The sequence below is a fragment of the Pseudoalteromonas sp. SR45-1 genome (assembly GCF_014163655.1).
Lineage (GTDB): Bacteria > Pseudomonadota > Gammaproteobacteria > Enterobacterales > Alteromonadaceae > Pseudoalteromonas > Pseudoalteromonas distincta.
The window spans coordinates 115343-167515 of the sequence record NZ_JACJDR010000012.1 but is presented as its reverse complement, the minus strand read 5'-3'; the positions used below and the strand labels follow the sequence as shown (position 1 = coordinate 167515).

The window sequence follows — 52173 nt, the reverse complement described above, 5'->3', positions numbered from 1 at the left end:
GTTAGTTAGTTAGTTATTTTACAAATAAAAATGCCACTCTAAATAGAGTGGCATTTTTTGTTTAATCAGTAATTAATGTATTAAAGATCAAATGTGCGTGAAACAGCAAGTACAATACGCTCATCAGCATAATCGTAATCTAAGCTAGTGTTTTCAGCAGCCACTTCAATACCAAAACCTTCGTAGCTTGTTTGATAAGCTAGGCGGTAGTGCTTGTACGATTTTTTCTGGTTTGTATCCCAAGCCCACTTTTCACCATCAAGTGAGTTTGAAATATCAAAACTTGCACGTAGTGCGTGATTTGGAGCTAGTTCATAAGTGTGAGCAACCATTGAAATTACATGACCCGCACCTGTTCCAAAGTAATCCCAGCTATACCAAAAGTTAAGCTCAGTTTGGCCGTATTCACTTGCATAACCAAACTTAGTGTAAGCTTCAGCGTAGTTACCGTCACTGTTATTACCTTGATAAGTGTAATAAGCGATACCGTAATCAACGCTGAATTGCTCATCAAGTTGTACATATTTACCTAAGTAAGCATCAAGCTCAAAATCAGTGTCGTCACCAAAATCTACGTTTGAGGCCCAAACACCAGCGTAAACACCACTATCAAAGGCATAATCTAAGCTGCCTTGAATTGCAGGGTCGCTATCGGTCTGTGTTACACCATTAAAAGTGTAGTCAGACGCTGCAGTGATTGTTGTTGACCAATCAGCTGCTGCAGTTGTTGATAAAAGTGCAAATGGTAGTGCTACTACAAGTTGTTTTAGTTTGTTATTCATTATTAATCCCTAGTGTACTGTGTCTATTTTTGTGTAATCAATTGCGTTTGCTTTTGGTGAGCTATCTATATTCGTTACTGTTTTAAATTTACTGTAACCAATAAAGGCTGCACAGATAAAGAACAAGCCGATAACTAATGCGCCTACCCACTGAATTTGTAAAAATTCTAATTTAAACAATAGTGTAAGTAATGATAGAGCAACAACATTTCCGATTATGTATTTCATTTTGCCAAAACGCTTTACGGTAAAGTTTAGGTTATCTGTATATAAACGCACTAACGAATCAAGTGAGTTAATTACAAATACAATACCTACAAATACCATAGCGAAGTTTTTAATACCTTGAGTTGGGATGCCCGCTTCATGGTAGTGATAAAGTACGCTAAACCAAATCGCAATAGGAATAGAAGGGAAAATCAACATTGCACCTAATACTTGGTATGTTTTAAGTCCACCAACAAAGCGTGATGTAAATTGACCAATCATTATGCTCCACGCAAACCACCAGAATAAGTAAAACTCATGGTAATCATTAAGCGGTAAAACAAATTCATTAATGTTTGCAAAGTAAGTACCAATAGAACCTAAGTTATCTGTAAATGCTGACATTTGACCATCACCTATCACAAATGCGCCAGTCCACATAAAGGCGATTAAAGCTAAGAATAACCATGTAGTAGAAATACTTAAAATACGTACATATTTAATATCAGTACTTGAGTACACAGCAAAACAGATAGCAGCAAACACAATTAAGTAAAACTCAGAAACTATACTTGTTCCATCGCCTAATTCGGGTAAATACCACGGTAGGTTTGTAAGCAGCAAATAAGCGGTAAATGCACATGTACCAATAATTACAACGTTATTGATAAATTTAACCCAAGGAATTTCGAAAAATTTCACTTTAGGTTCTATTACACAGAAATAAAAGCACGTAAGAAAGTAAAATCCCCAGATCAAAAATCCCCAGTAGCCAAACTCAATAGCCAGTGGATTTGCAAACGCGTATTCTGGGCTTGCTTTTATGTCTGCATAACCTGCAAACTCAGTTAAAGGAAACATAATAAGGCCAACATCTAGGCCAGAAGTAAATAGTATTGCTATAAAGGTAAAGGTTCGAACTGGTGTTACACCTACTACGCGAACATTACCCCATTTAATTAAAATAGTGATAATAGCAAGTAAGGTAAAAATGATGCCTGCATTAAGCCAAATAGTCATTGTTACCCTCCAGTAATGAATAAAAATAATTCATAAGCACTCCGTATTTTATTGTTTTATTCTCGCATTAACACAACGTAACCTATTTACATCGTGTGCCACTGCAAGGCACGCATTGGTTTAGCCCGACGAGACTAAACCTAAGCATGTGGCTAAAGTTAGATCTCCGTACTACGTTGTGTTTCTTGCCAGTTTGTTGTTATGGCAACATTCACATCCGATTTCTGTAATGGTTCTTTACCTAAAATTATGTCAGCTGCTTTTTCGGCAACCATAATAGTAGGCGCATTCAAGTTTCCGTTAGGAACTGTTGGGAATATAGATGAGTCAACAACACGTAATCCTTCAATACCATGTACTTGCGTATTTGAATTAACAACGGCCATATCATCTTCACCCATTTTGCATGAGCAAGAAGGGTGGTAGGCACTTTCTACGGCTTGGCGTACAAAGGCATCTATTTCTTCATCTGTTTGAATATGTTTACCTGGTTGAATTTCTTCATCGCGGTATTCATCAAAGGCACTTTGTTCGATTATGTCGCGTGTTAAGCGAACGCACGCTCTAAAGCCTTCAATATCGTCTTGGTGTTCAAGGTAATTAAATAAAATGGTTGGTGGTTGCTCAGGGTTCGCAGAAGCAATAGTGACACTACCGCGACTTTTTGGTTTGTTATGACCCACATGTACCTGAAAACCATGACCTGCAAATGCACTTCTACCATCGTAACGCATAGCCGCTGGTAAAAAGTGATATTGAATATCTGGCCATTCAACACCTGGTTTTGAGCGAATAAACGCACACGATTCAAAATGATTCGTTGCACCTAAACCCGAACGCGTTAATAACCAGCGCGCACCAATCAACCCTTTTGAAACAATGCCTAGTTTGCCGTTAAGCGTGATAGGTTGCTTACACTTGTATTGAAAGTAAAACTCAAGATGATCTTGTAAGTTTTGACCAACACCAGGTAGATGATGCTGTACTTCAACGCCTGCTTTTTCAAGCGCTTGAGTATCACCAATACCAGAGAGTTGTAAAATATGTGGAGAGCCGATTGGGCCTGCACTTAATATTACGTCTTTTGCAGCATGTGCTGTTTTAACGTCGCCATTTACTTTGTATTCAATGCCAGTGGCTTTTTTACCATCTAAAATCACGCGCTGTGCTAGCGCACCTGTAATAATTGTTAAATTACTACGCGATTTAACAGGGTCTAAATACTCACGCGAAGCAGAGCTGCGCACGCCGTCTTTTACGGTCATGTGCATTGGGCCAAAACCCTCTTGCTGCGACGCATTATAATCATCTGTAGACGCGTAACCGGCTTGTACACCTGCTTTGATAAAGGTGCGGTAAAGCGGGTTTTTCATTTCGTTGCCGTTATTAACGCCAAGCGGGCCTTTGCCACCACGGTAAGTATTTTCACCAAGATAAAAGCTTTCTGCTTTTTGAAAATACGGTAAACACGATTGGTAATCCCAGTCGTTTGCACCGTGTTGCTGCCATTCGTCAAAATCTTTTGCGTGGCCACGTACGTATACCATGCCATTAATAGATGACGAACCACCTAATACTTTGCCTCGAGGACAATGCATCTCACGGTTATCTAAATGAGGCTCAGGCTGCGTATGAAACTGCCATGCATATTTGTCACTATTCATAGGAATAGATAACGCGGTTGGCATTTTTATAAAAATACTTTTATCACTACCGCCAGTTTCTAGTAGTAACACGCGGTTACTTGAATCTTCAGATAAACGGTTTGCTAAAACACAACCCGCCGAACCCGCGCCAACAATAATATAGTCGTAATGATTACTCATAGTAGGGCGCCTTAAAATGGGCTTTCTATGTCGGCCATACCAACATAAATAGACTTAGTTTGCGTGTATTGATCAAGAGTTTGTATACCATTTTCACGGCCAATACCCGATTGCTTATAACCGCCAACAGGCATTTCAGCAGGTGAGTTACCGTATGCATTAATCCAACAAATACCGGCTTGTAACTTATGGATAACGCGGTGCGCACGTTTAATATCGCTAGTAAATACGCCTGCGGCCAAGCCTAGGTGGGTTGCGTTAGCGCGTGCAATAACATCGTCTTCGTCGTCAAAAACAAGCACGCTCATTACAGGGCCAAATATTTCTTCTTTAACGATTGTCATATCGTCGTTGCAATCAATGAACACAGTTGGTGCTACAAAATAGCCATTAGGTGCAGATTCAGGTGAAAGCGTTGTACCACCAGTTAATAGCGTTGCACCTTCTTCGATGCCTTTATTAACGTAGCTCATTACTAGTTCTTGGTGCTTTTTAGAGATAAGTGCGCCAAAGTTTGTATTTAAATCTTGTGGGTCGCCAGCAATAATGTTTTTCTCAGTGCGCGCTTTAAGTTCATCAATAAACTGCTGATATACATTTTTATGAACGTAAATACGTGTACAGTTAGTACAAATTTCGCCTTGCGTATAAAAGTTACCTAACATAGCAGCGCTAACCGCTTGCTCTATGTTGGCATCATCAAATACTAATAGTGGAGATTTACCACCAAGTTCCATCGTGACATCTTTTAACGTACCGGCAGCACTCGCTACTACTTTTTTACCTGTGCCTACTTCACCCGTAAACGATACTTTATCAATATCGCTATGCTGCGTTAGCCACTGGCCTACATCGCCTGCGCCTTGAACAACATTAAACACACCTGCAGGTACACCAGCTTCAACAAATACTTCTGCAAGTTTAATAGCGCCAAGTGGTGTTTCTTCAGATGGTTTAAATATAAATGCATTACCAGCAGCAAGGGCAGGGCCCGACTTCCAACATGCAATTTGTAGTGGGTAGTTCCATGCACCTATACCCGCACAGATACCTAATGGCTCTTTACGTGTGTAGTAAAAGTCATCACCAACCATTTGTTGTTGGCCTACTTGTGCTGGCGCAAGGCCTGCAAAGTATTCAATTACATCAGCGCCGGTTTCAATATCAACACAATTAGCTTCTTGCATTGGTTTGCCGGTGTCGAGTACTTCTACAAGTGCTAGCTCATCATTGCGCTCGCGTAAAATAGCCACTGCTTTTAATAAAATACGACTACGTTCAATAGGTGTCATTGCTGACCACTGTGCAAAACCTTGCTTTGCACTGGCAATGGCTGCGTTTTGAATAAATTCGTCGGCAATTTCTACTGCGTAAATAACCTCGCCCGTTGCTGGGTTTGTTACATCAAATGTTTTGCCGTTCTGGTTTGCAAGAAAATGGCCGTTAATAAAATTTTGATAGACAGGTGTAGTCACGCTAGGCTCCATATTGCTTGATAAGTGAAAGTACATAGCTTTTTGCTAACTTTTCACAGTGTTTAAACTGATTATTGTCTGATTTACTCAGTACTGCTCTTAACCATAGGCCATCGATCATTGCGGCGCTAAGTTCTGCAGCTTGATTTGCTTGCTCAATAGGCATTAATTGTTTAAAAGAAAATGCTAAATTACTTTGCAAGCGTTTACTGTTTACATTTTGTAGTCGGTGTAATTCTTCATCATGCATCGATTGCGCCCAAAAACTTAACCACGTTCGGGTTGTATCATTACGCTGTTGTACAAGCGCAAAGTTGGCTTCGATAATAAACATTAAACGTTCAGTCGCATTTGTTTGATGATTTACTTTGCCTATCAAGTCTTGTTTTAAGCTTGTTAGTAAGTATCTAACCGTGGCTTCAATTAACCCCTGCTTACCACCAAAATAATGACTAATAATACCCGACGATAAACCTGCATTTTTACTAATGCTGTTTATAGTCGTTCCTTGTAATCCATTCGTCGCAACAGATTCTATAGTTGCGTCAATTAGCTGCTGACGCCTGACAGGTTCCATTCCAACTTTAGGCATAATTTTTATTAATTGAACGTTCAATAAACATAAGCTTAAGGTAATAGCTCTAACAATTCAAGGCTGAAGTAAATACCTAGATGCCAAAATGTAGATTAATCATTAATAAAAGAGCAATTAATAGGACAAAGAAGATGTGGTTTTTATTTGTTTAATTTCATTTAAAACAGTAGTTTGAGAATCTAATTTTTAAATTTAATAATAGTAATGATTTGTTTACAGCAATAAATGAATAAAATGTCAAAAAACCATTAGAACAATAATAGTTAGAGTACTAATAGTATTATTTTGATACAAAAGAACACTAAACCTGCAATTGCTTAGTGCTCTAATAAATTTATATGGAGAGTAAACTTTGTGGTTTTATCGCTTTAAAGCGCTTGGTATTGAAAGGTTAGGCATTATTAATAACGCCTTTAAAAAGTAGGGGGTAACGTCTTAGTCTATTGCCAATGTAGTCATCAGCTAAAATTTGCTGGCAAATGAAATCAATATCTTTGCTTGCTTCAAAAACCCAATCAAAGCGCTCTATAGCCAGTAAAAAACCACGCTTTAAATGAGTTTGAGCACGGTACTGTTCTAAATTGTCTTGAATAATAGAGACTTTGCTTGGATCAGATCTAAGCTCTTCTACTACTTGGTTTATAAAAGTAGTATTGAGCTTACTGGTAGGGCGGTGTCTGAGTTTTCGTGGGTGCATTAGCTCTCGTTTGCAATGTTATATAATTTTTTCAAAAAGTCGTCTTTATGCTTTTCATGTTCATAGTCAAGGTGGTAAGTATTATGAAAACCAAAGCGCAGCTCTACGCCGCTACCTTGTAGGTATACTGTGTAACCATCTACGTCTGAATAAGCAGTAACGCCTTGATAATGCTTACCTTCATCAGTCATTTCACCTTTTTGAATTATACGTTCATACACGGCTAAAATCTGTTTATTGTCGAGTTCGTTTTTCATGTTTTATGCCTTTTATTTGATAACTCATACGATACAGATATGAGGGTCGATCATCTTAAAAACAATAGCTAAAAAAGTGTGATATTGCTTTGTAATTTAGCTTTTTTAAATTATGCTCAAAACTCATTTATTGTTGAGCTTACACCATGATAGACAAGGCGTTACTACTAAAAACTCGTGAGTTATCGGATCAATTAATTGCATTGCAAACGCCTATTAGGATACTTGATGCTATTAATTGGGATAAACAAACTAAAGAAGAGTTTTTTAGACAGAAATGTCAAAAAAACCCACTTATCGATCGTGCATACTATCAACAGCGCGACCTTGGTTTTGTACCTAGCGAGTTACGCCAAGCGTTTTCTACTTTGCACCGTAACATTATTAACCAACTGGGGCAGTTAAATCCGATTGCTCAATATATGGGAAAAATGTGCACTGAGTATAAAACGGTATTAAGTATGCTTGAATATCGAGGTACGCCAGAATTTCATGACTTATCGGTGGAGTTATTTGGTCACCCTAAAGACTTATTCCATGCCGGTGAGCCCTCACTCTCTGAGCTAGCTAATATGCTAGATAAACCGCTGCAAAATTTACTAATAGCCGACATACTGCCTGACGACCCTAAAAATATTGATGCTGTTGATGCTGTACGTATTTTGTCTGAGCAAGTAAACGCTAGTATGGCAGGTATAAACGTAGAGGTAATGCTTAGCGATGGTATTGTCAGTGATGCAGCCGCCGGTGCTAATAATATTAAGCTTAATCAAGATGTTAAATTTTCTCAGCGGGAACTGGATATTTTAGAAGTTCACGAAGGCTGGATACACGTGGGCACCACTCAAAATGGTTTAGCACAGCCGTATTTAACATGTTTAAGTAAAGGCACGCCAAGCTCCACTATTACCCAAGAAGGTTTAGCGGTACTTACCGAAATTATTACATTAAAATCGACCCCAAGGCGTTTATCTAAATTAGTAAATCGTATTCAAGCGGTTACAAAGGTAATTGATGGTGCCGAGTTTGTAGATATTTACCGTGATTACGTAGCGCAAGGTTTATCAAAAGATGACAGCTACACACTCGCGCAGCGTGTATTTAGAGGGAGTACGCCAACAGGTCTGCCTTTTACAAAAGATATTGCTTACATTAAAGGCTTTGTACTCGTTTATAACTTAATACGCGTAGCAATACAGCTTGGTCGAATCGATAGGCTCCCTTTATTACTCGTGGGTAAAATATCGATAGATGATTTTAGATTAATATCGCAACTTCATGACTTAGGTGTGATAGAGAGCCCGCAATTTGTACCACCACACTTTAAAGATTTACGTGGTTTGGCAACGTGGTTGAGCTTTGGCCGCTTTATTGGCGACTTATCGTTTGAAAAGCTAGAAAACGATTATAAACCGTTATTTTTGTAATTAATCAACATAACTTACCGACATAAAAAAAGCCCATAACGGGCTTTTAAGATAAAGTACTTTAGGTTTTATTATCGAGCGTTGGTACTTTCAAATATTTTGTCAGCTGAGGCTGCAACAAAACCTGTATAAAGCTCGCCGTCTGCTTTAGGGTAACGAATAGCAAACTCATAAAAACAGCTAGGAATGCTCATATCACCGTCACTAAAGGTAACAGAGTATTCATCAGCAAGTGTTGACGATTGCTCTAGTAACACCTCTGGTGAGCCTTTAACCTCGCCGCCTGACGTGTTAAGCGAAAAGCCCGCGTCTTTTAGGGCTTGGTTAACATCATGAATGTTATCAAACTTAGCAAGCGTATTAATGTTTACGGTAAAGTGATTGGCACGGTAACCCCACGCCGACATCCACGCTGCATATTCGCTTTCAGCTAGCAGTTGTTTGTAAGTATCGGTGCTTACTTGCCAATGCGTGCCTGAATACAAAAAGTTATCAGCAGTTACTGCGCTTTCATCAATTTGGCTTACCATGTCAGTTACGATGGCTTGTAACTCTGGCGAGCATTTTTCTACTAACAGTTCAGAGATAAACACTTTTGGCTGATTAGGGTCGCTATGCTCGTAGTGCTTTGCGTAAAGTTTTTTAGCTTCAAAGTGGTACTCACCACACTCTTTGTAACCAATAGCTAGAAAGTGAGCTGCGAGTTTTTCAAGACCCACTTTTTCAATATTAAATGTACGCAGCGCAATATGATCGTTAATGATGTCATCTTTTTGCGTTGACCCTAAAAGGTCATGAATTTTGTCTGCCGATGGAGTTACGTTTAAGTAATTTTTCCAAAGGTTATTAAATAATGTATTTACATCAGTATGCATGTTAAGTCCTTAAATCTAAAATTTGGTTTTATTACTTATTCAATTATTAAGCCCGGCGCTAGGGTTTGCGGTAAGCTCACTTTGTCTGACTCAACAGATGCTACAGGGTATGCGCAATAATCGGCGGCATAATAGGCACTGGCTCTGTGATTACCACTGGCGCCAATACCGCCAAATGGAGCTGCACTTGAGGCACCCGTAATAGGGCGGTTCCAGTTAACAATACCGGCACGGATGCGCTTTAAAAAGTGAGTGTAGTCATCTTCACTGTCGCTAAGTAAACCTGCAGATAAACCAAAGCTTGTGTTATTGGCTTCAATGATTGCGCTGTCAAAGTCATCAAAGCGATATACTTTAATTAGCGGTCCAAAATGTTCTTCATCTGGCATGTTGGTAATGTTTGTTACATCGATAATGCCCGGGCTTACAAAGCCCGTGCTTGGTTTTAATTGCTTAAGTTCAACAAGGATTTGTGCACCTTTTGAGACTAATTCACTTTGCGCGGCGACCATACCCAGTGCTGCTTTTTCGCTTATCATTGCACCCATAAAAGGCTGCTCTGTAGCAAAGCTGTCGTCTACAACTATGTTTTTAGTTGCGCTTATTAGCTTTTCTAAAATAGCATCGCCATTGAGCGACTTTTCAATAAATAAGCGACGTGCACACGTACAGCGCTGACCTGAGGTAATAAAGCCTGATTGAATAATATCGTGTACAGCGGCGCTTATATCGCTCACATCTTTTACAATAAGAGGATTATTGCCGCCCATTTCAAGTGCTAAAATTTTGCCAGGGTGTCCTGCAAACTGTTTATGTAATAAGTGACCTGTGTTTGAACTACCGGTAAAAAACAAGCCATCTATATCTTTATGAGATGCAAGTGCTTTACCTGTTTCAATTTCACCTTGGACAAGGTTGATAACACCCGCTGGCAAACCTGCTTTTAACCAAAGTGAGAGGGTAAATTCAGCAACGTGCGGAGTCAATTCTGATGGCTTAAATACAACGGTATTACCGGCTAAAATTGCAGGAACAATATGCCCGTTTGGTAAATGCCCCGGAAAGTTATACGGACCAAAAATAGCCACAACGCCATGCGGTTTGTGTCTAATAAACGCTTTAGCACCGGGCATTGGGTTTTCGGTTGTACCTGTACGCTCATGGTACGCTTTTACAGATATAGCTACTTTGCCTGTCATTGCGCCCACTTCGGTGCGGGTTTCCCATAATGGCTTACCCGTTTCGCGTGCAATAATAGTAGCAAATTCTTCGCTGTGTTCTTTTAATTGTGCTGCGAAGTTTTCTAAAATGGCGATACGCTCTTCAAGCGGTTTGTCTGCCCATTGTAATTGCGCAGCTCTGGCTGCTTTTATAGCAGAACCTACTTGCTGGGCGTTTGCGCCATTACCTTGCCATACCACATCGCCATTACTTGGATTGGTTGACTCAAATGCTGGGCCAAGTCCCACATGCCACTGATTATTAATTAGGTGTGTATTCATAAATTATTTACAGGCGGAAAAATCGCGCTGCATCTCCTTGGCTTAAATTAAGCGCATTAGCCACATCTTGGCTAATGACGAGGGTATGTTTTGCATGATTGTAGTGTGCTTCTTTGGTAAATGTCGCTCTAAAGCCACTTACGCCTTGATTACATACGGCCAGCGTATCAGAGCTATTTTGTGATATGTGATCAAGCTCGCCAATCGTAACAGGGCAAACTTGAGAGTCGCGAATGCTGCGAATATTTCCAAGCTTTGCTTCAACTGTTGGGCCTGCATCAAATAAGTCAACGTAGCCTCTGTGCTCAAAACCTTCCTTTTCTAATAGTTTTAGCGCAGGTTTTGTTTTTTCATGCACATGCCCAATCACTGCTTGGGCTTTTTTACTAAGCAAGTTCACATAAATAGGGTACTTAGGCATTAACTCGCTAATAAACACCTTATCGCCTAAGCCAACTAAGTGATCCGCTTGTGGAAATTCGATACTAAAAAAGTGCTCTTGTAGCCATTGCCAAAAAGGAGAATGACCGTCTTCGTCGCTAACACCGCGCATTTCTGCGATAACAGTATCGGCAAAACGCTCGCTGTGCTGAGCCATAAACAAAAAGCGTGAACGAGATAAAAATCGACCCGTTAGGCCTTTACGGCTATTTTCGCGCAAAAATAATGTACATATTTCTGAGCAACCAGTGTAGTCGTTACACATGCTTAAAATATCAACGGTGTTATATACATTTAAAGTAGGCGAGTGGTGTACTGTTTTACCCAAATGATAATGATATAAAGGCACCGATAAACCTACCGCGGCTTCTATAGCGGTTGTGCCAATAACGTCACCTGTTTCACTGTCTTCTAAAACAAATAAATAGCTTTCATCAAGTGGCTGGTTAATGTTTTTGGCAAAGCTTTTTTCAGCACGTTCAATTTTTTCTTTAAGCTGTGTATCGTCCACAGGTAAAGAGGTAAACCCATGACCTGACTCAATTGCTATTTGTTTAAGCGCGTCAAAATCATTGGCAGTAATAGGACGTAATACTTGCATTTATTGCTTGCTCCAATAGCACGCCATTAGGCGTGCTAATTTAAACTATATTAACCGTTTACTACGTCGCTAACGGCTTTTTCAAAGCGCGCTAAGCCTTCTTTAATATCTTCAAACGGAATAATTAAAGACGGTGTAAAACGAATTACATTCATACCCGCTACAAGATTCATCAAACCATTATTAGCACTGGCTATTAAAAAGTCGCGTGCGCGGCCTTCAAATTTGTCATTTAGTACTGCGCCAATTAATAAGCCTTTACCACGTACTTCGCTAAATACGTTGTATTTTTCGTTAATTGCGTTTAATCCGTCACGGAATAATTGCTCGCGCTCTTTAACACCGTTTAGTACGTCTGGTGTATTTACTGTATCAAATGCCGCTTCGGCCACAGCACAAGCAAGTGCGTTTCCGCCATAAGTAGAACCGTGAGTACCAATTTTTAAATGCTCAGCAATAGGTGTACGAGTGATCATAGCGCCAATAGGAAAACCACCACCCAATGCTTTTGCCGTTGTTAAAATGTCAGGAACAACCCCTAAACCTTCATAAGCGTATAAATCGCCTGTGCGACCAACACCCGTTTGTACTTCATCAAAAATAAGTAACGCGTTATGTTTAGTACAAAGTTCGCGTACTTTTTTAGCAAATTCATCTGTTGGTGAAATAATACCGCCTTCACCTTGTAATGGTTCCATCATAACAGCACATGTTTTATCGCTGATCAGCGCTTCAAATGCCGCTATATCGTTAAAATCACAATGTACTATGTCAGCAGGTTTTGGACCAAAGCCATCTGAATAAGCCGCTTGCCCGCCCACAGTTACTGTAAAGAATGTGCGACCATGGAAACCTTTATTAAATGCAATAATTTGCGTTTTTTCAGCGCCATATACGTCCAATGCATAACGACGCGCTAGCTTGAGGGCTGCTTCGTTTGCTTCTGCGCCTGAGTTTGCAAAGTAAACTTTATCAGCAAATGTTGCTTCAACCATTTTTTGAGCTAAACGAAGTGCTGGCTCATTGGTCATAACATTTGATAAATGCCAAATTTTTTCGCCTTGCTCTTTTAATGCTTTAACTAATGCAGGATGACAGTGACCCAAACAGTTAACGGCAATACCACCGGCAAAATCAATGAACTCATTGTTATTTTGATCCCAAACGCGTGAACCTTCACCACGAACTGGGATAATTGCTGATGGGTTATAGTTTGGTACCATTACGTCGTTAAATAAGTCTCTTGTTACTTGCATTTTTACACCTAAATTTAATGGGCTTAGATAAAAGATTAGTTGCTAACTCAAAGAAGAATATAGCCTTTATTCTTCAGCAAACACGTTATTATTTCTTATAGAGGTCATTATCGAAGGTTAGCTGTTAAAATTGCAGTGCTATTTTGTGAAAAATGATTAAAATAAAAGTCAAAATAACGAAGAAAATAACCATTATGATAACTCCACAAGATGAAAAGCTACTTTCTGTACTAAAAACAAATGCAAGAGCGAGTATTTCTGATCTTGCGCGAATGCTTGACTTGTCTCGTTCAACAGTACAGAGCCGAATGCTCAAATTAGAAGAAACCGGTGTGATTAAAGGTTACAGCGTTGATTACGGTGACGACTACCTTAGTAAAATGGTATCAGCTCATGTGTCTATAAAAGTAAGACAAAAATTAACGACTAAAACAAACATTGAGCTTAAGCAAATTGATGCTATTTCACAGCTATATGCCATAAGTGGTGAGTTTGATTTAATTGCGGTGGTACAGGCTCAAAATTTAGAACAGCTTAGTCATTTGTTGGACGATATAGGAAATCTTGATGGGGTGGAGCGCACAACATCTTCTGTTATTTTAGAAACTAAATTTAAGCGCTAGAGTCAGTGAGTTTTTTGTTTTAGTCGTTAAGTGAACACTCGGTATACTCTAGGTCAATAATAGAAAGGCTAGGGTCTGTTGAACCTTCAAGGTTAAATTAACAGCCGCCAAAAGGTTATCCCTAGGCGCTATTTACTCTTGGTTGCCTACATGGACGTAGGGTAGGGGCGTGAGCAGGGCGCGGAAGCTTTGCTCGGTTTTTATTTATTCTTACATGGATGTAAGCAATTAGAATAACGCAGGAGCAGTTATCGAGCACACTAGCTTATAAATCTTGCGCCGCAATTAAATAGCACCTAGTTTGAACAAATTTTTATCCACAAAGATAAACAGACCCTAGATATAAATGCATTAATTTAAATATTTAAGCGTGCTTTTTATAAGTTAATAGCAATAAATCATAGATTTAAATATTGAAGCTATTGATAAGGTACAAAATTTTGTAAAGAAAATTAATACTTTTTTATATGCATGACTATACTTGTTTTAATTTGTACATTATTTAGCAATGGATTATGCCCGCATATCTTTTCACTCTTTTGTTAGGTTTAACTGGGCCTCTCCAGTTTGGGACAAACTTACCCACCACAGCTCCTAATAATGCAGTCAACCAAGTCGAGTGTATTTTATTTGAAATGGGAGCGCCTTTTCAGCTACAAACCTTGCCATGGTTACGTGCACGTCGAGAAGTAAAGTTAGAGCGCTTAGATGGATATTTCACAACCCATTTAATGCCTGAAATGAAAGCTTATGGACGTATATCATCCCCCATTTTTTTAGAAAGCTGGTACTGGTTCACTCACCCAGAGAGCATTAATAAACCAAAAAATAAAATGCGTTATGGTGCAGTAAGAGGAAGTTATCAAGCAAATTGGTTTAAAACTCAGAATATTATTGCTGAGGTAGAAGTAAATTCATTAGAAGAAATAGTAAATGTAATGCACCATAAACGGATTGATAGAATCCTACTTGATTTAGACGATTTTGAATTAGCAGCCTCTAAGCTAGGGATCAATAAAGACGAGTACCAAAAAGAATTTTTTAGATATGTACCTTTGGGATTATTTGCTTCGCATTCACTTATCAAACGCCTTCCTGAATTTATGCAGCAGTTCGATGAAAATATAAATACTTGTGCGCAAGCTCCATTTTCACTATCAAAAAGTGAAGAAACGCAAATACTTGATAGGCTCTACAGTAGCGCTAAAACCTTATTAAACTTACCTAGTTTAGTCGAAGAAGTTCAAATAAGTAATGAGTCTCCTTTGAGTGAGCCTGAAATTATGAAACGAGACCAGCTATGGATAAAAGAAAGTAAACACGTTGGGCATGCTGATGCGTTAACTATGCTTGATTTACCGTTATCTAAGGTATTTAAAAAATGGCAATCGCAGTTTAAAGGTGTTGTTACTGAGCTTATATTGACTGATAGCCAAGGAAAAAATATAGCAATAAGTAAGTTAACCAGTGATTACTGGCAAGGAGATGAGAATAAGTTTACTAAAATATTTAAACAGTCAAAGGACTATAACTTTGATAGCGTTACATATGATGCATCAACACATCATTTTCAAGTACAGCTAAGTTTTCCTGTTTTAGATAATAATAGCCATATTGGAGTGTTGATTTTAGGTGTTGATGTAGAAAAAGCACTCCATTCGTCAAACGAAAAGAGTAACTAACTCGATACCTTTTACATAAGTTAGCTAAGCTTTGGAACTTTTGCTTAGCTAACATTATATTATGGATGTATTTTTTCTGAGGTCGGCTTTTTTCTTATAATTTCTTTTTTGGCTTCATCAAGCTTTATAAAATAAGCATTACCGCCAATACCTTTAAATTCTTCATCTGTAAATACAATAGTATTGTCATCAAAAAAAGTGACAGCTTCTTTTTGAGTTACTATTCCTAAGTCAATTTTTGATACATCGCCAGAAAAAAACTTATCACCCTCAAAATTTTCGAATAACCAAATACTGGTTGAATCAAGTAATATCAGCTTTTTACGATCAGGGCTTAAAGCAGCCGATGTTATCCAGCATAGCTTTTCTAAAGTGGTACATGTTTTAAATGAATCTATTAACTCGGCTTTAAAATTAGCAGCATGATCGCCCACTTTATAAACCTTAGTAATACCATCAAATGGCTCTGTGCGGTTTTTAGTAAATAAATATAAGTGACGTCCTAGAGCTACAAATGCCTCTAAATCAAAATTACGGTTATTAGGCTTTATAGGACTGCCATCCATTTCGGGGTAGGTAAACTTAATTATTTCTGCTTGAGTCGTATCTGTTTTTATATCTATCGGGTTTTCTATTTTATAAATAGTGAGCCATCTACGATCGTTTTTGTTATTACCAAAATCGCCTAAAAAGAAGTGCCCAAATTTGTTTTGGGTCATGTCTTCCCAATCAATGTTTTTAGCGTTTTCAACTAAAATTTCTTTAGCAATGGAACCGTCTTTATTGAGTCTGTATAGCTTTGGTTCATTGCCTCCGTCGTTAATAGCCCATAAACGTTGTTGTTTATCAAATTCTATTCCTGATATTTCTTTTAATTTAGGATCAACTGAGATTTCTTTTTTACTGTATAGGGTATAAATTGAGGTACCAATAAATGCAGCTACAACTAAAAAAATGATGGTGGTAGTTATTAAAATGGTTTTTTTCAACATGAAATTAATGATATTTCAGAGTATTAGAATGATGTGTATTATCCATGATGAAGTAATATAAAAAAAGTAATTTAGGATTTTAAATTTTCTTCGGATATTTGCAGCTATAAATATTTATATATTGAACTAATGAGGTTTTTAATAGTTTGTTGGTTTGAATATTGCTCTGTATGTTAAGTATCATTTAAAGCGTATTGTATATAAGGTTAATGCACCTTTTTGGTGTAATTGAAATATTATTTGCACTGTAATAAAGCGTAAATAAAGTTTTGTTTAACTAATAACACGTTTAATGATTTTTAGATGGTTACCACATCGCCTTTTTGTTTAGTTGTATGGCCTGTGGCAAAGATTAAGTACCCTTTTTGGTTTAGTTGGAGCCTGCTATGTTGAATAAACGTTTTTTTAAAACAAAAGATGAAGCTGAAGTTACTTTTGAATTTTCTCATCCAGAGGCAGAAGAAGTTTGCTTATTAGGTGAATTTAATGATTGGAAACCAGTGCCAATGAAGCTTTATAAAAAACAAGGTGTGTTTAAATTTAAGCAACGCTTACCTATCGATCAACAATTTCACTTTCGTTATCTGATTAATGGAGACATTTGGGATAACGACCATCAAGCTGACGGTTATATCGGCAATACATTTGGCACAGAAAACAGCATAGTAAATACTCAACGCACTAATTAAGGCGATTCAATGGATGCTCTTTCGCAGTTGTTTTACCTGCATGGTATTGGCTTTGAATTCACTAAGTATACAGGTGAACAGGTATTTTTTAGCGAAGAAACGCGTAAACGTGCTTTGCAATGTTGTGGTGTTGATACAAATAATGAAGCAGGAATAGCTCAACTAACTTATGATTTAGATGCATCGCTTTGGCTTGATTTAGTACCTAGTGTGAGTTTAGTTGAGCAAACTGCATGTTTGTTAAAGCTTCGTATAGATGAACGTCAGCAATATTTAGCCGCTAATATCGATGTCCCTTCACTTGGAATGCATTTAGCATTTGATAACCTTTATAACTTGGCTGTCACTGGTGAATATTACTTGCATGGCGTTCGCTATATTGAGCTGGCACTACCCATTGGTAATATGCCAATTGGCTATCATGACGCTAATGTTCAGGTAGGTGAGCAACACGCTATTACACAAATTTGGTGCGTGCCTGAGCAAGTCTATCAAGTGGGAGACACAAAGCGCACTGGATTATCTATTCAGCTTTACACATTAAAAAATAGAGCGAATTTTGGTATTGGCGACTTTGACGATTTATTAGCGCTTACAAAACTATGCAGCTCCCATAACATGGATTATATATTACTTAATCCACTGCATTTGTTATTTGCTGATATGCCAGAGCGAGCCAGTCCTTATAGCCCTAATAGTCGCGCTTTATTAAATCCTCTTTATATTTCTATCGTACTAAGCGAAGACGCAATAAATAACGAAAACCTTGACGCCATTATGCAGCAAGATGATGTCGCTGCACTTATTAAAAGTAATGATCAGTTTATAGATTATGAAAATGTAAGCCGTATAAAGTATACGTTATTTGAAGCGCTTTATAATCAGTTTGAATTAAGGGCAAGTGATGAGCGTCGCCAAGCGTTTACTGATTTTTGTAATGCTCACTCTACTACGTTAAATACCCTCGAATCAGATAACCTAACATTTGCTTATTACCTGCAATGGCAAGCGCATATGCAACTTGCACTGTGTCAAAAAAGTTGCGCAGAGAGAGGCATGGCTATTGGCTTAATAAACGACTTAGCTGTTGGTTGTGCTGGCGATGGGGCTGAATTTAAAAACCAGCAATCGCTGTTTAGCCAAGGTGCAAGTGTAGGCGCTCCACCCGATCCATGGGCTGAAGCAGGTCAAAATTGGGGCCTCCCAGCCCTCAATCCCCAAAGCCTTAGTAATAATCACTACCAATTTTACCGCTCGCTCATTCGCGCAAACATGCAAAACGTAGGTGGGCTTCGAATTGACCACGTAATGGCTATTAGGCGCCTATGGTGGTGCTTTGAAAGCAATGGCGAACAAGACGGCTGTTATGTTTACTATCCGTTTGAGCATTTACTTGCCATTTTAAAAATTGAATCGCATATTAATGAGAGTATTGTTATTGGTGAAGATTTAGGCATCGTACCGCCAGAGGTTAGGGAAGCTTTGGCATCTAGCGGTATTTTTTCCAACAGCTTATTTTATTTTGAGAAACAACACAGTGGAGAGTTTTTATCGGTAGATGAGCTAGCAACACATTGTTTGTTAATGATAGCCAATCACGATGTTCCTCCATTTACAGGCTGGTGGCAACATGATGATTTAGATATTAAGCAACAATATAAGCTTATAACTTGCAATGAATACGAGCAACTAAAGCAACAGCGAATAGAAGAGCAACAAAGGTTACTACGTTTTATTAATCACCATGGCAATACAACTGAGCTTTTATTACATAGTGAAGCTGTGACTGTTTATAGCGCACTTGCATTGTGTTTAGCAGGCTCTCAATCGCGTTTATTTGCAATACAAATAGATGACTTAGATGAGCAAAAGTATCCGGTTAATATCCCCGGGACAGATAAAGAATATCCTAATTGGCGACGTGTATTAACGCATACCAGTGAAGAAATTTTTACCAAAAATGCCTCACTTTTAGCTGCTATCGATTCAATAAGGAAAGGTTAAATGAGCAGTACAACTAATGAAAATAGTTATGATGCACAAGTACACGCATTAAATATAGGGCGATTTAAAGACCCATTTAGCTTCTTAGGGGCACATAAAACGGATGCTGAGGTTGAAATTCGTTTTTATCTACCTTGTGCAATAAGCGTAAGTGTTACATTAAATAATAAAAGTATTAAGGCGAAACGCTACCAGCAAAGTGACTTATTTATAGCCAAAGTTGATGCTTTGCCCACTGCGCCATATGAATGCATTGCTCAGTACACAGATAGCAGCGTTACCTTTTATGATGAATACAGTTTCCAAAGCACACTTGATGCAGAGGCAATGTATTTATTTAACGAAGGCAGTCTTGAACATGCTTACTCGCATTTTGGTGCACATTTTAGTACTCAACAAAACGTAGACGGTGTACGTTTTTGTGTATGGGCGCCTAATGCGGCAAGTGTCTCTATTATTGGTGAGTTTAACTTTTGGCAAGCGAATCGCCACTTTATGCGCTTTCATCCTGCAAGTGGTGTATGGGAGTTATTTGTACCAGGCCTTAAAGCTGACATGTGCTACAAATTTGCAATTACCGCGCAAAGTGGAGAGGTGCTCGAAAAAGCCGACCCTTATGCATTTAAAATGCAACAAGCACCTGGCACTGCAAGTGTACTGCAGTATAAACCAGTACCTATAAAGCTTGGCGATCAGGCTCTTCAAAACAGACAAAAGCGTAACCATATAGATGCACCAATTAGTATTTATGAAGTGCATTTAGGCTCATGGCAACGGGCTGAAAACAACCGCTATTTAAGTTACACAGAGCTTGCCGACAAACTCGTTAGCTATGCCCTTGAAATGAATTTTACTCACCTGCAACTTATGCCAATAAGTGAATACCCGTTTGATGGTTCGTGGGGGTATCAGCCTGTTGGATTATTTGCACCTACCAGCCGCTTTGGCGACTACAACAGCTTTAAATACTTTGTAGAGCAGTGCCACAAAGCTAATTTAGGTATTTTGCTTGATTGGGTACCAGGGCATTTTCCAAGCGATCCGCATGGCTTACATCGATTTGATGGCACCCATTTATATGAGCATGCTGATAAGCGCCAAGGGTTTCATCCTGATTGGAATACCTACATTTATAACTACGACCGTCCTGAAGTTAAAAGCTTTTTAATATCAAATGCTATGTATTGGCTACATCAATTTGGTTTAGATGGCCTGCGTGTAGATGCCGTAGCTTCTATGTTGTATTTAGATTACAGCCGAAAAGAAGGCGAGTGGGTTGCTAATTGTTATGGCGGGCGTGAAAACTTAGGTGCAATTGAGTGCCTAAAGCAAGTCAATATGCGCAGCTATAAAAACAACCCAGGCATTATGATGGTGGCTGAGGAGTCGACAGCATGGCCGGGTGTCACCCAAAGTGTTGAGCACAACGGTTTAGGCTTTGGTTATAAGTGGAACATGGGTTGGATGAACGATAGTTTGCATTACATGCAGCACGACCCTTTATATCGTCAGCATCATCATCATGAAATGACTTTTTCGATGGTATACGCGTTTAGCGAAAACTATATATTGCCATTAAGCCACGATGAGGTAGTACATGGTAAAGGCTCGTTAATTGAAAAAATGCCAGGCGATGATTGGCAAAAATTTGCAAATTTACGCGCTTATTACGCATTTATGTGGGCACACCCGGGTAAAAAACTCTTATTTATGGGCGGTGAAATCGCACAGCGAAAAGAGTGGGGGCACGATCATTCTATCGATTGGCATTTACTTGAGCACCAAAGCCACAGCGGTATAAAGCACACCGTAAAAGCGCTCAATACCGTTTATAAAACCCAACCCGCGTTGTATGAGCTTGATTCGAGCGCGGCTGGTTTTACCTGGATAGATAACAATAATAATCAGCAGAGCATTTTAAGCTTTGTTCGCTATGCTAAAAACGCAAAAAACTTTGTGGTTGTTATTGCTAATTTTACCCCCGCGTCCTATGAAAACTACGTTATTGGCGTACCGAGTAAAGGGCGTTACAAGGTCATTGTAAATACAGACGATACTCAGTTTTTTGGCTCTGGCGTTGAGGTAACTAAAGATTCTTCGCTGATAGTTCAGGCAATAAATGAATCAAATCATGGTTTTAAACACAGTATTTCAATTGCCATTGGTGGCTTAACTACTATTTATTTACAAAAGGTTGATGATGAGTAACCGATTTGATGTAGCACCCGGTAATGTAGAACCACTTGGCTCTAGTGTTATTGATAATGGGGTCAACTTCGCGCTTTATGCGCCTGGGGCGAGCCAAGCTTATGTATGCCTGTTTGATAAAAGTGGCCATTCAGAAATACTAAAAATGGCGATGAATATCAACGAAGGGGGTATTTGGAGTATTCATATTTCGCCATTAAACGCCGGTGCGCTTTATGGTTTTAGAGTTGAGGGTGAATATAACCCTAAAAATGGTCAACTGTTTAACGAAAATAAGCTGCTGATAGACCCATATGCAAAAGACTTGTTTGGTGAGTTTACTTGGAGTGAACGCCATTACGGGCAAATGCCAATCGGTACTAAAAGCACTGTAAATAATGCGATTGATATACCTAAATCAAAAGTAGCGGCTCCTACGTTGTATACGCATAAAAAGCCTAACCACCGTTGGTCAAACACGGTTATTTATGAGTGCCATGTGAAAGGTACAACGTGTCGTCATCCTAAAATACCTAAACCTCTACAAGGGAAGTTTTTAGGGTTAAGCCACCCAAGCTTTATTGAACACTTACAAAGCTTTGGTGTTACAGCCGTTGAGCTTTTGCCTGTTCATTCTTTTATTAGTGAGCAATTTTTAACAGGGAAAGGTTTGCAAAACTACTGGGGTTACAACACGCTTAACTTTTTTACGCCCCATAAAGACTATTTGGTAAACGACGATATAAACGAGTTTAAGCAAATGGTGCAAGAGTTCCATGCTGCAGACATAGAAGTCATATTAGATGTTGTTTACAACCATACAGCTGAAGCAGGGGCGGATGGCCCTATACTATCGCTTAGAGGCTTTGATAACTTAGCCTATTACCGCACAGTAGATGGCCAGCCTGACGTATATATAAACGATACCGGCTGTGGTAATACCATAAATATTGACCACCCTAAAACACTGCAACTTGTACTTGATAGCCTTCGTTATTGGGTTGAAGTAATGGGAGTTGATGGTTTTAGGTTTGATTTAGCGACCATTTTAGGCCGCTCAAAAGCAGGCTTTAGCTCCGCACATACTTTTTTACAAGTAGTTGCCCAAGACCCTGTGCTTAACAAAGTTAAGTTAATAAGTGAGCCTTGGGATATAGGCCCAGGTGGTTATCAGCTTGGTGCATTTCCGCCGCCATGGCGAGAATGGAACGATCAATATCGCGATGTAATTAGACGTTTTTGGCAAAGTGAAACAGGCATTATTGCAAGCGTTGCAAAACGTTTGCATGGATCGTTTGATATTTTTGAGCACAGCCAACGTGGGCCGCTCAATAGTATTAATTTTATAACGAGTCATGATGGTTTTACCCTTGCTGATTTAGTGAGTTATGAGCATAAACATAACGAAGCTAATGGCGAGCAAAATCGAGATGGGCACAGTGCAAATCATTCGTTTAACTGTGGGGTAGAAGGTTTTACCAGCGACTCTAAAATAAACGCACTGCGCTTACAGCAACAAAAGAACTTTTTACTTACTTTAATTCTCTCAAAAGGTGTTCCCATGATTGCTGCTGGTAGCGAAATGGCGCACTCGCAAGGGGGGAATAACAATGCTTATTGCCAAAATAATCGCACTAGTTGGCTTGCCTGGAAAGATTCTCAACTTAATCATTCGTTAACACGATTTATTGATGATGCATTAAAAATTAGACGTGCGCACAGTGCGTTTAAACACAGTGTATTTTTAGATGATATAGACGAGCGTTTTACCGTTAAGTGGTTTACCGAACAAGGTAAAACCATGACTGATGCTCACTGGCATGAAGATACCAGACAGTTTTTAATGTATAGCTTACTTGATAAGCAAAACAATCATGCATTGCTGATTGTATTTAATGCCAGTGAAAAAACAATTTTTTGTCAAATGCCCCCATCGCCAATTAATGCGCCGTGGCAAATGATTCTATCAAGTGTACATAATGCATCTGTGAGCAGTAATGAAGATGCGATGGTTGAAATTTCAGCACAAAGTAGTTGGGTTTTTAGTGCCAATTTAGAGGATGTTAGTCATGGTTAAACAAAGTGATCAAGTGTGTGTAGTAAAGAGCTGGCAAGAAGGGCCCGTTATTGATGAAAGTACGCTTAAAGATGACTTAACACGGCATTTTTATTATACCCTCGGCCGAGATAAGGTGGGTGAATCGCAGCATTATTTGTATCACGCATTAGCGCTTACTATTCGCGACAGACTTGTGGCCCGCTGCAGAGAAACGAATCAACAAATTAAGCAAGAGAAACGCCGCAAAACGGCTTACCTTTCTCTTGAGTTTTTGATGGGGCGTGCGCTAGGTAATGCTGTTTTAAATCTAGATTTAGATGAACAAGTAAGCTCAGCACTACAAGAGTACTGCACAACAATAGAAACAATTGAAGACGCCGAGCACGACGCTGGCCTAGGAAATGGTGGGCTAGGGCGCCTTGCAGCCTGCTTTTTAGATAGCTGTGCTAGTTTAGCGTTGCCTGTCATTGGCTATGGCCTACGATACGAATACGGCATGTTTAATCAATCAATTAAAGATGGTAACCAAATTGAGCAACCAGATAACTGGCTACGTGAAGGACATCCATGGGAGCTAAGCGCACCAGAGCATGCAAAACGTGTGAAGTTTGGTGGCTATGTGCAAAGTTACACAGATAAATTTGGCAGAGAGCACCGTCAATGGATGGGCTCACAAGATGTATTAGCTGTACCGTACGATGTACCTGTCCCTGGTTATAAAAACAATATCGTAAATACACTACGTCTGTGGAAATCAGAGGCAACAGATGAATTTAATTTAACCGAATTTAATGCGGGCAGTTATTCAGAAGCCGTCGCACAAAAAAATCTAGCCGAACAAATCACCATGGTGCTGTATCCAAATGACAGCAGCGAAAATGGTAAGGAGCTTAGGTTACGCCAACAATACTTTTTATCATCGGCGAGTATTCAAGACGTAGTAGACCAATGGGTTTCCCAACATGGCGAGAGCTTTAGTGACTTTGCTGATTTTCATGTTTTTCAGTTAAACGACACGCACCCAAGTATTGCTGTTGCAGAGCTAATGCGTATTTTAATTGATGATTACGAATTAGATTGGAACGATGCTTGGCAAATCACAACTAAAACAATGGCCTATACAAATCATACGCTACTTCCTGAAGCGCTTGAAAAATGGTCTGTTTCGTTGTTTTCAAAATTATTGCCACGTATTTTAGAAATAGTTTACGAGATAAATGCACGCTTTTTAGCACAAGTTGCACAGCAATGGCCGGGAGATGTTGAAAAGCAACGTGCATTGTCACTGATTGAAGAGGGTGATGAGCCGCAAATTCGTATGGCTTATTTAGCTATTGTAGGTAGTTACTCTGTAAATGGCGTAGCAGCACTTCATACTGAACTGTTAAAAGCGGGATTATTTAAAGAATTTTATGCACTGTGGCCAGATAAGTTTAATAACAAAACAAATGGTGTAACGCCTCGTCGATGGCTTGCGCATTGTAATCCAGTATTAAGTGAATTAATTGGTGAAAAAATTGGCCATGATTGGGTTAAAAACTTTTCAAAAATTAGTGACCTACGTCGTTTTTATGACGACAAGGCATTTCATGAGCAGTGGCAAAATGCTAAACGTGAAAACAAACAACGTTTAGTTGATTTAGTTAAGGCGCGCTGCGATATCGATTTTGATGTATCAATGATGTTTGACGTACAAGTAAAACGTATCCACGAATACAAACGTCAGCTATTAAACATACTTCATGTGATTCATTTATATGACCGTATTCGCCGTGGGGATACCCAAGGGCTTGTTCCTCGTTGTGTTCTATTAGGTGGTAAAGCAGCGCCGGGTTATTACATGGCTAAAAAAATTATTAAGCTTATTAATAACGTGGCAGAGGTTATAAATAAAGACCCTCAAGCTGCGCCATATTTACGCGTCGCCTTTTTGCCTAATTACAACGTAACCGCAATGGAAGTTATTTGTCCTGCAACTGATCTCTCAGAGCAAGTATCTACCGCAGGCAAAGAAGCGTCTGGTACTGGCAACATGAAATTTATGATGAATGGTGCATTGACAATAGGCACGCTGGATGGCGCAAACATTGAAATTAGAGATGCTGTTGGTGCTGATAACTTCTTTTTGTTTGGCGCACAAGCGCACGAAATTGACGATATTAAATCACGTTATAATCCAGAGCATTTAATATCGCAAAATAGCGATTTAAAGAATGTGATGCAATTACTCGAGAGCGGGCATTTTAATTTATTTGAACCATGCTTATTTGACGACATAACAAATGCAATTAAGAGCCCGCACGATCCATGGCTTGTTGCTCACGATTTTGAAAGTTATGTAGCAGCTCAAAAAGAAGTTGATAAAGCTTACGCAGATCAGACCTACTGGACACAAATGAGTATTTTAAATACAGCAGCCAGTGGTATGTTTTCAAGTGACAGAACCATAAGCCAATACAGTGAAGATATTTGGCATTTAGAACCCCTCAATATTAGTGAAACAGACTTAACGACAACTAAAAGCCATGCCACTAACAGCCTAGACTAAATGGAGAGAGTATTATGCCTAATTATGCAAATCGCTACATAAGTAGCCTAACCAGAGAAACTTACGCGTTAATACTGGCAGGCGGTCGCGGTTCTCGCCTGCATGAGTTAACCGATTGGCGAGCAAAGCCAGCAGTTTACTTTGGTGGTAAACATCGAATTATCGATTTTCCACTATCAAACTGCATTAACTCGGGTGTGAGACGTGTTGGTATTGCTACACAATATAAATCACATTCATTAATACGCCATGTAAACCGCGCATGGGGGCACTTTAAAAAAGAGCTAGGAGAGTCGGTTGAAATACTACCTGCATCTCAGCGCCAAGGTGATGATTGGTATTGTGGAACCGCAGATGCTGTTTTTCAAAACATAGATATTATTCGTCACGAGCTTCCTAAATATGTGATGATTTTGTCTGGAGATCATGTGTACCGTATGGACTATGGTGCTTTATTGGCTGAACATGTGCAAAAAGGCGCAGATATGACTGTGTGTTGTATTGAAGTTCCAGTAGAGGAAGCCGCAGACACGTTTGGTGTAATGACCGTTGATGAAGAAAATAGAGTGTGTCGTTTTGATGAAAAACCAGCAATGCCGAGCTCCGTACCCGGCAAGCCAGGTACATGTTTAGCATCAATGGGGAACTACATTTTTAATACTGAATTTTTGTTTGAGCAACTTAAAAAAGATTCTGAAAATGAAGGCTCTGGACGCGATTTTGGTCACGATATTATTCCAGCGATTATAGAAGAGCATAATGTGTTTGCCTTCCCATTTAGAGATCCAAACCAAGAAGGGCAACCTTATTGGCGAGATGTAGGTACGCTTGATTCGTTCTGGGAAGCTAATATGGAACTGGTAATGCCAGAACCACAACTTGATTTATACGATCCAACGTGGCCAATATGGACTTATCAAGAGCAACTACCACCTGCTAAGTTTATTTTTGATGATGAAGATAGACGTGGTATGGCTTTAGACTCAACAGTCTCGGGTGGGTGTATTATTTCGGGCTCTGCGGTTAGAAAATCCCTGTTGTTTTCTAACGTTCACGTTCGCTCATTTTGTACCATTGAGCAGTCGGTGATTTTACCCGGTGCGGTTATAAACCGAGGTTGTAAAATTAAACGCGCAATAATAGATAGAAGCTGCGAAATACCGGCAGGTCTTGAAATAGGTTTTGACAAAAAAACAGATGAAGAAAACGGCTTTAGGGTATCTAAAAAAGGTATCGTTCTTGTTACACGTGATATGCTCACTGAGCTTGCAAAAAAGTTAGAACGCCAAGCGCGAGAAAATAAAAAGCTAGCGTAACAACAAGTTAGATAAGCACGACAACATAGCTTGCTCATTTGTGAGCAAGCTCACACAGGTTTAAAGGAAATAATAAATTAATGCATGTATTAATGGTTGCAGCAGAAAATGACGCGTTACCAGGCGCAAAAGTAGGCGGTGTGGCAGATGTAGTACGCGATGCACCTAAGGCTCTCGCAAAGCAAGGTATAACGGTTGATGTTGTTATTCCTGATTACGGGTTTGAGCCGCTTGAGCGTATTTATATAGGTGAAGTAACCGTTGCATTTAATGCTCAACCCCATGTATTAACCATTTTTAAAGTACAACAAGCCGAAAATAATGTAAGCCAAATTGTTATTAGCCACCCGTTATTTAGTGAATCAGGCAGTGTATATTGTAATGATGCACCGGGGAGGCCTTTTGCAACTGATGCGACTAAATTTGCTCTATTTAACGCAGCCGTCTGCGAAGCGTTATTACAAGGTGTATTAAAGCGCCCTACAGCGCTGCATTTACATGATTGGCACAGTGCCTGCGTTGCAGTTTTACTTAAGTTTGAGCCACGTTATAGCTCACTTAATACCTTACCAATTGCCTTCACAGTACATAATATTGCACTGCAAGGTATTAGACCTTTCAAACATGATGATTCAAGCTTAGAGGCGTGGTTTCCATCACTTAGTTATAATGGCCAGCAATTATGCGACCCGCGTTACCCTCATTGTTTTAATCCTATGCGCAGTGCAATAAATCTATGCGATAAAATACATGTTGTATCGCCAACTTATAGCCAAGAGGTTCTCGAACCTAGTAATTACGAACATGGTTTTTTTGGTGGCGAAGGGCTTGAGCAAGATCTGCAAAATGCAGCAAGCCAAGGCAAGCTTGTTGGTATTTTAAATGGCTGCGAATATCCAAGCAATGCACTTGAAGGAGCAACTCTCGCTGATTTTTATAGCCAAGCTGAGAGTACTTTGTTTGGTTGGATGGCCAATTACGAGCAGTTACAAAGTGGCTACTATATTGCCCACCAACGACTACAACAATTTAAAGCAACGGTTAATAACGGTCCATTAGTTACAAGCGTTGGCCGTCTTACTGAGCAAAAAGTGTTGTTATTGTGCCAGCAGGTTAATGGGGTTTTAGCTATTGATAAAGTGTGCCAATTAATTAATGAACATAACGGCAGACTTATTATTCTCGGCTCGGGTGACAAAGAGCTCGAAAGCACATTTACCAAAGCAATGGCGCGTAATTCCAATCTTTTATTTTTAAAGGGGTATGGGCAAGGTGTTGGCGATTTAATGTATCAATTAGGTGACTTATTTTTAATGCCAAGCTCGTTTGAACCGTGTGGTATTAGCCAAATGCTAGCAATGCGAGCGGGGCAACCGTGTTTAGTACACAGTGTTGGCGGATTAAAAGATACTGTTAAACACCACGAAAATGGTTTTAGCTTTAATGGAGACACGTTGGCAACGCAAACGCGTAATTTAATTAGCTGTTTAGACGAAACTCTCTTAATTAAAAAGCAAAATCCTAAAAGATGGCATAAAATTAAGCACAGCGCAGAGCAAATGCGTTTTTCGTGGCCACAAGTGGCAACTGATTATATAACAACCTTATACCGGTAAATCGTTTCTGTACTTTAAAGTTTAGTGACAAATCTACCTGCTTAGGGTTTAATTACTTAGTATTATATAAAAGCTAAGAAGTAGGTAATGTGTCTGTATTTGTTGCAAGGCAAGCAATATTCAATCGAAGTAAAAAAGTAGTAGCCTATGAGCTACTTTTTCGTGATAGTCCAAAAAATTATTTTCCAGATATTGCAGAAGGCCAAGCAACAGCAAGGCTTATTATGGAAAATCAATTAAATTTAGGTACACGCCATATTACATCAGGCAAAAAAGCGCTTATTAATATAGGACCAGAATCACTAAAACTCGATTTATGTGCTTTCTTACCATGTCAAGACGTTGTGATTGAGCTGCTCGAAACCATAGAACCTACCGACGATAACTATGAGCTATGCCGAGGTTTATTTCATAGTAACTACAAACTCGCGCTCGATGATTTTGTATATAAACCACAATGGGATCGTTTTTTAAAGCTTGTGAAACTCATTAAATTTGATATTGCAATTACACCTCTTAGCGAAATACAGCCCATAGTTACTAAGTTACAAGCGCATAAAAAAATAAAAATACTAGCCGAAAAAATAGAAACACAAGAAGACTACAAGCTCGCCTTTGATATGGGGTTTGATTATTTTCAAGGCTATTTTTTTGCAAAGCCTACAATGATCAAGCAAAACGACATTGATTATAATTATGGTTTAGTCGTCGCTATTTACGCAGAAATAATGAAGCAAAGCCCTGACATTAAAACCATCGCAAGCCTGTTTGAGCTAGATGCTGCACTCGCATATAAGTTACTAAGATTAATAAACAGCGGTGTGTTTCCTATACAAAGCCAAATATCGTCATTAAAGCAAGCGCTTGTGTATTTAGGACACGAACGCCTGAAAAAGTTTGTGAGCCTTATTGTTACTGCTCATACAGCGGGTAAAAAGCCAGCAGAGCTAATGCAAGTATGTGTTGTACGTGCTCGCTTTTGTGAGCTTGTGGCAAAAAATGTTGATAAAAGTCAGTCAGGCGAAGCATTTTTAACAGGGTTATTCTCGTTACTGGATGCAATCCTTGATCAACCAATGAGCTTGCTTGTTGAAAAGCTACCTTTCCCTGATGAAATAAAAACGGCATTATTAGGGGACAAAAACACACTTTATTATATTTTAAACGTTGTTAAAGCATATGAAACAGGAAGCTGGTGGGCACTTGAACAAGCCGTACTTTTGCTAAATATAGACAGTGCTATACTACCTCCACTTTACCAACAGTCAGTCGATTGGGCTGACAGTTATAAGAATAATATTTAACGGATAATAGCTTTAATGCGCAATTATAATATGGACTTTATTCGCGGCGTTGCCGTGCTTGGCCTTGTTTACATGAATGCTTACGCATTCGGCATTTTTGAATATGGGTATTCCTCCTTAACTACTCCTCCTGTTAGCGACTCAATTATTCACACCCTTAGCAGCGTGTTTGTAGACGGGCGTTTTAGAACGCTGTTTAGTTTGCTTTTTGGTGCTGGGCTTTACATTCAGTGGCAACGTTACAAGTCTGAAGTGCAAATAAAAAGCAGGCTCTATTGGTTAATCCTCTTTGGTTTAGCGCATGGTTTTTTACTTTGGGCCGGTGATATTTTATTTGTTTACGGTGTATCTGGATGGTTTGTTATTAAATATTTAGAAAGTGATAGCAACGTACTTTTAAAAAGAGGGTTTGCATTTACCTTGTTGTCGGCTGTGGTTACCTTACTTGTTATATCTAGCGTACCCGATGAAATAATTTACCGCGATACAGCACAGTTTATTGAATTATATAACCCACACTATATTGATTACTTTATTAGTAACCTTGCTATGAACACGTTAATGCTTGTTATGGTGCCAATAATGACAATGTGGATGTGCGTGGGCCTTATGCTCATTGGCATTTATTTATATAAACAAGACGTTTTTAGTAAAGGCTTAACGACTCAGCAATTAATAGTTTGCGGTGCAATGACCCTTGTTTTTTGTGGAATCAGGCTTTATGCATCACAGCTTAATGGCAGCTTAGGATATGGGGTGCAAGAATTTATAAATATTTTTGCGGCGCTAGGTATGGCTACGCTGTATATTCATTTAATTGTTAAATTTTGCAATAACAGCGCACACGTTGGCACGCTTATTCAACAAGCGGGGCGCTTAGCATTTACTTTATATATTAGCCAAACACTCATACAATTATTGTTATATAAAGTGCTATTTACGCACTGGGTGCTCAATTTTGATCGTATTGACTACTGGTTAGTTGCAACGGCATTAGTTGCACTGCAGCTCATATTTACCTTTATATACAGCCGCTATTTTAATCAAGGCCCGCTTGAATTTGTATGGCGTAAATTAACGAAAGCAAAAATTAATGCTTAAACACCTATAAATTTTAAATTAGGGGCGAAAAAATAGTGTGGGTGGTTTACACTACTCGCCTTAAAAATTACTACGCTATAAGTGCCATGACCGAATTAAAACGTTTAAATAAATTTATTAGTGAAACAGGATTTTGTTCACGCCGCGAAGCCGATAAATATATTGAGCAAGGTCGTGTCAGCGTTAATGGCTACTCGCCTGAAATGGGCGTAAAAGTTGCTGCTACCGATGTTGTATTGGTTGATGGCAAGCCACTTAAAGCCACACCAAAGCGCGTTTATATCGCTTACAATAAACCAGTTGGTATTACGTGTACTACCGAAAGTAAAATTCAAAGTAATATAATTCGCGCGGTAAATTATCCTACGCGTATATTTCCAATAGGGCGTTTAGATAGACCTTCTGAAGGGCTTATATTTTTAACTAACGAAGGCGACATCGTTAATAAAATTTTGCGTGCGGGTAATAACCACGAAAAAGAATATGTTGTTACGGTTGATAAACCGCTTAATCGTCAGTTTGTTACAAAAATGGCCAATGGCGTGCCTATTTTAGATACCGTGACTAAAAAGTGTAAAGTGACACAAACTGCCCCTAAAGAATTTAAAATAGTACTTACACAAGGTTTAAACCGCCAAATACGCCGTATGTGTGAATATTTAGGTTACGAAGTGGTGACGTTAAAGCGCACTCGTATAATGAACGTAACACTAAAAGGTTTAAAGGTAGGGCAGTGGCGTCATTTATCTGATACTGAAATGGCGCAAATAAACGACTCGATTTCTGACTCAGGTAAAACTCAAGAACATTCGCTTGATGCTAATAAACAATCAGAAAATAATACGCCGTCGATTCCTAAAAAGCGTGATTTTCAGGGTGAGAATCCTCGCCGTTTTAATAAAGGCGAACAAAGTGGCGAGCGTAGTACTGAGCGAAATTCAAGTCGCAACTCTGATCGCAGTAAAGCACCTTATCAAAAGCGTTCTACCACGTATGTTGGTAAGCCAAAAAGTATTAAAGAGAACAAGTCGTCACAGTCAAAACCTAGCTCGGGGCGTACCCTTAGCTTAAAAAAATAATCTGCACCTAAGTGGTATTCTACTACCACTGTATTTCTTGTACTATATTGCCTAGTGGGCTTGTAACGCCCACTAAATTTATATTGTTTTTTTGCAAAGTCACCAATTTATTCTTATCTAAATACCATCTAAAAGTGTATTTTCTGTAGTTCTGTAAACTAAGCACAGTTAGCGTTGCACAACTGTACTCATAATCATTTGGGCAACTACCTACCTCGAGTAATTGATGCTCTTGCTGCCATATATTATTGCTGTGTTTATTGGCCCATAATTTCACAGAAATACAAACTGACGTCCATAACCATAAGTAAATTAAAATGGGCAAAAACAGTGGTATAAATGCGCTGCGGAACTTCCCATGCTCAGCAATATAATTTTTAACTGTATGTTTAAATTCAAAGTTATTATTGTATTTTTTATATAGGTGCCTTAATAAAACAACCGACAACACTATCGCCGTTATTGGAAATAACGTAAATGTTAAGGTGTTATATATACTGTTGGGGATAAAAGCGGGGTCGGCTTGTTCATCCCATGCAAGTAAAACCAGCGGAGGTGCTGTTACTAAGAGTAATATGGCGCTGTTGAAGAGTTGCTTAAAGGTCAAAGGGTATTCACTTATAAAATGTTGCTTGTATAAAGCCCAAATTAGCGCTTAATGTTTCGCTATTAAATGCTAAAGCCAATATAAAATAAGAGTATACCTAAATAAACTGCAATCGCCGATAACGAGTTTTTAGAGCGCAGGCGCTTAACAAGGTCGCGTGTGCCATCGAACATACCGGAAATAACCAGTAGTATGTCTCCTGTAAAACGGTAGTTGTTTAAGTTCACGTTACCATTCTCGTCAGTTATAAAGCGTAAATAACCAAAAAGTATAAAAACGCTGCCCGCTATTAGTATCGCGGTTTTAAAATTTTCCAAGGCTTTTCCATAATATTGAGTTAGATACTAAAATGGCACTAAGTTGAGTCATGATAATTTTACTATATTTCGAATTTAAATTTTGCCTAAATCCATTAAATGGCCTCATTATGTCGCTATATTAGGCGTATATACGCTAAAGCCTGATTTATATTGTGCATTATCAAGTACACTTAGTTATATGTAGGGTAAGCTGTTAAGATGCGCCGTCTTAATAATGTAGAAAGGTTATAGAAGTAACATGTCAAAATTTTTCTTTATGGGTAAGCCCGATATAATGGGTAAAAATAACAGTAATGGATTTGCACCAAAACGTACTGCCAAGCCAGGCACAGAGTCACACCCGCTCACGTTAATTGTAAACTCAGTTGCACGACAATCAGAAATAGAAGCAATACTAGAAGAGCATTCGCTGTTTGCTTCAATTGAAGTTAAAGCTGAAGTACCAGAAGATATTCGCGAACTAGACTTTGCGCTTAGCAAGTCAACACCACAAGTATTTGATAAATTACCAGAGCGTAACGCACCTTGTGTATGTGGTAGCGGCAAAAAATATAAAAAGTGTTGCGGTTAGTTTCTTAACAACTAAATATGTAGCCTTTCTTTTTTCATCGGTATTAAATAAAAATGCCACTGACCTTGAGCCAGTGGCACTTTTTAATGTTAATCGATTATATGCTTAACTACTTACGCGGTTCGTAATCAATTCTAAATATAACCGTGTAAAGTACCGGTACCACAATTAGCGTTAGTATGGTGGCAAAGCCTAAACCAAACATTATAGTTACCGCCATTGACTGGAAGAACACGTCAAATAACAGTGGGATCATACCTAAAATAGTAGTTATAGCCGCCATAGCAACTGGGCGTACACGGCTCACACCAGAGTCAAACACGGCCTCATAGGGCGATTTACCTTCCCTTAATTCGAGATTTATTTGATCAACTAATACAATACCGTTTTTAATAAGCATACCGCTTAAGCTTAATAAACCAAGTAGTCCCATAAAACTAAACGGAGCATTCATAGCTAACAAGCCCGCGCTTACACCAATAATAGCTAACGGAACCGTTGCCCAAATCACAAGTGGTTGCTTAAGCGAGTTAAAAAGTAATACGGTTACTGCAAACATCGCTAAGTAACCCAGTGGTAATGAGCCAAATATTGCTTTTTGAGCCTTGCTTGAAGATTCAAACTCGCCGCCCCATTCCAGTTCGTAACCGCGCGGTAATTCCATGTTTTCTATTGGTCCGCGAATACGTGCAAATAGTTTAGCGGGTGTTTCGTCCCCTAATACATTGTGATCGGCCATTACTGTAATAGTTCGTTTGCGATCGCGGCGCATTATTAGGCTGTCTTCCCACTGCACATCAAATTCGTCTACAACTTGAGTCACTGGTACAAATACCCCCAATACTGGGCTGTATATTTGTAGGTCGTGTACGCTTTCTACGTTTAAGCGCTCGTTAGCAGGAGATCGTGCAATAATAGGCAGCAACTGCGTGCCATCGCGATATACGCCCACTTGTTTACCCGATAAACTTGTTAGTAATACATTGTCTAAGTCAGATTTACTAATACCTAAGCGGCGTGCTTTTTGCTCGTTAAACTGCGGGCGAATCATTTTAGTACGTGCACGCCAGTCATCACGAATATTGTACGCGCCATCGTCGTTACCAATAAGTTCTTCAGCTTTAGCAGCCAATTGTCTTAAAATAACAGGATCAGGGCCTGAAAAACGCGCTTCTATTTTTGCATCAGTAGAAGGACCAATTTCCATTGGCTTAATTTTAAGCTGTGCAGAGAGTGCATGATTATTTGAGTAATCACGTACAGTTTGCATTACAGTCGCTACGGCTTCTCTGTTGGCTACACGAATAATTAATTGCCCGTACGCGGGGTATGATTTTTCTGGTGCGTAGGTAAGCATAAAGCGTGGAGCGCCTTGGCCTGTTGTACTTGTTACTTCTTCAACAAGGTCTTCTTTTTGCAAAAACTCTTCAAGTTTTTTAACGCCCTCTAGGGTTGAGCGAATATCAGATCCTTGCTCTTGCCAGTAATCTACATAAAACATAGGTGTATTAGAGGCAGGAAAAAACGACTGTTTAACAGAGCCAAAACCAACAACCGCAGTACACAGTAAAACAACCATTAATATAAGCGTGGTTTTTCTAAAGTGCAGCGCTAAATCTAAAATCGCTTTGTAACCGTTAAAAATAAAACCTTTGTATGGGTCTTCATCTTCTTGGCCTTCTTCGTTTTTAAACTCGTTTTCTTTGAACATTAAATTGGCAAAAAATGGCGTTAACGTTATGGCTGTTATCCAACTTAATAAAAGCGAAATAAACAACACCCAAAACAAGCTGCCGGCAAATTCACCACTGGCATCAGAGCTTAAACCAATTGGCGCAAAGGCAGTGACTGCAATGACTGTTGCACCTAGTAAGGGCCATTTTGTTTGCTCAACAATATTAACCGCTGCTTTGAGTTTTGTTTGCCCACGTTTAAGGTTTATTAGTATGCCTTCAGTGACGACTATTGCGTTATCAACCAGCATCCCTAGGGCAATAATAAGTGCTCCAAGCGATATGCGTTGCAAGTCGATGGCAAACAACTTCATAAATATAAACGTACCCAGTACAGTAAGCAGTAAAATACCACCAATTAAAATACCGCTTTTTAAACCCATAAATAACAGCAGTACTACAATAACAATCGCAATAGCTTCAAGTAAGCTGATAATAAAACCATCAACCGATTTTTGAACCTCTTGTGGTTGGTTGTATACCGAATTTATGTCAATACCATGAGGGCGTTGGTACTCAAGTGAAGCTAAGTGATCGTCAATGTGTTTACCCACATCAACTACGTTAACTCCCGACATAAACGACACGCCAATAAGCAAAGCTTGCTGAGAGTTATAACGAATAACATTGTTAGGTACTTCTGCGTACTCTCTGTAAACCTTTGCTACGTCGCCTAAATAAATAAGCTCACTTGCACCAGGTTTTGAAATTAATAGCGTTTCGAGCTCTTTTACATCTTTAAATTCGCCAGTAGGGTGCAATCGAATTGACTCATCGCCCACGCGAATTTTACCCGCATTAGATACGGTGTTTTGCGATTGCAGTAACTGAAATATATGACTTGGTGCAATACCTAATTGAGCTAATTTACGCGTTGAGACTTCAACCATTACTTGCGGTTGTTGCTCACCTGCAACCGTTACTTTACTTACGCCTTTAACCAAGACTAGCTCACGTTTTAAAAAGTCTACGTAGTCTTTAAGCTCGTCATATGAGTAGCCATCACCGGTTACCGAATACATAACACCGTAAACATCGGCAAAGTCATCTAAAATAGTACTTGGGTAAACGCCGCTGGGAAGCGAAGGGGAGAGGTCGTTAATTTTTCGACGCATTTCATCCCAAATTTGGCGAAGCTGCTCTTTACGATAATTGCTTTTCATCTCTACTGAGATTTGCGACTTACCGTTAGATGAAATAGAGGTAACGTAATCAACATAAGGGAGTTGCTGAATCGCGTTTTCAATCGGAAAAGTAACTTCTTCTTCAACTTGCTGCGGCGAAGCGCCAGGGTACATGGTAATAACCATGGCTTTTTTAAGCGTAAACTCAGGGTCTTCTAGTTGCCCTAAATCAAAATACGATACACTACCGCCAATTAATAGAAGCAGCGTAAACATCCAACTGATTACTTTTTTCTCTATGGAGAGTTGTGCAAAGCTCATAATTATAAGCCTCGCTCTTTATTCCATGCTCTTACTTTCATGCCTTCTTTTAGTGAATGCACACCGGCAGAAACAACAATTTGGCCTTCTTTAATACCACTTAACACCTCAATACCATCGCGGTGTAGCTGGCCAATTTTTACTGCTTGTTTATGTACTTGGCTAGTTTCTGAATCAAAAAGCCACACGTAGGCGTTATCTTTAATAGACTCTTGAGGTTCAGAAAACACTGATTCGATTGGCAGTATTGTGTAAGACACTTGCGAGCGCGTTACTTTACTTAAATCAATAAATACACTGCCCGTCATACCCGCTAGTAAATTAAAGTCCTCAGGTACTGGTAGCGAAAACACAACTTTATAGGTAAGTGTTGCAGGGTCTGCTTGGGTATCCCACTCTTTAATATCAAGTGTGTATTCTTTATCGTCAAAGCCATCGAATTTTACAGTAGGGTGGTAATCAGTGCCTTTTTGAAAACGAGCGACTATTTTTTCAGGAACTTGGATTTCTACATCCATTAAATCGCGTGTTTCTAAACGCAATATATTTTGTTTGGCTTGAATGTTTTCAAAGTTTTTAACAAATACTTTTGCAACTGTGCCTGAAAATGGCGCGCGTAGCTCGCTGTACTCAAGGTTTGTTTGTGCAATTTTAAATGCAGATTCAGCAATTTGCATATTAGCAGTGGCTTGATCTAATTCTGATTGGCTAGTGATTTTTTTCTCAAACAATTGCTCAATACGGCCAAGTTGTGATTTTGCCAATTCAAAGCGCGCTTTGCGCTCATCAAACTGCAACTGAAAATCTTCAGGGTCCAGTTTTGCTAATAAATCACCTTTTTCAACGTGTTCACCAGCAAGCACAGGAAACTTAATAAGTTCTCCATTTACCCTAAAAGCAAGGTAAGAGCCTTGGTTTGCAACAACCTCAGCAGGAAAGCTGCGAATGTTAGTTTGAGAATCATGACCTATGTTGAATAATTTAACAGGGCGAATGGGCTCTTCTTTAACTTGTTGTTCTGGCTCAGAACAGGCTATTAAGCTTAGTAAAGTCGTAGTTAAAAAACATAGACGAAAGAGTTTCATGTCTTCTCCGTTGCAATGATGGCAAAATAATTAAGTGCAGCATACGCTGCAAACATATAAAATAAAAATCATAAAATTTTAGAAACTCAATAAGTTTTACTTATAATGTTGCAGAGTGCTATATGAAGCTGAATCAATTAATAATTTTAGATGCCATAGTGCAAAGCGCAAGCTTAAGCGGGGCAGCACTAAAGCTACATAAAACGCAGCCAGCGCTTACACTTGCTATTAAAAATCTAGAAGAAAAAATAGGGTTTGAGTTGCTAGACAGAAGTAAGTACCGATTACAGCTTACTGAAAAAGGGCGAATTTTTCACCGCGAGGCGCAGCAACTTCTGCATGCCAACGACGAGCTAGCGCAGCTTGCTAAAGAATTGGCACTCGGAAATGAACCCCAATTTAGAATTTGTTACGAACAACTTTGCCATACGCAGAGTTACAACGAGATCATAAGTAATACTTTTAGATTGTTTACCAGCACCGAATTTAGCTTAACAAGCGGGAAGCGCTTTATTTCGTTAGAGCAAGTAAATAGTGGGCAAGCCGAATTAGGCATTGGCCCGTGGTTTGACTTATTTCATGCAACAGGCGATTTAGAAAGCGTACCTATAGGCAGGCTCGATATTGGCATTGTCAGCGCCAAAGGCGTACTTCCTCAAAGGCTCACCTATAGCGAACTACAAACGTATCCGTGTTTAGCCATGTTTGAAAGTGATTTGAGTATCGACAGCGACAGACTATCGTACTCAAAAGGCTCCGCCATGATGAAAATTGATGATGTATCGACCTTAAAATCGTTTTTACTTTCAGGCGCAGGTTGGGCAATGATGAGCCTAGAACACTGCGCTCCTGAAATAAAAGCAGGCTTACTTCAAGAAATACACATAACTGACCGAGAGCATAAATTTAGCGCGCAAATTAGAGCCTTTAGACAACATGCAGTGCACCACGGCCCTGTAGCGCGTACTATTTGGGAGCAATTTAAAGTACTTAGTGAGGCGTATTTAAATGAACGCTGATATTGATAAAGAAACACTTATTTATACTGTTATCGCAGGCATACCAATAGGTAAAGTAGCAAGCTACGGGCAAGTTGCAGCTCTTGCGGGCTACCCGCAAAACTCACGGTTGGTTGGGCGCTTATTAAAAATGATGCCAAACGACTCGGTTATACCTTGGCACAGGGTAGTGAATAGCCAAGGTAAAATATCATTCCCTGAAGGTAGCGAAAAATACCAAGAACAGCGTGAAAAGCTATTATCAGAAGGCGTATTGTTTAAAAACGACAAAGTGAATATGCGCGAGTGCCGATGGCAGTAGAAGACAAGGAATGGCTTAATAATAGTATTTAAGCACTGTTACCAAACCAAGCATGTTGACCACTTTTTTATTTATGAAGTTTAGCAATACATATAAATAACCTGATATTTGAGCATTTAGTTTTATCTTCAATACAAGCTCCTTACTAACCTAGATTATCGATAAATGAAAAAGTTACAAAAAAGGGGCATATTTTCTACTTTCTAGCCATCAAAAATACAAAGAGGTGAGTCTAAAACTCTTCCACACCTACTTATACCTGCGTTTTCATGCAATCCACTAAAAATAAAAGTTTGGCATACCACTTGAAGTAACAATCTGTCGTAGAAAATAATGAGCATACCCGTGGTGGTTCAAGAGTTCGCTTTAAGAGGTATCTCATATACAGCTAAGTAAAAATTCTTAAAGCTATAATAAAGGTGGCTAAGAACGTGTTTGAAGAACACGATTTATGCTCATCGGTACGTTATTAATTATCGAAATGACCAAGCGTATATATTTAGTTTTGAGTGTGACAATTTTTAAAAACTTGATTTTAAGGACTAACCAAATATGACTGACCCTACTTTAGTTATTTTGATGTACTTTGTGATCCCTATTTGGCTTGTAGCTGGCATTGCGGATTGGTTTTGTCATCGACGTAGTAATATTTCTACAACAAGTGGTGCAAAAGAGTCGTTTATTCATCTATTAATGTTTGCCGAAGTTGGTATACCGTTAATTCTTGTTTTAATTTTTGAAGTTAATAGTTTGATTATTGCTATTAGTATCTTGTTGTTTTTTATTCATGAACTTACAGCAATGTGGGATGTAACTTACGCGGTAAGTAAACGTAGAGTGGGGCCAATAGAGCAGCATATACATAGCTTTTTAGAAATGATACCGCTGTTGGCTTTAGTATTAATTATTGCGCGGCACTGGGAGCAATTTACAGCATTATTTACTCCAGGGGGCTTTCCACCTGAATTTACGCTCCAATTAAAAGAGTCACCAATACCAATAACTTACTTGATAACAGTGCTATTCATATCACTCGTGCTAGAGTTTATGCCTTATTTAGAAGAGTTCATTCGCGGTATACGTGCTAAAAAAGACGACGCATAAAACCAGTTTGATAAATAGGTATAAAGCCTAAGTTGACTGCTTAATCAGCTCTAGTTGTTTAAGCAGTTTGTTTATGCGTGCTTAAATAGGCTCACTTAACCTCGTACTAAGTCAAATAGTGCAGTGGGTAGCTCAGGCTTTTAGGGTGTTTATAACCACAGTTTCACGAATACTTAGTGGATTTTGTTTAGATGTGATGCAAAAAGAGTAGGTAATAAAAGCGGCGTATACTCGCCGCTATTATGTTGTTTAACAATCATCTGTTGATGATTAAGGTAGATGTTGCCCACCTGTCACGCCCATTATTTCAGCGGTAATGTAACTTGACTCTTGCGAAGCTAAGTATACATATGTTGGGGCTAGCTCGGCAGGTTGGCCTGGTCTACCTAGTGGCACGTTATCACCAAATTCGGGAAGTTTTTTCGCCGGTTGGCCGCCACTTTGTTGTAGCGGAGTCCAAATTGGCCCTGGAGCAACACCATTAACCCGAATGCCTTTATCTATTACCATTTTTGCTAAACTTTTAGTAAAGCTAGTAATTGCGCCTTTAGTTGATGCGTAATCAAGAAGTCCAGCAGAAGGCTGGTAACATTGGATAGAGGTTGTGTTAATAATACTTGCCCCGGGTGGCATATGCTTTACTGCGGCCTTTGTTATCCAAAACATAGCAAATACGTTTGTTGCATATGTTTGGCAAAATTGTTCGGTAGATAAATCTTCTAACTCGGCGACAAATTGTTGCTTACCAGCATTATTAACTAGTATGTCAATTGATCCCAAGTATTCAACGCTTTGAGCGACAAGGCTGTTACAGAAATCTTCATCAGATATGTCACCTGCAATGCCCCAAGCCTTGTTACCGCTGGCTTTTAGTATATCGAGTGTGTCTTTCGCATCGGTTTCTTCGCTGGGTAAGTAATTAATAACAACTTCCGCACCTTCTCTTGCAAATGCGATCGCTACGGCTCTTCCAATCCCAGAGTCGCCGCCGGTTATCAAAGCTTTACGGCCTTTTAACCTGTCGTGGCCCTCATAGGTGTCTTCGCCATGATCTGCTTTAGGTTTTAAAATTTCATCTAGCCCTGGGTCAGGTTGATTACTGTCTTTTTCGGTACGTCCCATCTGATATTGGCTTCTAGGATCTTGCATAGTAAATTGATTAGTTGGCATATCAAAGTCTCCTCAACGTAAAGTTTAAGTTCGGTTAATTGCATGTAATTACAAAGAGCGTAATCTCAGACAGCACAGCAATGCTGTTACTTCTCTTTGCTTAGCGTGAATTGGGTGATGTAAAAAACATAAGAGGCGTGTGTGGTTGTAAAGTGTCGAAGCTAAAGAGCGACTAACTGATTTAGCACGAATAGCAATATTATAGTTAGCTTGTAATGCTCCCACTTTGTCTCTCCTTTAAAATTGACATTTTTAGCTGTTTACGTACACCACCTTCTTTATAAAAAGCAATAGATATGCCACAGAGGTGCTTTTTAAATATTAAGCTATGTTACTTATTTTAAAGTGTTTATATTTAAACTGTTGAAAATATAAGTGCGGATGACGGGTAAAAAGTGGATATTAGTACCGAAAATATTACACACCGTTCATTTAGCCAATCAAGTTGGGAAGGTGCGTTTATGGCTGCACTGATGGGCTTATAATTAAGCCAGAAAATAGCAGCACGTTAAAGTGTGTCGTTAAGTGATATGCTAATCCCCCCGAAAAATTATAGAAGCCAAATATAAAATTTTCACCTATCGCAAGTATGCGTGGCACTCGAACTAAATTTTGTACTTTTCGACGTTAGCTTTTCTTTAGTGTAAAAATAAGCTGGGGTTTCATGGTAATTGCAATAAAACGTCAAGTAAGTTTGTTTAATACAAAATATTATTATCTTTTATCACTGTGCGTGCACCGTGCTTTTTTTATGAGGCGAAGACCACTTTACAGGTAAGTCTTACGAACACCGCAGAGGCTAGGTTGAAGATAAATCAATTAAAAAAGGAAGAATCTTGATTTCTTACATTACAGTTTTGAGTGGCTACTCATGGCTCTGTGCCAAAGTTCGGCTCAGTGCCATGAGCGGACGTTAGTAACCTTAGACTCTTGTTATATTTACGTTTAAACAGCACTGTCTTTTGAAAGCAAATGTGACAAAAATAGTGGCAGTAAACTATCAATTAATTGAGAGTTGCTTACGCTAGTTTTATTGAGCAAAACCCAACCATCAGTTCCCATAACTTCGATGGATTTAATGTTGATATTTTCAATTTTAGGTTTTTCTGAACACCAATAACCTGATATGCGAAAGCTCCCAAAGTCTGTATTTAAACGACTAATGTTGAAAAACTGCATCAAACCTCTTTGTAAATATTGCGCCCAGCTCAAGCGGACAAAAATAATGGGCTAAAAATTACTGAGGAACGAAACATAGCCCACTGTTTTTGTCCGATTTTAAATTCTTCTTAGCTTACGGTTGCACCAATAACAGCAGCACTTTTCACCGCTAAATCCAAATAGCGCTCGGCTTCTGATTGAGAAATAGCAAAATCTGGTAAGTGGCTAGCTTTATTGCGTATTTGTCTTAGTTGATTAATTAGCTCAATGCTTTCAGGTGAAAACTTACCTGATGCAGATAAATTATCTAGAATCATTTTCGGATTAGTTCTTTTAAGTGCAACGCCAGATGTTAGACTGTTTTTCATTGCAGCAGTTTCTATAAGTGTCCATGCTTCGACAACTGCCGCTCTTGGTGAAACATCTGCAATACGAAGCAATTGCTCTTTCTGGCTTAAGTCAGCATCCGATACTTCAACTTTAGGCTTTTTGATACTTTCTGCACTTTTCTCAGCTTCACTTAGGCTTTTCCCAAAGCTGGCTTCCACATCTTTATACTTAAAAGATGAAACTCGCCCTAATAGTTGGCGGACTTCAGATCTAAAAATATAAGAAATCCAAATTACAGCAGAAGGCCATGCTAAAGCTTTAATCAATTCTACAAAGTGTTCCATAATTTCCTCAGTAAACTAATGCCGCCTTAAGCGTTGAGTAACAGTATGCTAAAATGTGAAACGAAGTGGAACCGAGCAAACTATTACGGATCCAACTTTAAGGTTTTATTAACTTTACCAACTCTTAAATGGGATTTTTGATGTTCTTACATTAACATCATTGAAATCAGCTGATTTGAGCAACATAGACACTGAACTAGCGCAATTATGTGAACTTGCGTTAGGACCAACAATAACTTCACCAATAGCATCTTTAGAGAAACTTAAAATAGATAATGTAATGTATGGAATCAAATGACTAATTCCTGCTCGAAAATTGATTGAACAGGCAGGGTTTTCAGCGGTAATTCTCCATTCAGATTCTTCATGAAAGCCAACGTCTTTAAACAATGGGGCTAATTTGTTTATTGAATTACACAAATTATTTAAAGCTGTATCTGCTTGTTTTTTTCCATCACCTTCTGTGACATATTGTTTATAATTTAACTCATGTTCTACTCTGCCTTTGCTATCAAAAGCATCATAATCTTGTCTACTAACATAAGGCTTAGGAAATTCAGCTTGGCATTGTTGAATCAACGCGCTCATCTTTTGAAACTGCTCTTCCCTATTGTATATACACTTATTCAAATTCAAGCCATTTTCTATACAAAACTTCTCTAAAATTTCACTTTTAAACCCAATACATACGCCTCTTCCTGGTGGGCAATAACCTCTCCACTGACTTAATAAATCAGGTTTTTCGCTGAACGATGAAACATAAACATCATTATGTTTCATCTCATCTAAAGCTTTATGCATAGAAAATCCGAATGGTGATAAATAATCATCATCCATATAAATCTCATTAGACAATGAAATTGGAGCATTTAGAGCATGAATATATTCAGTAGAGTCATTCAAGTATTTACAGTGACTAGCCCAAAGACTATTACCATTGATAATTCCAATTAGTCCATCAAGACTCGTATAGTGATAAAGCATCTGTAATCCTTGTAAAGCTAACAACTTATTGAACACCGTTTTGGTAGTTTATAACACACCAAAATGGCGTATATTACATACTCTGATAATTTCACCAATAATTACCTTTGTAAACATGTAATTAAAACAGTTAGGAATCAAGCATGTTAATTTGTCTCAGAAAGACGGTTAATAATGTTATCGTACAAAATTAGGCTCCTACTCAAAGGTGTAGGAATAAATTTAACTTTCAGTGTCTGCTTATCGCTCATACCCGAATTCTTTTGTAGCGGGCTAAGCTTAAAACTCCATAAACACCGGAGTACAACTAATGCACCAGTTAACAATATATCAGCCTAAAGAGCCTTGGAATAAAAATAAGCTTGTAGGACAAAAGTTACCTCTGAAATTACAGCAAATATGGGCTATCCGAATACGACTAGAACTTTTTCATAAAATAAGAGATCTAGCACTATTTAACCTAGCCATAGATAGCAAACTAAGAGGGTGTGATTTAGTTTCACTAAAAGTTAACGACATCGCACATGGTAAAACAATTCAATCAAGGGCAATAGTCGTTCAAAAAAAGACTGGTATGCCCGTCCAATTTGAAATTACTGGGAATACAAGGAAATCAATTGTGGCGCTCATAGAGCAATTTACTCTCAACTCTTATGATTACTTGTTTAAGTCACGAATTCATTCCTCAGAATACCTTTCAACCCGTCAATATGGACGTATAGTTGATTCTTGGGTCACTTCAATTGGGTTAGATAAGACTCAATATGGCACTCATTCTATGAGACGTACTAAACCATCACTAATTTACAAAAAAACTAAAAATTTAAGAGCCTGTCAGCTTCTACTTGGCCATAGAAAACTAGAAAGCACTGTCAGGTACTTGGGAATAGAAGTTGATGATGCGTTAGAAGTATCAGAACAGATCGATGCTTAAGTTTGAACCAATGCCAGACCTGAAGTAAGCGTCTGGCATTGGTTTCTAAAAAAATGTTAATCCACGCTACTTTGTTCTAAGAAAATCATAATGAAGCTGTATCAATATTGATTTGATAAGGCTTACTGACAAATTCAGCCATTTTTATACACTCCTTAACTGCAAACCCTCGTCCTTTGTAGTTTGCGAAAGCAATATGAGTATTATCAGTTAACACTGCATATAATCTATAGTCATGTGTGTAGCCTTTTCTAGGTATAGCTTTAAAACCTTTAATATCTGATAATTTATAAACACGTTTAAAAATAGTATATAAACTACTCGACTTTAATTCCAAGGTTTGTTTTGCGAGATCAAAACGACATACATAGCCACCAAACGAACCACTCCACCCTAGCCAGCATATAAACCCAGATACCCATATCGGTAATGATTTTGCTTCATCAGAATTAAACACATTAATTAGCCCGATAAATAAAAAGAAACCACACAACAAAACTAGCAATAATCTAGTTAACCTCGGTTGTCGATAAATAGCTAGCTCACTAGATAGTTCTTTAAAATACATTACAGCACTCCGTATTTAACTAAGCCGGCAATGGCTGTAAAAACAAAAAATGGCAGGGATAGTTTTATTAGCGATTTGCGATCCCATATTTCAATGAAAACAAGATCTTCACTATTAAAATCTTCATCTTCCAGGTGAGAGTTTGAATTAGCTTTTTTAGTATCATGAGTAACTTGAGGTGAGTTATATAATTCACTTTGAGCAAACCTTATCGGTGTTTTATTAGGCCAATCCGATATGGTTTCAACTGCAGTAGTATTATATTTCGTATATAAAAACGAAATGAACATCTTAGCATCTGTATACTGTTTAAATTCATATAACTGATCAACGAACTTAATTTGATAAGGGCCTTGCGCGCCTATACTACTTAATTCAAATGATAGTGTATCAAACGGTACAACAATTTTACTTCTTTGAAAGTAACCCCATAATGCGGTTTTTAAATTAAGCTGTTTTTCTGTCCCGTTAAACTCTAAGCGGCTCTTTCGACCAAAAAGCAATATTGATATACTTAAAAAGAAGCTTGCAGAAATAGCGAAGAAAATACTTTCCCCTCCTTCGCTTGTTACTGTCATCACAATGCTAGTAATTCCAGGAATAAGCATAATAAACGCAAAAATTTTGCTTGTCATTTCGCGTCTTGAGGGCATTGTTGTATTACCACTTTGATCTGTTTTGAGAACTTTTTTTACAAGCTTGGATAGATTGTTATATTCCATTACTTCAACCTTAAAAGTTAATTATTACCTTATTTACATTAACAAAAAGTAGCTAAGTAAACCTTATCTCACGATACTTATATCGCTCCTTATACAGAAGCAAAATTACTATTTACAATACAACAGTTAATTCAAGTCAGGAAATCTTAAATGCATTTGATATAAAAAGATGACCGTCTGCTGCTCGCTCAAACCAGACCATTCTAATTGGCTATACAAGCTCAATAAACGTAATGGCTAATTGAAATATAATGGCAAACACACCCAGCAATAACAAATAAGTGCCAAATTGCGTGGCTAAATTGGGTACTTTTAGCGCTGTAAAATAATGTACCTAAACTATAAAAAATACCGCCGGCAAGTAGCCAGTAAAGTGCTTTTACATCAACACTTGAATAAAGCGGATATACAATAGCCAGTGCAAACCAGCCCATGAGTAAGTAGGTGGCGAGTGATATTTTTTTATTACCGTTTTTTACAAATACTTTGTACGCCACGCCCGCCAGTGCCACCGCCCAAATAAATGTAAGTGTGGCCCATGACCAAGCACCGGATAATGAGATTAATAAAAAGGGAGTGTAGGTGCCGGCAATTAATAAGTATATGGCGCAGTGATCGCACTTTTTATAAAAGGCTCTTAAGCGCGGTTGAATACTGGCGTGGTACAAAGTGGATGACAAAAACAGCACAAATAGGCTGCTGCCATAAATTGCAGTACTAATATACGCTTTAGTGCTGGTGGCTTGGCTAAATAAATCCCACATAACAAATGCGGCAAATATAATACCGAGTGCATGGCTGATTACGTTTAATTTCTCTTCTTTACGGGAATAAGGCGCTTCTAACGACATAACTGTTCCTACCACTATTGGAATTAATTTCAATGTACAACTGTACGCTGAAAGTTTCAATCTTAGCTGTGAGTAATTCTAAATAACTTTATTTGATACGCTACTTTAGCTTTTACTTGATTTTAAAGAGAATTAATTCACTATGTTGGTGTCTAGTGTAATACATATTACGAGCTGAAATAACCATGAAACAAGATCTAAAAGCTGCTTTACTTACCGCCATTGTTTATCCTGGAGCGGGGCATTTTTCTTTAAAAAAACACCTTATAGGCGCTATTTTTGCGGGTGTATTCTCTGTTCTTTTAATTTTAACCTTTCAAGATATATTTGCGATTGCACAGTGTACTGCAAATGAAATTGTAAACGGAAAAATACCCATGTCGGTTACGGCCATTTTAAAAGCCGCGCAACAACCTTCTGACGCCTGCGCTCAACTCGCTGAATATAAGTATGTACCTTTAATGATTATAATTTGGGTGCTGAGTATGCTGGATGCATATCGTTTGGGCAGAAAAGCGCTGCCTACTAAAAAATAAGCCAGTTAATCAGAACTCGGTTTGGTTGGCTTATTAATATTTACTCTGATATTTAGCTATTATTGATGGCGGTAATAATTATTACCGCTTTTTCCATTTTTATACATATTTTTTGTAACCGAGATTTTTGCCTGCACCATGTAAACATCGTGTAAATACCTGTATATACCCAGTAAAATCCTCAAACCTCGTTAAATTGCTCACTTGTTGATACTTAGTTAATTAAAACCCTTCTCCTTGTTCCTTTTTATTCATTTAATGTTAATAAATGATACTTTTTGCTCGCCAAATTAACTTTGTTTAACTGTTAAGTATTGGTTTTGTGTCAATTTATTACATCAAGCAATGATGACTGATAATTTCAATTTAAGGAAATACGATGAATAACAGTTCAAATAATCATAAAAGAAAGGATTTTAAAGTGGCGAGCTTATCGTTAGCTTTATTATTAGGGTGCTCAACGATGGCCAAGGCCGCTGTTGAGAAGTTAACGGTGAGTGGGAACCAAATTCTTGCGGGTGGAGAAAACACAAGCTTTGCAGGACCTAGCCTATTTTGGAGTAATACGGGGTGGGGCGCTGAAAAATTTTATACAGCAGAAACAGTAGCAAAGGCAAAAACTGAATTTAATGCAACATTAATTCGTGCAGCTATTGGCCATGGTACGAGTACCGGTGGTAGTTTGAACTTTGATTGGGAGGGCAATATGAGCCGTCTTGATACTGTTGTGAACGCAGCTATTAGCGAAGATATGTACGTTATTATTGATTTTCATAGCCATGAAGCACATACCGATCAAGCAACTGCAGTTCGCTTTTTTGAAGACGTAGCTACCAAATATGGGCAGTACGACAATGTTATTTATGAAATTTATAACGAGCCGTTACAAATCTCGTGGGTTAACGATATTAAGCCTTACGCAGAAACAGTTATTGATAAAATTAGAGCAATCGATCCTGATAACTTAATTGTGGTTGGAACGCCTACGTGGTCGCAAGATGTTGATGTGGCATCACAAAACCCAATTGATCGCGCCAATATTGCTTACACTCTGCATTTTTATGCTGGCACGCATGGTCAATCGTATCGAAATAAAGCACAAACTGCACTCGATAACGGTATTGCACTATTCGCCACAGAGTGGGGAACAGTTAATGCTGATGGCAATGGTGGTGTTAATATTAATGAAACCGATGCATGGATGGCATTTTTTAAAACAAACAATATTAGCCACGCTAATTGGGCTTTAAACGATAAAAACGAAGGTGCATCGTTATTTACTCCAGGCGGTAGTTGGAATTCACTAACATCGTCAGGCTCTAAAGTTAAAGAGATCATTCAAGGTTGGAGTGGTGGTAGTAGCAATGTTGATTTAGATAGCGACGGGGATGGCGTAAGTGACAGCCTTGATCAGTGCGATAATACTCCCGCAGGTACAACGGTTGATAGTATTGGTTGTGCAGTAACTGACAGCGATGCCGATGGTATAAGCGATAATGTTGATCAATGTCCTAATACACCAGTAGGTGAAGCTGTTAATAATGTAGGTTGCGTTGTTGAAGTAGTTGAACCACAAAGCGATGCGGATAACGATGGAGTGAATGATGATATTGATCAGTGCCCAGATACACCTGCAGGTACTAGTGTTGATACAAACGGATGCAGTGTTGTAAGTTCAACAGATTGTAATGGTATTAATGCATACCTTAATTGGGTGAACAAAGATTACTCAGGTGGTCCGTTTACTCACAATAACACCGACGATAAAATGCAATATCAAGGCAATGCATACAGCGCAAATTGGTATACAAATAGCCTTCCAGGAAGTGATGCTTCGTGGACGCTTCTTTATAGTTGTAATTAAGCACGTTTTATAAAATATGCGAAGAAGGTAAATAATACATTTACCTTCTTTTTAAAAGTATTAGCCTTTATAAACACTTTGATGCTGGTTAACTATGTTATAACTTGGGGAGTTTATGTTATCTATATAACGCCAATCGGTTGTGATTTGCTCTTTAGTAATCGTCAGTAACATATATCCACGGTGTGATAAGTCACAATAGTTTAAGTCGTTTATTAGCAATGAAAGCGAGTCTGCCATTTGTTTTGCTTGTGCCGTATTAAGCGCTAAATAATGCTCCATACCTGGGGATGTAACACCTGGTGTTGCAAACTCTACTCCTACGCTTTCGCCTTTTGCATTTTTTAATGTGCCATGCCACGCATTGTGCGTATCACCTGCAACCACAACTAACTTTTTATTTAATGCAGTAACGCTTTTGTATAATGCTTCGCGCTCGCTTGGGTAACCATCCCACGCATCTAAATTGTAAGGCATTAAAGTATTTACGCGTGCGAGTTGCGCGGGTGTTACCGCTTTATTTGCTAACACGGCTTTTTTAATGGCAACAAGCTCTTTTAACACCTGAGGTATTTTGGTGCGATCGGATTGCGAGAATATTTCAGTAGGTAGCCACATTTTAGTCATCAATACTTGCTGGCCTAATATTTGCCACTTTGCATTCGATTTAGTTATTGCACTCGTAAGCCAGTTAAGTTGTGTGTTACCTAGTAACTGCCTTTTTGGATTATTTAAATCACTGGCAAAGCGAGCAACATCCATTTGTTTGGTCTCTAGGTTTTTATAGTCGCTGTAAGCGAGTTGTTTATCGCGTGCTATTACGCGAGTATCTAGCATGTGTAAGCTTATTAAATTACCAAAATCGAAGGTGCGGTATATTTGCGGGCTTTGTTCGCCCATTGGCGGCCTAATTGGCAGCCATTCGTAATAGGCTTGAATAGCTGCTGCACGGCGCTTAAAAAAGTCACCTTCATCAGGGGTATGATTTTCAGCACCACTTTTATAGGTATCGTTGGTAACTTCGTGATCATCCCATATTGCAATAAAAGGCGCTGCAGCGTGAAGAGCTTGAAGGCCTTGGTCTGTTCTGTAAATAGCATAGCGCTTACGATAGTCGCTAAGGGTAATAATTTCACTACTGTTATCGGCTGCTAATTGGCGGCCAATTTTTTCAGCATTTTCGGTAGCGTATCCGCCCATTGGGTATTCGTAAATGTAATCTCCCAAATGCAGTACCACATCTAAATCTTTTTGTTTAGCGGCATCGGTGTAGGCATTAAAGTACCCAGCAGGATAGTTTGAGCACGACACAACAGCCATTTTTACTTGTTCAATGTTATTTATTGGTAGTGTTTTAGCACGGCCAATTGGGCTTTGTGTATTTAAACCCATAAACCGATAAAAGTACTCTGTGTTTGGAGCAAGTTCTTGCACATCTATTTTTATTGTAAAGTCTCTGCTTTTATCTGTTTGTTCGCGCCCGCTGCGGATGATGTTTTTAAATTGAGAGTCACTTGCCAGTTCCCAAGCAGCAGTAACTTCAAAATTTGATTGAGAAGTAGTTGCACGTGTCCAAATTATTAAAGCATTACTGAGCGGATCGCCACTGGCTACACCGTGTTTAAATTCAATAGCCGATAGTGGTTTGTTTGTTAATGTTTGAGCACAACCTGTAATGGCACTCGATACTGCGACGGTAAATATGCTTGCTGCTGAGGTTTTTAAGAAATTTCGACGTGATGAAAGGGTCATACTGCACTTTTTGAATTATTTATAGTGGTGTGCACTTTAGCGGGTAGATATGACGTTTTTATAAACGCTAAATGTATTTAGTGTGACGGTATTAATACATTTAAACCCTTTTATTTATTAACTAAAAAGTAGTCAAAAAATTAAATTAAATGGTTAAATTAACAAGGTATGAATTTTTTAAATTAAAGAGATGCATGTAAAATTGTTTAATTACAGTTGCTTACGATTTATTTTTATGTTGGCACAACCCTTGAGTATGTAACTACGTCTAAACAATACACAAACAAGGAATACCATTATGAAACATTCAATTAAAATCGCTATGGCAAGTTTATTAGTATTAGGTTCTGCGCAAGTACATGCAACAGAAGTGGACCTAGATGTAACTGATATATTAACTCAAAGTGTAGCAAGCTACGTAAAGCAAACCACAATCGAGCTTGAAAAATCACTAAAGGAAACGCTTTATTTTGATGCTAAAACTGTTTTAGAGGGTTTATTAGATGAGCCCGTTTTAACACATAGCACAACGCTTAAAAATACTGACACTAGTATAAAAAACGTAAAATAAATTATTTAAAGGATTAAAACGATGAGCAGTGAACTTGGAT

General features: G+C 38.6%; 45 protein-coding genes and 1 pseudogene. 22 read left to right on the top strand and 24 right to left on the bottom strand.

What is annotated here, in order from left to right:
- Positions 1–80: 80 nt before the first annotated feature.
- The 7 genes from H5089_RS13765 to H5089_RS13735 all read right to left on the bottom strand — a co-directional run bounded on the left by H5089_RS13765 (position 81) and on the right by H5089_RS13735 (position 6859).
- Positions 81–782 (bottom strand): TorF family putative porin, encoded by a 702-nt coding sequence (locus tag H5089_RS13765; RefSeq protein WP_024603578.1) that lies wholly within the window; start codon positions 780–782, stop codon positions 81–83.
- A gap of 9 nt (positions 783–791) precedes the next feature.
- Positions 792–2009 carry a BCCT family transporter gene (locus H5089_RS13760; protein ID WP_182712445.1) on the bottom strand — a complete coding sequence of 406 codons (1218 nt, stop codon included), beginning with the start codon at positions 2007–2009 and terminating at the stop codon, positions 792–794.
- A 158-nt stretch (positions 2010–2167) separates the two neighbouring features.
- Positions 2168–3835 (bottom strand): choline dehydrogenase, encoded by a 1668-nt coding sequence (gene betA, locus H5089_RS13755; RefSeq protein WP_182712444.1) that lies wholly within the window; start codon positions 3833–3835, stop codon positions 2168–2170.
- A gap of 11 nt (positions 3836–3846) precedes the next feature.
- Positions 3847–5310: a betaine-aldehyde dehydrogenase gene (gene betB, locus H5089_RS13750; RefSeq protein WP_182692882.1), complete on the bottom strand. Its 1464-nt coding sequence runs from the start codon at positions 5308–5310 to the stop codon at positions 3847–3849.
- Position 5311: 1 nt separating this feature from the next.
- Positions 5312–5887: a transcriptional regulator BetI gene (gene betI / locus H5089_RS13745; RefSeq protein WP_024603276.1), complete on the bottom strand. Its 576-nt coding sequence runs from the start codon at positions 5885–5887 to the stop codon at positions 5312–5314.
- A 409-nt stretch (positions 5888–6296) separates the two neighbouring features.
- A complete protein-coding gene (locus H5089_RS13740; protein ID WP_182712443.1) occupies positions 6297–6602 on the bottom strand; it encodes a hypothetical protein in 306 nt (101 codons plus the stop codon).
- On the bottom strand, positions 6602–6859 hold the full coding sequence (locus H5089_RS13735; protein ID WP_008169639.1) for a DUF3081 domain-containing protein: 258 nt from the start codon (positions 6857–6859) through the stop codon (positions 6602–6604). The genes H5089_RS13740 and H5089_RS13735 overlap by 1 nt, the downstream gene beginning before the upstream one ends.
- Positions 6860–7005: 146 nt before the next feature.
- On the opposite strand from H5089_RS13735, the gene H5089_RS13730 reads away from it, so the two are divergent.
- Positions 7006–8286: a flavohemoglobin expression-modulating QEGLA motif protein gene (locus H5089_RS13730; protein ID WP_008169642.1), complete on the top strand. Its 1281-nt coding sequence runs from the start codon at positions 7006–7008 to the stop codon at positions 8284–8286.
- Positions 8287–8357: 71 nt separating this feature from the next.
- Here H5089_RS13730 and H5089_RS13725 read toward each other — a convergent pair whose 3' ends face one another.
- The 4 genes from H5089_RS13725 to H5089_RS13710 are packed head-to-tail and all read right to left on the bottom strand — an operon-like array spanning position 8358 to position 12961.
- On the bottom strand, positions 8358–9161 hold the full coding sequence (locus H5089_RS13725) for a DUF1338 domain-containing protein (protein ID WP_024598144.1): 804 nt from the start codon (positions 9159–9161) through the stop codon (positions 8358–8360).
- A 35-nt stretch (positions 9162–9196) separates the two neighbouring features.
- Positions 9197–10663, bottom strand: a complete 1467-nt coding sequence (astD, locus tag H5089_RS13720; protein WP_182712442.1) for a succinylglutamate-semialdehyde dehydrogenase — start codon at positions 10661–10663, stop codon at positions 9197–9199.
- A gap of 7 nt (positions 10664–10670) precedes the next feature.
- Positions 10671–11705 carry an arginine N-succinyltransferase gene (gene astA, locus H5089_RS13715; RefSeq protein WP_138490431.1) on the bottom strand — a complete coding sequence of 345 codons (1035 nt, stop codon included), beginning with the start codon at positions 11703–11705 and terminating at the stop codon, positions 10671–10673.
- 50 nt (positions 11706–11755) lie between these two features.
- A complete protein-coding gene (locus tag H5089_RS13710; RefSeq protein ID WP_182712441.1) occupies positions 11756–12961 on the bottom strand; it encodes an aspartate aminotransferase family protein in 1206 nt (401 codons plus the stop codon).
- A gap of 194 nt (positions 12962–13155) precedes the next feature.
- On the opposite strand from H5089_RS13710, the gene H5089_RS13705 reads away from it, so the two are divergent.
- Complete coding sequence (locus H5089_RS13705; RefSeq protein ID WP_002958609.1) at positions 13156–13584, top strand: Lrp/AsnC family transcriptional regulator; 429 nt, start codon at positions 13156–13158, stop codon at positions 13582–13584.
- 515 nt (positions 13585–14099) lie between these two features.
- Entirely contained in the window at positions 14100–15266 is a 1167-nt protein-coding gene (locus H5089_RS13700) for a cellulose-binding family II protein (RefSeq protein WP_165724042.1), read from the top strand.
- Positions 15267–15325: 59 nt separating this feature from the next.
- Here the strand turns inward: H5089_RS13700 and H5089_RS13695 are convergent, their stop codons facing one another.
- On the bottom strand, positions 15326–16258 hold the full coding sequence (locus tag H5089_RS13695; protein ID WP_024595451.1) for a hypothetical protein: 933 nt from the start codon (positions 16256–16258) through the stop codon (positions 15326–15328).
- Positions 16259–16644: 386 nt separating this feature from the next.
- On the opposite strand from H5089_RS13695, the gene H5089_RS13690 reads away from it, so the two are divergent.
- From H5089_RS13690 to rluF, 10 genes are all read left to right on the top strand, one after another.
- Entirely contained in the window at positions 16645–16947 is a 303-nt protein-coding gene (locus H5089_RS13690; RefSeq protein ID WP_024595450.1) for an isoamylase early set domain-containing protein, read from the top strand.
- A 9-nt stretch (positions 16948–16956) separates the two neighbouring features.
- On the top strand, positions 16957–18951 hold the full coding sequence (malQ, locus tag H5089_RS13685; RefSeq protein WP_182712440.1) for a 4-alpha-glucanotransferase: 1995 nt from the start codon (positions 16957–16959) through the stop codon (positions 18949–18951).
- Positions 18952–21159 carry a 1,4-alpha-glucan branching protein GlgB gene (gene glgB / locus H5089_RS13680; RefSeq protein ID WP_182712439.1) on the top strand — a complete coding sequence of 736 codons (2208 nt, stop codon included), beginning with the start codon at positions 18952–18954 and terminating at the stop codon, positions 21157–21159.
- A complete protein-coding gene (gene glgX / locus H5089_RS13675) occupies positions 21152–23215 on the top strand; it encodes a glycogen debranching protein GlgX (RefSeq protein WP_182193805.1) in 2064 nt (687 codons plus the stop codon). The genes glgB and glgX overlap by 8 nt, the downstream gene beginning before the upstream one ends.
- Positions 23208–25745 (top strand): glycogen/starch/alpha-glucan phosphorylase, encoded by a 2538-nt coding sequence (locus H5089_RS13670; protein ID WP_182712438.1) that lies wholly within the window; start codon positions 23208–23210, stop codon positions 25743–25745. Before glgX ends, H5089_RS13670 begins: the two co-directional genes overlap by 8 nt.
- A 14-nt stretch (positions 25746–25759) precedes the next feature.
- The gene (glgC, locus tag H5089_RS13665) at positions 25760–27061 is read left to right on the top strand and encodes a glucose-1-phosphate adenylyltransferase (protein WP_002958601.1); all 1302 of its coding nucleotides are present in this window, start codon (positions 25760–25762) and stop codon (positions 27059–27061) included.
- Between the two features lie 80 nt (positions 27062–27141).
- Positions 27142–28677 (top strand): glycogen synthase, encoded by a 1536-nt coding sequence (locus tag H5089_RS13660; RefSeq protein ID WP_182712437.1) that lies wholly within the window; start codon positions 27142–27144, stop codon positions 28675–28677.
- An 89-nt stretch (positions 28678–28766) separates the two neighbouring features.
- Positions 28767–29981 (top strand): EAL and HDOD domain-containing protein, encoded by a 1215-nt coding sequence (locus H5089_RS13655; RefSeq protein WP_182712436.1) that lies wholly within the window; start codon positions 28767–28769, stop codon positions 29979–29981.
- Between the two features lie 30 nt (positions 29982–30011).
- Positions 30012–31082 carry a DUF418 domain-containing protein gene (locus H5089_RS13650; RefSeq protein ID WP_182712449.1) on the top strand — a complete coding sequence of 357 codons (1071 nt, stop codon included), beginning with the start codon at positions 30012–30014 and terminating at the stop codon, positions 31080–31082.
- A gap of 86 nt (positions 31083–31168) precedes the next feature.
- A complete protein-coding gene (gene rluF / locus H5089_RS13645; RefSeq protein WP_182712435.1) occupies positions 31169–32161 on the top strand; it encodes a 23S rRNA pseudouridine(2604) synthase RluF in 993 nt (330 codons plus the stop codon).
- Positions 32162–32183: 22 nt separating this feature from the next.
- Here rluF and H5089_RS13640 read toward each other — a convergent pair whose 3' ends face one another.
- Entirely contained in the window at positions 32184–32768 is a 585-nt protein-coding gene (locus H5089_RS13640) for a hypothetical protein (protein WP_182712434.1), read from the bottom strand.
- 62 nt (positions 32769–32830) lie between these two features.
- Positions 32831–33085 carry a MetJ regulator of methionine regulon gene (locus tag H5089_RS13635; RefSeq protein WP_182712433.1) on the bottom strand — a complete coding sequence of 85 codons (255 nt, stop codon included), beginning with the start codon at positions 33083–33085 and terminating at the stop codon, positions 32831–32833.
- Positions 33086–33326: 241 nt separating this feature from the next.
- Between H5089_RS13635 and H5089_RS13630 the strand changes: the two genes are divergently transcribed.
- Positions 33327–33659: a PBPRA1643 family SWIM/SEC-C metal-binding motif protein gene (locus H5089_RS13630; RefSeq protein WP_182681989.1), complete on the top strand. Its 333-nt coding sequence runs from the start codon at positions 33327–33329 to the stop codon at positions 33657–33659.
- 109 nt (positions 33660–33768) lie between these two features.
- On the opposite strand, the gene H5089_RS13625 is transcribed toward H5089_RS13630, so the two are convergent.
- A complete protein-coding gene (locus tag H5089_RS13625; RefSeq protein WP_182712432.1) occupies positions 33769–36837 on the bottom strand; it encodes an efflux RND transporter permease subunit in 3069 nt (1022 codons plus the stop codon).
- 2 nt (positions 36838–36839) lie between these two features.
- Entirely contained in the window at positions 36840–37922 is a 1083-nt protein-coding gene (locus H5089_RS13620; protein WP_165724062.1) for an efflux RND transporter periplasmic adaptor subunit, read from the bottom strand.
- A gap of 122 nt (positions 37923–38044) precedes the next feature.
- Between H5089_RS13620 and H5089_RS13615 the strand changes: the two genes are divergently transcribed.
- From H5089_RS13615 to H5089_RS13605, 3 genes are all read left to right on the top strand, one after another.
- Positions 38045–38941 (top strand): LysR family transcriptional regulator, encoded by an 897-nt coding sequence (locus H5089_RS13615; RefSeq protein ID WP_182712431.1) that lies wholly within the window; start codon positions 38045–38047, stop codon positions 38939–38941.
- Positions 38931–39242 (top strand): MGMT family protein, encoded by a 312-nt coding sequence (locus H5089_RS13610; RefSeq protein ID WP_182712430.1) that lies wholly within the window; start codon positions 38931–38933, stop codon positions 39240–39242. The genes H5089_RS13615 and H5089_RS13610 overlap by 11 nt, the downstream gene beginning before the upstream one ends.
- Positions 39243–39794: 552 nt before the next feature.
- Complete coding sequence (locus tag H5089_RS13605; protein WP_182694913.1) at positions 39795–40346, top strand: diguanylate cyclase; 552 nt, start codon at positions 39795–39797, stop codon at positions 40344–40346.
- 270 nt (positions 40347–40616) lie between these two features.
- On the opposite strand, the gene H5089_RS13600 is transcribed toward H5089_RS13605, so the two are convergent.
- The gene (locus H5089_RS13600; RefSeq protein WP_182694912.1) at positions 40617–41516 is read right to left on the bottom strand and encodes an SDR family oxidoreductase; all 900 of its coding nucleotides are present in this window, start codon (positions 41514–41516) and stop codon (positions 40617–40619) included.
- 664 nt (positions 41517–42180) lie between these two features.
- Between H5089_RS13600 and H5089_RS20495 the strand changes: the two are divergent.
- Positions 42181–42316: pseudogene (locus tag H5089_RS20495) on the top strand (Mobile element protein); the annotation flags it as partial.
- A gap of 145 nt (positions 42317–42461) precedes the next feature.
- Here H5089_RS20495 and H5089_RS13595 read toward each other — a convergent pair.
- The 3 genes from H5089_RS13595 to H5089_RS13585 form a co-directional block, all read right to left on the bottom strand.
- Positions 42462–42695, bottom strand: coding sequence for a hypothetical protein (locus H5089_RS13595; RefSeq protein ID WP_182712429.1), 234 nt, complete (start codon positions 42693–42695; stop codon positions 42462–42464).
- A gap of 110 nt (positions 42696–42805) precedes the next feature.
- A complete protein-coding gene (locus tag H5089_RS13590; protein ID WP_182712428.1) occupies positions 42806–43351 on the bottom strand; it encodes a hypothetical protein in 546 nt (181 codons plus the stop codon).
- Between the two features lie 114 nt (positions 43352–43465).
- Positions 43466–44335 (bottom strand): DUF2971 domain-containing protein, encoded by an 870-nt coding sequence (locus tag H5089_RS13585; protein ID WP_182712427.1) that lies wholly within the window; start codon positions 44333–44335, stop codon positions 43466–43468.
- A gap of 310 nt (positions 44336–44645) precedes the next feature.
- On the opposite strand from H5089_RS13585, the gene H5089_RS13580 reads away from it, so the two are divergent.
- On the top strand, positions 44646–45269 hold the full coding sequence (locus H5089_RS13580; protein WP_182712426.1) for a tyrosine-type recombinase/integrase: 624 nt from the start codon (positions 44646–44648) through the stop codon (positions 45267–45269).
- Between the two features lie 85 nt (positions 45270–45354).
- Here H5089_RS13580 and H5089_RS13575 read toward each other — a convergent pair whose 3' ends face one another.
- The 3 genes from H5089_RS13575 to H5089_RS13565 form a co-directional block, all read right to left on the bottom strand.
- Entirely contained in the window at positions 45355–45837 is a 483-nt protein-coding gene (locus H5089_RS13575) for a hypothetical protein (protein WP_010388418.1), read from the bottom strand.
- Positions 45837–46559, bottom strand: a complete 723-nt coding sequence (locus H5089_RS13570; RefSeq protein ID WP_010388416.1) for a hypothetical protein — start codon at positions 46557–46559, stop codon at positions 45837–45839. Before H5089_RS13570 ends, H5089_RS13575 begins: the two co-directional genes overlap by 1 nt.
- Positions 46560–46780: 221 nt before the next feature.
- Entirely contained in the window at positions 46781–47410 is a 630-nt protein-coding gene (locus tag H5089_RS13565; protein ID WP_182712425.1) for a hemolysin III family protein, read from the bottom strand.
- Between the two features lie 185 nt (positions 47411–47595).
- Here H5089_RS13565 and H5089_RS13560 point away from each other — a divergent pair, with 185 nt between their 5' ends.
- Together H5089_RS13560 and H5089_RS13555 are read left to right on the top strand one after the other, a co-directional pair.
- Positions 47596–47946, top strand: coding sequence for a hypothetical protein (locus H5089_RS13560; protein WP_182692446.1), 351 nt, complete (start codon positions 47596–47598; stop codon positions 47944–47946).
- 379 nt (positions 47947–48325) lie between these two features.
- Positions 48326–49810, top strand: coding sequence for a cellulase family glycosylhydrolase (locus H5089_RS13555; protein ID WP_182712424.1), 1485 nt, complete (start codon positions 48326–48328; stop codon positions 49808–49810).
- A 60-nt stretch (positions 49811–49870) separates the two neighbouring features.
- Here H5089_RS13555 and H5089_RS13550 read toward each other — a convergent pair whose 3' ends face one another.
- On the bottom strand, positions 49871–51562 hold the full coding sequence (locus tag H5089_RS13550; protein WP_182712423.1) for an alkaline phosphatase: 1692 nt from the start codon (positions 51560–51562) through the stop codon (positions 49871–49873).
- A 298-nt stretch (positions 51563–51860) separates the two neighbouring features.
- Here H5089_RS13550 and H5089_RS13545 point away from each other — a divergent pair, with 298 nt between their 5' ends.
- The gene (locus H5089_RS13545; RefSeq protein WP_024596914.1) at positions 51861–52133 is read left to right on the top strand and encodes a hypothetical protein; all 273 of its coding nucleotides are present in this window, start codon (positions 51861–51863) and stop codon (positions 52131–52133) included.
- Positions 52134–52173 lie beyond the last annotated feature (40 nt).

Excerpts from the sequence above, each read along its gene's own strand:
- H5089_RS13620 (WP_165724062.1), bottom strand. The coding sequence starts at position 37,922 with ATGAAACTCTTTCGTCTATGTTTTTTAACTACGACTTTACTAAGCTTA.
- H5089_RS13625 (WP_182712432.1), bottom strand. The coding sequence starts at position 36,837 with ATGAGCTTTGCACAACTCTCCATAGAGAAAAAAGTAATCAGTTGGATG.
- betI (WP_024603276.1), bottom strand. The coding sequence starts at position 5,887 with ATGGAACCTGTCAGGCGTCAGCAGCTAATTGACGCAACTATAGAATCT.
- H5089_RS13610 (WP_182712430.1), top strand. The coding sequence starts at position 38,931 with ATGAACGCTGATATTGATAAAGAAACACTTATTTATACTGTTATCGCA.
- H5089_RS13760 (WP_182712445.1), bottom strand. The coding sequence starts at position 2,009 with ATGACTATTTGGCTTAATGCAGGCATCATTTTTACCTTACTTGCTATT.
- H5089_RS13670 (WP_182712438.1), top strand. The coding sequence starts at position 23,208 with ATGGTTAAACAAAGTGATCAAGTGTGTGTAGTAAAGAGCTGGCAAGAA.
- H5089_RS13580 (WP_182712426.1), top strand. The coding sequence starts at position 44,646 with ATGCACCAGTTAACAATATATCAGCCTAAAGAGCCTTGGAATAAAAAT.
- H5089_RS13585 (WP_182712427.1), bottom strand. The coding sequence starts at position 44,335 with ATGCTTTATCACTATACGAGTCTTGATGGACTAATTGGAATTATCAAT.
- glgX (WP_182193805.1), top strand. The coding sequence starts at position 21,152 with ATGAGTAACCGATTTGATGTAGCACCCGGTAATGTAGAACCACTTGGC.
- H5089_RS13595 (WP_182712429.1), bottom strand. The coding sequence starts at position 42,695 with ATGCAGTTTTTCAACATTAGTCGTTTAAATACAGACTTTGGGAGCTTT.
- rluF (WP_182712435.1), top strand. The coding sequence starts at position 31,169 with ATGACCGAATTAAAACGTTTAAATAAATTTATTAGTGAAACAGGATTT.
- H5089_RS13550 (WP_182712423.1), bottom strand. The coding sequence starts at position 51,562 with ATGACCCTTTCATCACGTCGAAATTTCTTAAAAACCTCAGCAGCAAGC.
- H5089_RS13545 (WP_024596914.1), top strand. The coding sequence starts at position 51,861 with ATGAAACATTCAATTAAAATCGCTATGGCAAGTTTATTAGTATTAGGT.
- H5089_RS13705 (WP_002958609.1), top strand. The coding sequence starts at position 13,156 with ATGATAACTCCACAAGATGAAAAGCTACTTTCTGTACTAAAAACAAAT.
- malQ (WP_182712440.1), top strand. The coding sequence starts at position 16,957 with ATGGATGCTCTTTCGCAGTTGTTTTACCTGCATGGTATTGGCTTTGAA.
- H5089_RS13725 (WP_024598144.1), bottom strand. The coding sequence starts at position 9,161 with ATGCATACTGATGTAAATACATTATTTAATAACCTTTGGAAAAATTAC.
- betA (WP_182712444.1), bottom strand. The coding sequence starts at position 3,835 with ATGAGTAATCATTACGACTATATTATTGTTGGCGCGGGTTCGGCGGGT.
- H5089_RS13765 (WP_024603578.1), bottom strand. The coding sequence starts at position 782 with ATGAATAACAAACTAAAACAACTTGTAGTAGCACTACCATTTGCACTT.
- H5089_RS13560 (WP_182692446.1), top strand. The coding sequence starts at position 47,596 with ATGAAACAAGATCTAAAAGCTGCTTTACTTACCGCCATTGTTTATCCT.
- glgC (WP_002958601.1), top strand. The coding sequence starts at position 25,760 with ATGCCTAATTATGCAAATCGCTACATAAGTAGCCTAACCAGAGAAACT.
- H5089_RS13575 (WP_010388418.1), bottom strand. The coding sequence starts at position 45,837 with ATGTATTTTAAAGAACTATCTAGTGAGCTAGCTATTTATCGACAACCG.
- H5089_RS13700 (WP_165724042.1), top strand. The coding sequence starts at position 14,100 with ATGCCCGCATATCTTTTCACTCTTTTGTTAGGTTTAACTGGGCCTCTC.
- H5089_RS13565 (WP_182712425.1), bottom strand. The coding sequence starts at position 47,410 with ATGTCGTTAGAAGCGCCTTATTCCCGTAAAGAAGAGAAATTAAACGTA.
- H5089_RS13695 (WP_024595451.1), bottom strand. The coding sequence starts at position 16,258 with ATGTTGAAAAAAACCATTTTAATAACTACCACCATCATTTTTTTAGTT.
- H5089_RS13600 (WP_182694912.1), bottom strand. The coding sequence starts at position 41,516 with ATGCCAACTAATCAATTTACTATGCAAGATCCTAGAAGCCAATATCAG.
- H5089_RS13730 (WP_008169642.1), top strand. The coding sequence starts at position 7,006 with ATGATAGACAAGGCGTTACTACTAAAAACTCGTGAGTTATCGGATCAA.
- H5089_RS13615 (WP_182712431.1), top strand. The coding sequence starts at position 38,045 with ATGAAGCTGAATCAATTAATAATTTTAGATGCCATAGTGCAAAGCGCA.
- H5089_RS13555 (WP_182712424.1), top strand. The coding sequence starts at position 48,326 with ATGAATAACAGTTCAAATAATCATAAAAGAAAGGATTTTAAAGTGGCG.
- H5089_RS13605 (WP_182694913.1), top strand. The coding sequence starts at position 39,795 with ATGACTGACCCTACTTTAGTTATTTTGATGTACTTTGTGATCCCTATT.
- H5089_RS13570 (WP_010388416.1), bottom strand. The coding sequence starts at position 46,559 with ATGGAATATAACAATCTATCCAAGCTTGTAAAAAAAGTTCTCAAAACA.
- H5089_RS13630 (WP_182681989.1), top strand. The coding sequence starts at position 33,327 with ATGTCAAAATTTTTCTTTATGGGTAAGCCCGATATAATGGGTAAAAAT.
- H5089_RS13590 (WP_182712428.1), bottom strand. The coding sequence starts at position 43,351 with ATGGAACACTTTGTAGAATTGATTAAAGCTTTAGCATGGCCTTCTGCT.
- astD (WP_182712442.1), bottom strand. The coding sequence starts at position 10,663 with ATGAATACACACCTAATTAATAATCAGTGGCATGTGGGACTTGGCCCA.
- H5089_RS13690 (WP_024595450.1), top strand. The coding sequence starts at position 16,645 with ATGTTGAATAAACGTTTTTTTAAAACAAAAGATGAAGCTGAAGTTACT.
- H5089_RS13740 (WP_182712443.1), bottom strand. The coding sequence starts at position 6,602 with ATGCACCCACGAAAACTCAGACACCGCCCTACCAGTAAGCTCAATACT.
- H5089_RS13710 (WP_182712441.1), bottom strand. The coding sequence starts at position 12,961 with ATGCAAGTAACAAGAGACTTATTTAACGACGTAATGGTACCAAACTAT.
- H5089_RS13735 (WP_008169639.1), bottom strand. The coding sequence starts at position 6,859 with ATGAAAAACGAACTCGACAATAAACAGATTTTAGCCGTGTATGAACGT.
- astA (WP_138490431.1), bottom strand. The coding sequence starts at position 11,705 with ATGCAAGTATTACGTCCTATTACTGCCAATGATTTTGACGCGCTTAAA.
- H5089_RS13650 (WP_182712449.1), top strand. The coding sequence starts at position 30,012 with ATGGACTTTATTCGCGGCGTTGCCGTGCTTGGCCTTGTTTACATGAAT.
- H5089_RS13660 (WP_182712437.1), top strand. The coding sequence starts at position 27,142 with ATGCATGTATTAATGGTTGCAGCAGAAAATGACGCGTTACCAGGCGCA.
- glgB (WP_182712439.1), top strand. The coding sequence starts at position 18,952 with ATGAGCAGTACAACTAATGAAAATAGTTATGATGCACAAGTACACGCA.